The organism is Rhizobium sp. BK060 (assembly GCF_014193145.1).
Classification (GTDB): Bacteria; Pseudomonadota; Alphaproteobacteria; order Rhizobiales; family Rhizobiaceae; genus Rhizobium.
Genome location: NZ_JACHYW010000006.1, coordinates 112,233 through 168,279, shown reverse-complemented (window position 1 = coordinate 168,279; position 56,047 = coordinate 112,233). Strand labels below are relative to the sequence as shown.

Below are 56,047 nucleotides of genomic sequence, written 5' to 3'. Positions count from 1 at the left end.
GCCGGCATCGATCGATGCGCGCAGTCCGCCGCCGTTCTGGATGGCGATGGTCATGCCCTGGCTCTTGCCGCGGTCGAGCATGGCGTCGGCAACGAGGTTGCCCATTGAGCATTCCTCGACGCGGCAGACAGTGCGGTCACCTTGGATCGGAGCTTCGCTGGAGCCGATGACCTTCTTGCGCAGTTCCTCGATCGGCTTGGCGAGCTCGGCGATCCGGGCGGTGAGTGTCGGATCGGGGGTGAAGGAAGAATCGATCAGGATCGGGTCGCCCTTGGCTTCCTTGACAACGCCATTGTCATCGAAGGTGACGACGAGGTCGCCGAGATACTTGCTGTAGGACGCGGCCTGGACCACCGGCACCTTGTAGCCGCCGGGATTGTCGACCATCGTCGGGTAGGGGCCTTCCGCTTTCGGGTCGGTATTCGACAGCAGGCTATGCGAATGACCGCCGACGACAACGTCGACATCGGGGATCTTGGCGATGGCCGCGAGGTCGCGCGGATAGCCGACATGGGTCAAAGCGATGATCTTGCTGATACCCTGCTTCTTCAGGTCTTCGACGGCCGCCGTGATGGTCTGCACGTCGTCGGCGATCATCACCTTCGGGCCGGGCGAGGACAGTTCTTCCGTGTCGTTGGTCACGGCGCCGACGATGCCGATCTTCTGGCCACCGACATCGAGCACCAGCGAAGGCTTGATACGGTCGCCGAGCTTGGAGCCGTCGCCGGCCAGGACGTTGGCCGAAATGACGGGAAACTTGACCTTGTCGAGGAAGGTTGCCAGGCCATCCTCGCTGTCGTCGAACTCGTGGTTGCCGACGGTCATCACGTCGAACTTCATCTCATTCAGCACTTCGGCTTCGACAGCGCCCTTGTAGGTGGTGTAGAAAAGCGAGCCTTGGAAATTGTCGCCGGCATTGAGCAGCAGCACGTTCTTGCCGTTCAGGGCATCGCGACGCTGGTCGATCGCGGTCTTCAGGCGGGCTGCACCGCCGAAGCATTCCTTCTTGCCCTCTTCCTCGGCAGAGCAGGTGGAGTCGAACTTGTTGATCGACTCGATGCGCGAATGGAAATCGTTGATGTGAAGAATATTGAGCTCGTAATCGGCAAAAGCGGCGCCGCTCGACAGCGTCAGCATCGACGCGGTCAGCAGACCGAATTGAAATGATTTCGTCATCCTGCTCTCCTGATTTCTGGGCGAAGCCTTTGACCCCTGCGCTCCGCCGTCCCTGCGTGATCGATGTTTTCACCTAGCACTAGCGGCGGCAAGAGAAAAAGCTGTGACAGCCTCGGTGCTTTCCAAGAGCAGTAAACAAAAAAGCTCCCCGAAGGGAGCTTTTGTCGTTCGGTGCTGGCGACCTTACATGCGGCGGGTCAAGGTGAATTGCGACCCGGCGTCCGAGGTGCAGTTTAGCTGGCTCTGGGTCACCAGCGCGCAGTTGACCTTGGATTGCGTCTTGCGCACCAGCGACGTCATATTGATCTCGACCAGCGACGGAGAGGTATTCACATAGGTGCCGGACGCCAGAAGCTGATTGCTGTCGGTCGTGCGGGTGGTGAATGTTCCCGCCTGGAAGGTGGAGATGATGCCGTTCGGATCCGCCCATGAGCCTTCGACGCCAGACGGAGCCGGATTTGCTGCAACCGGCACCGGGCGTGGCGACGACATTGTGCAAGCAGTCAAGGCCGCGGCGGCGCCGACAATGGCAACGAGGGTTCTGATTTTCATAGGCTTCTCCCGGAGATTCGGAGCAAAAACTATCCGTGTGGTTGCAGAAAACATGGCGCGAGCACCCAAGGAAGGCAAGGCTGCGTCGAGATGAGACGGCATTTATACAGCAGGCGTTACAAAAATGCCCGCCTTGCGGCGGGCACCTTGGAATGCGGGTCTGGCTAAGATCAGCGAACGAGGATGTTCTTGAACTGCCAGGGATCCTTGGTGTCGATCTCTTCCGGGAAGAGTCCCGGGCGACCGTCCAGCGGCGTCCAGTCGGTGTAGTGGCCTTCGACGGGTCCGAGGTATTGCGTCTGCACTTCGAGGCAGCGCTTGTAGTCGATCTCGTCGGCTTCGACGATGCCGGCGTCCGGGTTTTCGAGCGCCCAGACCATGCCGGCGAGAACAGCGGAGGTTACCTGTAGGCCGGTGGCGTTCTGATAAGGCGCGATGCGGCGGGTTTCTTCCAGCGACAGGCGCGAGCCGTACCAGTAGGCGTTCTTTTCGTGGCCGTAGAGCAGGACGCCGAGTTCGTCGATGCCGTCCTCCAGTTCGTCCTCATCGAGAACGTGGTGCACCGGCTGCGACGTGCCGCCATTGCCGAACATTTCGTGCAGCGACAGCACGGCGTCGTTGGCCGGATGGTAGGCGTAGTGGCAGGTTGGGCGGAAGGTTACTTCGCCGTCCTTGTCGCGAACCGTGAAGTAATCGGCGATCGAGATCGACTCGTTATGGGTGACGAGGAAGCCGTACTGCGGGCCGGGCGTCGGGCACCAGGTGCGGACGCGCGTGTTGGCGCCAGGCTGCTCCAGGTAGATCGCAGCCTTGCAGCCCTTCTTGTGTTTCTTGCCGTTCTTCGGCATCCAGTTTTCGTGGGTGCCCCAGCCGAGCTCGGCCGGCTGCAGGCCTTCCGAGATGAAGCCTTCGACAGACCAGGTGTTCCAGAAGACGTTGAGCGGCTTCGGATGCTTGGTGCGCTGCGTGTCACGCTCGGCGATGTGGACGCCCTTGACGCCGACCTTCTTCATCAGCTTTGCCCAGCCTTCGCGCTCATGCTGATCCGGCTCCTCGAACTTCAGACCGATATCGTTGGCAAGGTTGACGAGCGCCTTCTTAACGAACCACGAGACCATGCCCGGGTTAGCGCCGCAAGTCGAAACAGCAGTGGCACCGCCTGGGTTCTTCGCCTTTTCCTTGCGCAGGGTTTCGCGCAGCGCGTAGTTGGTGCGGTCGGCGTTCTTCATGCTCTTGTCGAAATAGAAGCCCAGCCAGGGTTCGACAACAGTGTCGATGTAGAGAGCGCCGAGCTTGCGGCAGAGCTTCATCAGGTCGACCGACCCGGTATCGACGGAAAGATTGACGCAGAAACCCTGGCCGCCGCCTTCGGTCAGAAGCGGCTTCAGTAGCTCCTTGTAATTTTCTTTGGTGACATGCGACTTGATGTGCCTCACGCCGTGCTTTGCCATGATTTCGGTGTGATCTGCGTCGTCGCGCGGGTCGATGACTACCATCCGGCTCTTGTCGAACTTGAAGTGGCGCTCGATCAGCGGCAGCGTGCCGCGGCCGATGGAGCCAAAGCCGATCATGACGATCGGGCCGGTAATTTCGGCATATACCGGGTGGGTCTGTTCCGTCATTCTTTTCTCCTGTGGAAGGCGACGAAGGCGATGAGCCTTAAGAATTAGAATTCATCTGAAATGGCGCAGATAATGCGAAGTGACCGGCTCTAACCATAAAACAACGTCACAATAAAGAGCGTTCGGGCCGGGAACACAAATATCAGGCGGGAAAGAGGGCGACTGCGAGTGCCCGAAGCTTGGCGGCGAGCTCCGCCTTCTGCAATGTCAGACCTTTATAGGCCGCCTGATGATCATCGAGACTGTCCAGTTGCACGGCGAAGCTTTCGGCGAGTTTGCCGGCGTTCGGATGATGGGCGATCGCCGCAATTGGATCGACGTGGACGCGGATCGTGAAAAGGATATCGCCCGACCTGGGCAGTCTGCGCAGTGTCTGCCGCTCGACCCGCGCAAAGCGCTCGGCGAGCGTAAACGGTTCGGCAGACGGCGGGCGGCGGTGTTTGGAGACCGGGAGGAAGAGATCGTCCGTGACGTTCACGGACCAATTCAGTCGTTCTACTGGCTGCGAGACCTGCAGGTTATCAAAGATGCGGGTGATGAGCGCCGCGTTGCGCGTCCCTTCGCCGAAACCGGGCACGTCGGCGTGGATCGCCTGCATCGGACGACCGAACTTTTCTTGCAGCGACCATGAGGAAGGGAAGGCGACGAAGCCGGCGACGAGATGCCAGCCGTCCTGCTTACGCCGCATGATGACAAGATCGTCCTGCACCAGCAGGCCGGCGCGCAGCAGGGGTGGCGCCTCCCGGTTGACGCCATCGGTAACGCTGTGGGCGAACTCCGGATGGCATTCTGCAAGGTGAGCCTGCAGAAGATCGAAGACCTCCTGTTGCGCCTCCGCGGTCTCCTCCTCGGCAACGAAAATCTCGTCGCGATGGCTCTCGATCAGTCGTTTCTTCTCGCCGATATAGCGTGCCCAATCGCTATCCGGTTCGATCCAGCGGGCAAGATCGAGCGGCATCAAGCCGATCGTGAACGGGCGAGTGGAGCCGTCATAGGGCGTGTGGGTCGGAAGCGTCATGACAGCACTCTATGCCGTCAACGTCCCCTGATGGAAGACCATCCGCCACTGACCGTCGGCATCATACCGCCAGACGGAACTGCGCAGCGATCTGACGGGCAGGCTGGCGGGAACGGTCCGCATCGCCCTGTAGGTGACGAGCGCCAGGTCGGGAGAGAGCAAGTGCATCTCGAAATCGGTCAAAGTGCGCGCTGTACCGTCCGGTGGCTCAGCGAGTAGGGCAGAGATGCCGTCCTCATAGAGATACAGGCCACCGGAAGCGCCGATTTCCCGGAATTCGGGGGCAAGAAGGGATTCGAGCGCGGAACGCGAGCTGCGGACTTCCGACTCGAACAACAGCTGTTCCAAAGATTGAAGATGTTCACTGAGGTCGTTCATACCGCTGCCACGTTGGTCTGGCGTTTAGTTTTTCAGGGTATCCAATCCCGCCGCCGTCGTGGTGATGGCGACCTCGGTGATCTCGTATTCGGCGATGCCATTCACCGTGAACGGGTCTTGTGCGACATAGGCATCGATTTCGGCGCGCTGTCCGATCGCAAGGACCACGCCTCCGGTGCGCGGCACTTTGCGTCCGGAGGCGAGGAACCAACCTTTTGCATAGCCTTCCCTGACCCAGGCCATATGCGACTCCATGTGCTTGTCGGCTTCCTCGTTCGGCTTCACATAGGTTAGGGCGAGGATGAACATCGCAGAATTTCCTTTCAGGGTGTTGCGTTCCGACGCATGTGAATATTCAATTGGCGCGGAGCCATCCATACTCTTTTCAGAATTCTGCTCCAAAGTGCGAACCGTTAATGTCAGCACGCCCGGAACATTCGGATGAACCAGATATCTGAGCGGCTTGCCGAATTGCAGGAAGACAGTGCCGTCCTGATTGCCCTTTACGATCAGGAAGACCGACTGCGCTATGCAAATCCGGCTTTTCGTTCGACCTACGCCATCGAACCCGATGAAACGCCTTTGTGGTCGGAACTGATGCGGCGCAATACGCGCGCCGGTAAGGGGACGATCATTCGCACTGCCGATTTCGAGGTGTGGCTCGTTTCCGCGCAGTCGCGCCGCGGCAAGCTGCCATTTCGCGCTTTCGAGACGGACGTCGTCGACGGGCGCTGGTTCTGGATGACCGAGACAGTGCAGAAAGACGGTTGGATGCTCTGCATTGCCAGCGACATCACGCATCTGAAGCAGAGCGAACGCGATGTCAGGCAGGATCGCGATTTTGCGCTGCGGGCCTCGCAGACGGATGAGTTGACGAGTATTTCCAACCGTCGTTTCATGATGGCGGCGCTGGAAAGCCTGATTGCACGTCAGGGGTCCGCCAATGCAGGCGTCGTCGGCTGCATCTGCATCATGGACCTCGACTTCTTCAAGCGCATCAATGACATTTATGGCCACCAGTTCGGCGACGACGTACTGATCGATTTCTCGCGCCGCGTGCAGCCGGTCATCCGGCGACGCGACAGCTTCGGGCGGATCGGCGGCGAGGAATTCATGCTGATCCTACCGGATACGACGCTGGCGCAGGCGGAACTGATTGTCGACCGTATCATCAGAATGGTGCGCGGCGCCCGCCCCATACCCACGGTGCCTTCGTTCTCTTACACATGCTCGGCGGGACTGGCCGAGTTGCGGCCGGGCGAGACGGCGCGCGAGGTTTATGCCCGGGCCGACGAGGCGTTGTACCACGCCAAACAGAGCGGCCGCGACCGGCTAAAGATCGTCGCCTAGTCGACGAGGCGGGCGTGGATCAGCCCCCGCAACGAATTGCCGACATAGAGTTTGCCTGCTGTGAGATCCTGTCGGGTAATGCGTCCGACGCGTGCCCTGCGCTGGCAGATCAGTTCGGTGCGCAGCACTCCGGCCAGCAGGCCGCAGGAAATCGGCGGCGTTCGCAGCATTCCCGACCCGTCGTCGAGGAAAATGGAGGTGATCGTGCCTTCGCAGACGTCGTCTCGCTCGTTCAGGAGCAACACTTCGTCGGCTTCCGACGCGGGATATTCGGCACGAGCCGCCTCATAGACGCCACGGCGCGTCGTCTTCAGTCGCAGCAATTTGTCAGTGGAATCAAGGCGTGCCTTTGCGAGCCGGACCTTCCATTCGGTGCCGGTGGGCGTGGGGACAAACGGTGTCGACATCACTTCGATATGCCCGTGCCGATCGAGTGTCAGCCGTATGCGCAGGGGCATATCAGCGCTCGCAACGGCCGCCTCGAGTTTGGCGGTGGTAGCCGCGGGACTGGGAAAGCCGATACGGCGGGCGGAGCGGGAGAGGCGTGCCAGATGCAGGCGTAGTCGGACGAAGCCAGTGTCCGGTTCCCAGCGCAGGGTTTCGATCAGCGAGAAGTCGTTCATCGCGCGATCTCCTGATCGCCGATCGCAAACCGCGCCTTCAGGAGGCACTCTTCGTATTCGGCCTCGGCGGTGGAATCGAAGACGATGCCGCCGCCGACGTTGAAGACCGCCTTGCCACCGGCAAACAGGCTGATGGTGCGGATCGCCACCGAAAAGCGCATGGCGCCGCCGGGCGCAATCATGCCGATCGCGCCGCAATAGGCGTCGCGTGGCGCGTCCTCCAGCGTGTGCAGGATCTGCATGGCGCTAAGCTTTGGCGCGCCGGTGATCGATCCGCAGGGAAAAAGTGCGGCGAAGATATCGCGGATCGTTAGATCGGGGAGGAGTTTCGCCTGCACATGGCTGACCATCTGGTGCACGGTGGGATAGGTCTCGATGTCGAAGAGCTTGGGAACGTCGAGCGTTCCGACCTCCGTGATGCGCGAGATATCGTTGCGCAGCAGGTCGACGATCATGCGGTTTTCGGCCTGGGTTTTTATGTCCTCACGCATCGCGGCAATGATCGCTGCATCTTCGGCTTCGCTCGCCCCGCGTTTTGCCGTGCCCTTCATCGGATGCGTTTCGATCCAGCCTTCCTCGTCCGTGCGGAAGAAGAGTTCGGGAGAGCGGGAAAGGAGGATCGGGCCGCCAAGATCGACAAGCGCGCCGTATTTGACCGGCTGCCGTTCGATCAGCGACCAGAAGGCGGCGCGCGGATCGCCGCGGCAGAGGGCGGTGATCGGCATGGTGAGGTTCGCTTGGTAGCAATCTCCCTGGCGTAGATGCCAATGCAGGCGCTCGAAGCGCTCCTTATAGGTAGAAAAATCCCAGCCGGCTCTGGGTTCGCTCAGGAATTCGTCGTTCTCGCTGCGGTGCTTGGGCTGGGCGAGGGGATGGGTCTCAGGCAGCGGGCCATCGAAGACGCCAAAGGCGAGCAGCGGCGTTTCGCGACCTTCCTGCAGGAAGGTCGCCAGCTTTTTCTCGAAGAGGTAGCCGGCTTCATAGGCCATGTAGCCCGCCAGCCATTTGCCGGCAGCCTTTGCCTCTTCCATGCGGGCAAGTCCAGCAAAGAACTCACCACCCGTGCGGGCAACGATGATCTCCGACGGGTCGGAAAAGAGCATCACTTGCCCGGTCGTGTCATCCCGGAACAGAACGTGGCGTTCAGCGTTGGTCATGCCTGCCTTTGGATCGAGAGCCTATGCGCTCTTAATCAAGCGCTTCCAATTCGTCGATCAGCCCTTCGATCATCGACAGCCCCTTGCTCCAGAACGACGGATCGGTGGCATCCAGGCCGAACGGTTTCAGGAGCTCCGAATGATGCTTGGTCCCGCCGGCCTTCAGAAGCTCGAAATACTTCTCCTGGAAGCCCTTGTCGGCCTTCTGGTAGACGGCATAGAGCGAGTTCACCAGGCAGTCGCCGAATGCGTAGGCGTAGACATAGAAGGGCGAATGGATGAAGTGCGGGATGTAGGCCCAATAGGTCTCATAGCCCTCTGAAATCTTGATCGCCGGCCCGAGGCTCTCCGACTGCACGGAAAGCCAGAGTTCGCCGATGTCCTCCGACGTCAGTTCACCGGCCTTGCGGGCGGTGTGAATCTTGCGTTCGAATTCGTAGAAGGCGATCTGGCGCACGACTGTATTGATCATGTCCTCGACCTTCTGGGCGAGCATGGCCTTGCGCTCACGCTTGTCCTTCGTCGTGTCGAGGAGGGCGCGGAAAGTCAGCATTTCACCGAAGACGGAGGCGGTTTCCGCCAGAGTGAGGGGCGTCTGGCACATCAGGGCGCCCTGGGCACCAGCCAGAACCTGGTGGACGCCGTGACCGAGCTCATGAGCGAGTGTCATCACGTCGCGCGGCTTGCCGAGATAGTTGACGAGCACGTAGGGATGCGCCGACGGGACCGTCGGATGTGCAAAGGCGCCCGGCGCCTTGCCGGGGCGAACCGGCGCGTCGATCCACTGTTCGTCGAAGAAGCGCTTGGCGATCGCAGCCATCTCAGGCGCGAAGTTGCCGTAGGCGGAAAGGACGGTGTCCTTCGCCTCATTCCAGGAGATGATGGCGTTGGAGGTTTCCGGCAGTGGCGCGTTGCGGTCCCAGAAGTTCATCTGGTCCATGCCGAGCCACTTTGCCTTCATCTTGTAGTAGCGGTGCGAGAGGCGCGGATAGGCTTCCTTGACGGCGGCGGCCAACGCATCGACCACTTCGCGCTCGACGCGGTTCGCAAGATGCCTGCTATCGGCGATGTCATCGAAGCCGCGCCAGCGGTCGGAGATGTCCTTGTCCTTGGCGAGCGTGTTGGTGATGAGGGTAAAGGTACGCAGGTTCTCCTTGAACGTCTGCGCGAGCGCCATCGCGCCCTTGCGACGGACTTCGGGGTCCTTTTCCTGCAGCATGTTCAGGGTGACTTCCAGCGGCAGCTTTTCGCCATCGACGTCGAAGCGCAGTTCCGTCATCGTCTCGTCGAACAGGCGATTGAAGGCCGCGGCCGAGGTCATCGACTTTTCCAGGAAGAGCTGCTCCAGCTTGTCCTCGAGCTGATATGGCTTGTCCTTGCGCAGATCGACGAGCCACGGGCGATAGTGGCCGGCATCCGGGTCATCAACCATGCAGGCATCGATGACGGCGTCGTCGATGCGATTGAGTTCGAGCGAAAAAAACAAGAGATGGCTGGAGAATTCGGTGATCTTCGCCTGGGCGTCGCCATAGAGCTTGCCGTTTACCGGGTTTGATGTGTCGGAGAAATAGGTGAGGCCGGTAAAGGAGCCGAGGCGGCCGATGATGTCATCCAGCGCCTCGTACTCCTTCAGCGCCTGGCCGATGCCCTCGGTGCCCGTCTTGGTCGCGGCGTCGGCAAGCTTGCCCTTCCACTTCTCTTCGAAGGCGATCGCCTGCTTGCCGGCCTTCTCCATGTCGCCGGTGAAGGCCGTGGACGTCGCGGAAGGGTAGAGGTCCTGCAATTTCCAGGTCGGCAGGTCGCCGAGGGCGGCATCCGTCGCGGAGGCAGCAGAACTTGCCGAAAAATTAATGGCCGTGCCGGAGAGCGTGTTTTTCATCATCGGGGTCCTGTTCCTCTTTTGCGACAGGCTTGACTGTCTAGGCGCCTAAAGGCTTGGCATCAAGGGGCTTTCGGCTGCCCATAAGCTCCGTTTCGGGTCGGACTTGGCCCCACCGCAAACGTTAAAATGCAATTGTTTCTCAAAACTGGATGTTCAAGCCTTTCTGCCACAGTGCTTCTCAGGTTTCGCATGAAGTGAGGCAGCAATGACCGGTTACAATGAGCTCAAGGGTGCAGCGCAGATTCTTGTCGTCGAGGACGACCCGATCCAGCGTCGGCTGCTCAAGAACGCGATCGAGCGTCACGGCCACGTCGTCCATCAGGCGGAAAACGGCCGGATCGGACTAGAGATGGTCAAGCGAGGCAGTGGCCTCTTCAACATTATCGTTCTCGACCTGATGATGCCCGAGATGACGGGCCTCGAATTCCTCGAGGCACTGCACGAATTCGGCACTCATGTTCCGGTGATTGTCCAGACGGGGCAAGGCGGCATCGAGACTGTGGTGCAGGCGATGCGTGCCGGCGCTTTTGATTTCGTCGTCAAGCCGGTTTCTCCCGAGCGGATCGCCAACTCGATCTCGAATGCCCTGAAGCTCGACCAGCGCGAGGTCAAGGCGCGCGCCGGTCGCCGGTCGCGTTCCGGCTCTGTCGGCTTTGACGACATCGTCTCGGCAAGCCCGGCGATGATCCGCGTCATCGATCTGGCACAACGCGCCGCGCAGTCGAATATTCCCGTCGTGCTCGAAGGCGAGTCCGGCGTCGGCAAGGAATTGGTGGCCCGCGCCATCCAGTCCGGCAGCGACCGGTCCGGCAAGCCATTTGTCACGGTCAATTGCGGCGCCATTCCGCATAATCTGGTCGAAAGCATCCTCTTCGGTCACGAGAAGGGCGCGTTCACGGGGGCAACCGAGCGCCACATCGGCAAGTTCATGGAAGCCGATGGCGGTACCATCTTCCTCGACGAAATCGGCGATCTGCCACTCGAGGTCCAGGTCAAGCTGCTGCGCGCGGTGCAACAGGGTGAAATCGAAACCGTTGGCGCGCGCACGGCCCACAAGGTCAATGTCCGCCTGATTTCGGCGACCAACAAGGACCTGATCGAAGAGGTCAAGAACGGCCACTTCCGCGAGGACCTCTACTATCGCCTGAACGTCTTTCCGATCACCATCCCGGCGCTGCGCAAGCGCAAGGAGGATATTCCGCACCTGGTGCGGGTCTTCGCCGATCGCTTCTCCAGCGAGCAGAAGGGCGGCCAACGAATGTCGGTGAGCTCCGGCGCGCTGGCCCTGCTTACCGCCTACGACTGGCCGGGCAACATCCGCCAGCTCGAGAACGCGATCTTCCGCGCGGTAGTGCTGGCCGAGGGGGGCGAACTGACCGAAGCAGACTTTCCGCAGATCGCGGCCCAGCTGCCAGAATACGAGGTCGTCGATCACCTGGCGCTGGTCGCCGACAACACGCGTCTCGACCGACAAAACAACCTCTCAACCGCCGATTACCCGGCTCACCAGGCCAGCGTCGAAGAGGCGGTCGCACGAATCACGGAGGCGCCTGATAACGCGATTGCGAGCACAAACCCTGCCGGAGACGTACGAAAGCTTGCGGATGTGGAGGAGGAACTGATCCGATTCGCCCTTAAATTCTATCGGGGGCAGATGAGTCAAGTGGCCCGAAAACTGGGCATCGGACGATCCACATTGTACCGGAAACTCAAGGATTATGGCATAGATCCGGACAATCCGCAGAAAGACGCCGCATAAATCGCCTAAATTAACGCTCCGGCAATCATCTTTTGTTACCAATCATAAACCACTTGTTAGTGGCCTGTTCATTATGTAAGGAAAAGGTTGATCACGTGTGGCATTTTTGCCATCGTGTGACCGCATTTAACAGCCAACGGTGTCAAAGAGGGACCATCGGCTGTCTGACGGGGATTGAGTTTGCCGGATCTGAATGGGAATACGAGGCCTTCGCGCTTGAACGGGCGCACTAGGTACACGGACCTTTGCGGAAAGGTGTTTAGGACGGCTATGGCCGCCCTTCTCGCACTCGTTGTTTCCTCGCCGGTCCTGGTCAGCTCGCCTTCCGAGGCGGCCGGCGAAACACGCAGTCTCAAGCTCTATTTCATTCACACCGGCGAAAAGGCCGTTATCACCTACAAGCGCAACGGCCGGTACGATCCGAAGGGTCTCCAGCAGCTGAACCGATTCCTTCGCGACTGGCGCAAGAACCAGCCGACGAGAATGGACCCCCGCCTTTTCGACCTTATCTGGGAGGTCTACCGCCAGAGCGGCTCGCGCGACTACATCAACGTTGTCTGCGGCTTCCGTTCGCCGGCCACCAACGCCATGCTGAAGGGCCGCTCACGCAATTCCGGCGTTGCCGAAAAGAGCCAGCATATGCTCGGCAAGGCGATGGATTTCTTCATTCCTGACGTCAAACTCGCCACTTTGCGCGGCATTGGGATGAAAATGCAGGTCGGCGGCGTTGGATTCTATCCGAAATCCGGCTCTCCCTTCGTTCACATGGATGTCGGCGGTGTTCGCGCCTGGCCGCGCATGAGCCGCGAAGAACTGGTCCGGCTTTTCCCGAACGGCAACACGATGCACATCCCCTCGGATGGTCGTCCGCTGCCGGGTTACGAGCAGGCCGTGGCCGATTACAAGCGCCGCGTGAGCTCGTCGCAGGTACAGATGGCAAGCTCCGGCGCTTATACGGGCTCGTCATCGAGTGGCCAGCCCAAGCACAAGACGCTGTTTGCAGCCCTGTTTGGGGGCGGCGCCGACGAGGCCGAAGACAGCTCCGATGATGATAGCAGCGCAGCAGTGGCGGTCGCCAAGGCGTCGCCGCCGAAGGTTGACATGCCAAACGCCGCCGATCCCGGCGAGCAAGCGCCCGCGCAGGCTACTGAAGTCGCAAGTGTAAGCGCGCCGGTTCCGCAGGTGCGTCCGGCGTTCGCCAATCAGCCAGGCGGTAGCGAGATGGCCAGCGCCCTCGTCGCTCCGCAATCCGCAAACGCAGCGCAACAAGCCCTTTCTACAGTGACCGAGCAAGGTCAGCAGCAGTTTGCGGATCTCAGCGCCTACAGCGTACCGGTTCCTTCTCTGCTCGGACCGCGCCGCGCTCCGGGCGACGCGGAAGTCGCTTCGGCCGATCCGTCTGCGATGACGGGGAATCTCGCAGCGGTTCCGACGCCGGCTGAACGACCGGCGCTTGCCGAAAAGCTTCTGGCAGCGGCGAATGCCGATGCTGAAGCAGAGGACGACGTAGCAGACCAGGAGGATACGCTTTCTCCGGCCGTTGCCGATGCCCTTGACCAGCAGAATGGTGATGGCGACCGTCAGGTCGCGTCCAACCAGCCGCCGGTCACGAGCATCGAGCAGGCTATCAACGCGGCAACGCCGCAAAAGGTTCCAAGCGAGAAGCCGCCGTTGCAGCTTGCCGCTCTTGCTCCCACCACGAAGTCCGCAAGCTTCGGCGATGGCTTCGATGCACCGAATGCGACCGACGCGAATGGGCTGTCGCAGGGCCTGCCCACCAAGGGCGCACGCCCGACGAAGCATGAGGCCGCAGAAGCCGACGCCAGCCGCGCGACGATTCGCACCGAGCCGAAGCTGACGCAGAAGATCATCTCGCAGTGGGCGCTTACCAACTCCCGCATGGAAATGGTCACCAAGCCGGTCAAGGCGCCGCGCTTCGTCAGTCAGACGCTTCGTGCCCAGCCGACTTCGGTCTATGCCGAAGGCTTCACCAAAACGGCCTCCATCGATCCGGGCCGCTTCAGCGGCAGCGCAGTCAACTTCATGGAAGTGCGGAAGTTCGACTCGAACTGAGGCGGACAAGGAAGAGTTTGAAAGAGCCGCCGGAGCGATCCGGCGGCTCTTTTGCTTTGCGGACTGTGGCGGAAAGTCGCGCGGTGAGGTGCGGTTTCGGGACAGGCGTGGGGTTGATTTTCATTTCCATATCGAGAATATGGCGCCTCCTGTATTCTCTGTAAGTGAAGATATGGATCTGTCGTCAATCGAAATTTTTAAGGCAGTCGCATCGCATTGCAGCGTCACGAAGGCTGCGGCGGCGCTAGGCCGTGTGCCGTCGAATGTCACGACGCGCATCCAGCAGCTCGAAGAGGATCTCGGAGTGGCGCTGTTTTGTCGCGACGGCAAGAAGATGTCGCTGACGCGCGAAGGCTCGATCTTCCTGTCCTATGCAACGCGTCTTGCTGACCTGGCAGAGGAAGCAAAGCAGGCTGTGCGGCCGCTGGCGGCATCGGGAATGCTGCGTGTCGGAACGATGGAAAGCACCGCCGCAAGTCGGCTTCCTGACGTCATCAGGCGGTTCGGATCGCTGTGGCCTGACGTCTCCTTGCAATTGACGATGGGTGCGACACGGGAGCTCATGCTGGGCGTGCTGGCCGAAGAGCTGGACTGCGCATTGGTCGCCCGGCCGCCGCAGGCGTCGCTCGACGAGACGCGCTATGCCGATCTCGACCTCGGCAGCTTCGATGCACGGCGCATCTATGTCGAGGACCTCATTCTCGTCCTTCCTCCGAAACACCCCGACGTCAAAGCCGCGGCCGACCTGCGTGTTGGGACACTTGCCGTGATGGAGCCAGGGTGCACCTATCGCCGCATGGCCGAGGAGTGGGCACAGGACGCCGCCTCACTGCGCACGCTGGAGCTCGGTTCTTATCATGCGATCCTCGCGAGCATTGTCGCCGGCAATGCCTTTGGTGTCATGCCGCGCTCGGTGTTCGATCTGCTGCGCTGGCCCGTCGATATCGTCACCGGCGAGATCGGCGCGGTGGAAACATTTCTCGTGCGTCGAAAGGGCGACCGATCGGATTCGTTCGAGGCCTTTCACGATGTCCTTATTGCCTCGCGGGGCAGGGACGGCCTCCCACTTCCAAGCGGCTAACCTTGCATCCTCCTCTCAATCAAGACGCTTCGTTTCACAAACTGCCGGTTCGTCATGTCAAATTCCAGCAATCCCAACACCGATCCTGGAAGGCGCCTCCGTCTCCGCCTGTTTTCGCCGATCCTCGCCGGCGCCACGCTGCGCGAGCGCATGCTTGCGTGCCTTGGTGCGCTGATCGCGATCGCGCTGACTGGCATGGTCTGCGGTTACTTCGTCGGGCAGGGCTCGCACCTGCCGCTAATCGTTGCGCCGATGGGCGCTTCGGCCGTGCTGCTTTTCGCCGTGCCGGCTAGTCCGCTTGCGCAGCCGTGGTCGATCATTGGTGGCAACACGATCTCCGCCATGATGGGCATCAGCGCCGCACACTTCATCCATGAGCCGATCATCGCGATCGGCGTCGGCGTCTCGCTGGCGATCGGCGCTATGTCGTTCACCCGCTGCCTGCATCCGCCCGGCGGCGCTGCGGCGCTGACCGCTGTGCTGGGTGGTCCGGCTGTTGCAAGCTGGGGCCTGCTCTTCCCCTTCGTGCCGGTAGCCCTGAATTCCTGCATCCTGGTGGCGCTCGGCATTCTCTTTCACAAGCTCGGGCGGCGAAACTATCCGCATGTCGCCGCGCCGGCGCCGGTCAATACGCATCAGACGATCGATCCGCCGTCCGCTGTGCGGATTGGTTTGCGTGAAGAAGATGTCGATGCGGCGCTGGCGAAGTTCGAGGAAACCTTCGATATCGATCGCGGCGACCTGAGCCGCTTGCTGAGGCAGGTCGAGGTTGAGGCTGCCGTTCGTTCGCACGGCACCGTCAGGTGCGCCGACATCATGTCGCGCGACGTGATCGCGGTGGGCGAGAACGCCACGGCGGAAGAGGCGCGCGCGCTGCTGCTGAAACACAATGTCCGTACGTTGCCCGTAAAGGATAGCAGCGGGCGATTGGTCGGCACGGTGGGGCTGCGGGAATTGATGCAGGCCGAGCGGCTTGCCGATCACATTGCGACGGCCGCGACCACTTCCCCGGATGCGCCCGCCATTAGCCTGTTGCCTGACCTGACCGACGGGCGCACGCACGCAGTCGTCATTGTCGATGACGGCGACCACGTGCTCGGGCTCATCTCGCAGACGGATCTGCTGAACGCCATGGCTCACCTGCTGCCGGAACAGACGACGCGAAGCGCCGCGTGAAATGCCAGCTTAGCTAGAAGATAGTGGCCAAGCCGAACTGCAGGTAGGCGGCCAGGCTGAGCGTGGACAGCGACACGGCGAGCGGCGGCGCTGGCGTCCGCACCGTCCAACCGAGAAGCGGGCCAAGCGCCGCGATCAGCATGCCGAGCCATGGCCCGTTGCCGGCGAAGGCCAATCCGAGGGCGGAGAGACTGACCGCGCTGGCGATCATGGTGAGCGGGGCGGTTGCCACGGTAGCATCCGTTCTGGGGCTGAAGATGCTGATGAAGCGCGGCCAGCTGAGGGCGATGGTGAGAACCAGGAAGACGGGAGCGATCGTCTGGAGTTGCATCAGCGCGCTCCGACGGCCAAGCGGAAATAGCCATCGAGATGGCCGGCCTCGCCGGTGCCGCTCTGGCGTGCCGCAAGGGCGCTGCCGACAGCGATCAGGACAGGATTGTCATAGCCGATTTCCGCGATCCCACAGGCGACGGTTGAGAGTGTGCCGCGCCAATCGCGTTGTGTCGACCGGCTGACGTCGCTGATGATGATGGCCGGCGTTTCAGGCGACAGGCCTTCTTCGATCAACCGATCGGCGATAAGCGGCGCCGTCCTGCCGCCCATGTAAAAGACGGTCGTCGCATGCGGATCGGCGACGGTGGCCCAATCGACATTGGCCGGCAGCCCGCCATGCCGAGAATGGCCGGTGATGAAGCGGACGGATTGCGCGTGGTCGCGGTGCGTCAGCGAGATCCCGAGGCGGGAGGCCATGGCGCTTGCGGCGGTGATGCCGGGGATGACATCGACCGGAATGTTCTCGCGATCAAGATGGGCAATTTCCTCGCCGGCGCGGCCGAAGATCATCGGATCGCCGGACTTCAGCCGCACGACACGCTTGCCTGCCTTGGCGAGCTTCACCATCATGTCGTTGATGTCTTCCTGGCGGCAGCTCGTGCGGCCGCCGCGCTTTCCCACCAGCATGCGCTTTGCCTCGCGCCGGGCAAGCTCCAACACCTCCGATGAAACCAGATCATCGAAGAGGATCACGTCGGCTCCCTGCAGGGCGCGAACGGCCTTCAACGTCAGAAGCTCCGCATCGCCGGGGCCGGCGCCGACCAGCGTCACACGACCCTTGGAGTGGGCGGGCGCTTCCCGAAGCCTTTCGGCTTCTTTGAGAAGCTGCCCGCCGACGCCCTCCTCCGGCGTGTCCGAACTTGAAAAGGCGCGCTCAACGAATCTCTCCCAAAAAGCGCGGCGCAAGGGGCCGGGCGCCAGCCGCTCGTTGATCCGGTCTCGTAGCGAGTGTGCCAATTCCGCCCAGCCTTTCAACGCCCGCGGCAGTAACGTCTCGATCCGCCGGCGGATTGCCTGGGCAAGGATCGGGGCGGCACCATCCGTTGAGATGGACACGACGACAGGCGAGCGGTTGACGATCGAACCGAACTGGAACTGGCAGAAGGCGGGCTTGTCTATGACATTGACCGGCACCCCGGCCATACGGGCGGCGGCGAAGAAGGCTTCCGCCTCGTCATTCCCCTCGCAGTCGGCGATGGCGATGGCAGCGCCGGTGAAGATCGTTTCATTCCATGCTTCGGCGTGATGGATGAAACTGCCCTGAGGGTGTTCGGCGCCTCGCAGGATCAGTTTCTCGAAGGTGTCGGAAAGCTCGTGCGCATAGATATGGACTTCCGCGCCGCATGCGGCGAGAAGCTCGGCCTTCCAGGCGGCGGCATCGGATCCGCCGGCGATGATCACGCGCTTGCCTTCGAGCGCCCAGAACACCGGCAGCTTGGCAAGCGGCTCCATGCGGGCGGGTGTTTCACTCCGCCGCGGCTGCAAGACATCCATCGATGATCCCCCTGATCTCGGCGCGGCAGGAGCCGCAGTTGGTTCCGGCGTTGAGTTCCTTGCCGACGGCTTCGACGCTGTGGCAGCCGCCACGAACGGCTGCGACGATCTGGTTGACGCCGACGCCAAAGCAGGAGCAGACGGTAGCGCCCGGATCAGGCTTGTCGGCACCCGGGCGACCGGCGACGAGAGCGAAGCGCTTGCGCAGATTGGTGTGCTCGGCGGTGAGCTGGGAGATCGCCCAGTTGCGGGCGACGGCCACCGGTTCGCGCGCCAGGAACAGGGCCGCAAGCAGTCGCTTGCCGTCGAAGAAGGCGAGCCTCAGATCGCCGGATTGCTGGTCGGCGTAGCCGAGTGGCTCGACATCGTCAGGGATAGCGAAAGTGGTGCGGCACCAGGCGCACCAGTCCTCGACCGGCCGGTCGAAGGCGAGCTCCACCCGCCACCCGCCTTCGGCCTTTGCCAACGCCCAATACGCGGCATCGAGATTGTCCGGCTTGACTTGGGAGACCGCAAAGCCGTAGCGCGCCGCTTTGAAGCGTTGGGCAGCGACTGCGACATTTTTCGAGGCGGGTTGGCCCGAGAGCGCATCGGTCAAAGGCGCGACGACGGCGTCGATGCGCGCCTTGGCGGCAAACTGATCGTTCCAGTGCATCGGCACGAAAATGCTGCCGCGGGCCTGCCGCTCCGTGATCAGGGCGCGAACCACGGCCGTGCCGTGTGGGCTTTCGATCTCGACAAGACCGGCATTGCCGACGCCGATCTCGATCGCGTCACGTGGATGAAGCTCGGCGAAGGGCTCGGCGATGTGGGATGAAAGCCGCGCACTTTTACCAGTGCGCGTCATCGTATGCCACTGGTCGCGGATACGGCCGGTGTTCAACGTGAAGGGATAGTCGGCGTTGGTGCGATCCGAGGCGACCGGTTTGACGGCGATGAAGCGTGCCTTGCCGTCGGCGTGGTAGAAGCCGCCATTGGCGAAGAAGCGGGTCTCACCATTCTCTTGACCCGCCGGCTGTGGCCACTGGAAGGGAGGCAGTTCGTCATAGGCCTGTAGATCCATGCCGACATATGCGCCGATGTCGAAGTCGCGATTGCCGTTGTTCTCGAAGGCGGAGAGGGTGGCGTGTTCGTCGAAGATCTCTGCGTTGGAGGCGAAGTCGAAGGCCTGGGAAAAGCCCATCCGTTTGGCCACCTCGGCAAGCTGCCACCAGTCGGCCCGGGCTTCTCCGGGCGCATCGAGGAAGGAGCGCTGGCGGGAGATGCGACGCTCGGAATTGGTCACCGTACCGCTCTTTTCGCCCCAGCCGAGCGAGGGCAGAAGGACGTGCGCGTGACGCGCGGTATCGGTGTCCTTCAGGACGTCGGAGACGACGACGAAGGGACAGGCCTTGATGGCGGCCTCGACGGCGTCGGCATCCGGCATGGAAACGACCGGGTTGGTCGCCATGATCCAGAGCGCCTTGATCCGTCCGTCTGCAACGGCCCTGAACATATCGACCGCCTTCAGGCCCGGCTTTTCGGCAATCGTCGGCCCACCCCAGAAGCGCTGGACGCGGTCGCGATCCTCGGCGCTTTCGATTGCCATGTGGGCGGCCAGCATGTTGGCAAGCCCGCCGACCTCGCGCCCGCCCATGGCGTTCGGCTGGCCGGTGAGCGAGAAGGGTCCCATGCCGGGCCGGCCGATCCGGCCGGTGGCGAGATGACAGTTGAGGATGGCGTTGACCTTGTCGGTGCCCGACGAGGACTGGTTGACGCCCTGGCTGTAGCAGGTGACGGCCTTCTCAGTCGTGGCAAAGAGGCGGTAGAATTCGCGAAGCTGCATGGCTGGCAGGCCGGTCAGTTCCAGCACCTCGTTGAAGGAGATCCCGGAGGCAGCCGTAAAGGCCTCGGCAAAGCCGTTGGTATGTTCGGCAACGTAGTTCTGGTCGATGGCGTTGCTTGCGATCAGATGCTCGAAAAGGCCGACAAAAAGAGCGACGTCGCTGTCCGGGCGGATGGCAAGGTGCAGATCGGCGATATCGGCGGTCATCGTGCGCCGTGGATCGATGACGACGACTTTCATGCCGGGGCGTGCTGCTTTGGCGGCGGCCAGTCGCTGATAGATGACCGGGTGGCACCAGGCGAGGTTCGAGCCGGTGAGGATCACCAGATCGGCGAGCTCCAGGTCCTCATAGGTTCCCGGCACGGTATCCGAGCCGAAGGCGCGGCGGTGGCCGGCGACGGAGGATGACATGCAGAGCCGCGAATTGGTGTCGATGTTGGCCGAGCCGATGAAGCCTTTCATCAGCTTGTTGGCAACATAGTAGTCCTCGGTCAGCAGCTGGCCGGAGACGTAGAAGGCAACGGAATCGGGACCGTGCTTCGCGATGGCATCCGAAAATCGTTGCGCGAGGAGGTCAAGCGCCTGTCCCCATTCCGCCCGCTCCCCCGAAACCTCCGGGTGGAAGATGCGCCCGTCGAGATCGACGGTTTCGCCAAGCGCCGAGCCCTTCGAGCACAGCCGCCCGAAATTGGAGGGGTGGTCTGGGTCGCCCTTGACGGAAACCTTGCCGTCGTCTGCGACCTTGGCGATGACGCCGCAGCCGACACCGCAATAGGGACAGGTTGTCTTGACCTCTGTTTCCATCATTCGGCCGCCATCATCAGGCTTTCGAGCGCGATGAAGAGGGCGCCGTTTTCGTTGCGCACCGGGATGGTCCGCACTTCGCCCTCATCGGCGCCCAGCGCCTTGCCGGTTTCGAGCGAGATCACCCAGTTATGCAGCGGGCAGGTGACGGCCTTGGCATGGACGATGCCTTGGGAGAGCGGCCCGCCCTTATGCGGGCAGTGGTCCTCGATGGCGAAGATCTCGTTTTCGGCCGTGCGGAAGACGGCGATCTTGCCCTGGGGTGTCTTCACGCAGCGGGCCCCCCGCAGCGGAATTTCGGAGATGTCGCCGATTGCAATCCAATTCATGTCCATCTCCTTACTCAGCGGCCTGCGGGTAGCCGATCGTCGCCATCGGCTTGAACTCATGCTTGTCCTTGCCGGAGACGCGCTCCGACCAGGGGTCGACCTGGGCGAATTTTTGCGAGAAGACGAAGCGGTCGTAATAGGCTTGGCGCTTTTCGGCATCGCCCATGATCTGGCGGCGGATTTCGTCCAGGCCGACACGCTTCGCCCATTTGTAGATGCGCTCGAGATAGCGGGCCTGCTCGCGGTACATCTGCGTCAGCGCCACGATATGCTCCAGCGCTTCGTCCTCGGTCTTCAGGAGGCCGAGAACCTCGGTGCCCTTGATGTCGAGGCCCGCAGCACCGGCGAAATGGATCTCGAAACCGCTGTCGACGCAGATCACGCCGATGTCCTTGCAGGTCGCTTCGGCGCAATTGCGCGGGCAGCCCGAGACCGCCATCTTCAGCTTGGCCGGCGTCCAAGACCCCCACATGAACTTCTCGATGCGGATGCCGAGGCCGGTGGAATCCTGCGTGCCGAAGCGGCACCAGTCGGAACCGACGCAGGTCTTCACCGTGCGCAACCCCTTGGCGTAAGCCTGTCCGGAAACGAAGCCGGCCTTGCCGAGATCGGCCCACACCGCCGGCAGGTCTTCCTTCTCGATGCCCAGCAGGTCGATGCGCTGGCCGCCCGTCACCTTCACCATCGGGATTTCGAACTTGTCGACGACATCGGCGATGGCGCGCAGTTCGTTGGAGTTCGTCACGCCGCCCCACATGCGTGGAACGACGGAATAGGTACCGTCCTTCTGGATATTGGCGTGGACACGCTCGTTGATGAAGCGCGACTGGTAGTCGTCGGCATACTCATCCGGCCAGTCGCAGACGAGGTAGTAGTTGAGAGCCGGACGACACTTGGCGCAGCCGCACGAGGTCTTCCATTCGAGTTCCTGCATGACGGCAGGGATGCTCTTGAGGCCCTTGGCCTTGATCAGGCGGCGCACGTCGTCGTGGCCGAGTTCGGTGCAGGTGCACATGGGCTGGACGGCGGCCGGGTTGTAGCTGTCGCCGAGGGTCAGCGTCATCAGCTTTTCTACGAGGCCGGTGCAGGAGCCGCAGGACGCGGAAGCCTTTGTGTGGGCACGCACGTCGTCGAGCGACGTCAGGCCCCTAGCTGTGATCGTCGAGGTGATCTTGCCCTTGCAGACGCCGTTGCAGCCACAGATTTCCGCGTCATCCGGCAAGGCTGCAACGGCCGCCATAGGGTCCAGCGGCGACCCTCCCTGATAGGCTTGACCGAAGATCAGCGTTTCGCGCATCTCCTTGATATCGGTCTGTTTCTTTTTCAAATCGTTGAACCAGGCGCCGTCGGCGGTTTCGCCGTAAAGGACGGTGCCGATGATCTTGTTGTCCTTCAGCACGAGGCGTTTGTAGACGCCGGCCGAGGCATCCCGCAGCACGATTTCCTCACGGTCGTCGCCATCGGCAAAGTCGCCGAGCGAGAACAGTTCGATGCCGGTGACCTTGAGCTTGGTCGGGGTGTCGGAATGCACGAAGGCGGCAGAGCGGTCGCCCGACAGATGCGAGGCGGCGACGCGGGCCATCTCGTAGAGCGGTGCGACAAGGCCGTAGACCATGCCGCCAACTTCCGCGCACTCGCCAAGCGCCATGATGCTGCCGTCCGAGGTCTGCATGCCATCATCGACGACGATGCCGCGGTTGACGGCAATGCCGGCATCCTTTGCGAGCCCGACGCTCGGGCGGATACCGACCGCCATGACGACCAGGGTTGCCGGAATGATGCGGCCGTCGTCGAGCTCGATGCCCTCGACTTTGCCGTTGCCGACGATCGCCTTGGTATTGGCCTTGGTGATGACCTTGATGCCGCGTTCTTCAACGGCCTTCTGCAGGAGATAACCGGCCGCCGGATCGAGCTGGCGCTCCATCAGTGTCGGCATGACGTGCAGGACGGTGACGTCCATGCCGCGCGACGCAAGGCCGGCCGCCGCTTCGAGGCCGAGCAGGCCGCCGCCGATGACGATCGCTTTCTCGCGCGACTGGGCGGCAAGCAGCATCGCCTGCACGTCGTCGAGGTCGCGGTAGGTAATGACGCCGGGCAGATCCTTGCCGGGCACAGGGATGATGAAGGGCACCGAGCCGGTGGCAATCACCAGCTTGTCGTAGCTTTCAACGACGCCGTGATCGGAGGTGACCGTCTTGGCGGCACGGTCGATCGCAACGATCTTGTGGCCCTTGTAGAGCGTAATGCCGTGCTTGATGTACCATCCATCGCCGTGGATGATGATCTCTTCATACTCCTTCTCGCCGGACAGAACCGGCGAAAGCATGATGCGGTCGTAGTTGACGCGCGGCTCGGCGTTGAAGATCGTGACCTGATATTGGCCCGGTGCCTTTTCGAAGAGGTGCTCGAGCATGCGCCCGGGCGCCATGCCGTTGCCGATGATGACAAGCTTCTTGGTCATAGTTTTCAGGTCCTCAAAATCAGGTGGCAGCGACGGCTTGTGCGGAGAGGCCCCGGCGGTCGAGCTGCCTGACCGACAGGTGCATCCAGACCAGCGAGATGACGACGATCGCGAAGAGCAGCATGAAACAGCTCGACCACAGGCCGGTCATGTCCTTCAGGAGGCCAAAGGCGATCGGCAGGATGAAGCCGCCAAGGCCGCCCATCATGCCGACGATGCCGCCGACCGCGCCGACGCTTTCGGGGTAGTAGGCGGGGATGTGCTTGTAGACGGCAGCCTTGCCAAGGCTCATGACGAAGCCGAGGGCAAAGATGACGACGATGAAGACGACAGGCGTGATCCCGAGTGCGGAGCCGGTGCCGGCGGCCGGGAGCGAAAGGATCAGGGTTGCCACAGCCGACACGGCAAACATGACGTACATGACGCTGCGAGCGCCCTTCTTGTCGGAGAGAACGCCGCCGAAGGCGCGGAAAATGCTGCCCGGAATGGAATAGGCGGCGGCGACCATGCCGGCGACGCCCAGATTGAAGCCGTAGACACCAACCAGATAGCGGGGCAGCCACAGCGACAGGGCAACGAAGCCGCCGAAGGCGAAGAAGTAATAAAGCGAGAAGCGCCAGACCTGGGCGTTCTTCAGCGGTGCGAACTCCTGCAGGAGGCTCTTGGAGGCGACGCCGCGCTCGCGGCGGAGGCGGAAGGCCGGATCATCCGTCGTGGTGAACCAGAAGACGATCGCCATCAGCCCCAGGCCGATGGCCCAGATCTGCGCAACAGCCTGCCAACCCCATGCAATCAGGATGAACGGGGCGGCGAACTTGGTCACAGCAGCGCCGACATTGCCGGCGCCGAAGATGCCAAGTGCTGTTCCCTGCTTTGCCGCCGGAAAGAATGGCGAAACGTAGGCGACGCCGACCGCGAAGGAACCGCCGGCAAGCCCGACGCCGAGGCCGGCAATCAGCATCTGCGTATAGGTGTGGGCATAGGAGAGGAGGAAGGTCGCCACGGCGGCGGCCAGCATGGTGAGCGTGTAGACGAGGCGGCCACCGTAACGGCCGGTCCAGATGCCAAGCACGATGCGAACCAGCGAACCGGTCAGGACTGGCGTGCCGACCAGCAATCCGAACTCGGCCTCATTCAGGCCAAGCTCCTGTTTGATGCGGATGCCAATGATCGCGAAGATCGTCCACACGGCAAAACAGAGGGTGAAGGCAATCGTGGACATCCACAATGCTTTGGCTGGTTCGCCGGCGGACATCGACTGCGTACTCTTGATAACAGACATGGCTTCTCCGGGGCCCGACAAGGTCGTGCCGATCCATCGCTAGGGGTTAAAAACAAAAAGCCGCTGGTCAGGGCGCATGCACCTGAGGTGCGCGAAATATCCTGATCAGCGGCTTTGCTGTGAGCGCCCGTCGTTGGACGCCGAATTCGTGGCCTCGTGGCCTGCCCATAGCGACGCAAGAGCCGTGCCAGTTTATTCAAGTGTTTGTTTTTTAAAGATTAAGATCGATACCGCAAATCGGGACGGCATCTCGGCATCAGCGCATATGCAGCAGCGGATCTAAAAATTGTGCAATGCGCATAAAATAAGCGCGCGGTTAGGATCGGCTCTGAGCCGCAATGTAGCCATCCACGTCATCGGGATCGAACAGGTTACCGTCGAAGAAGCCATCCGGCCCGAGCGTCAGCGCGCCGCTGGATCCGACGGGCGTTTCGGTGCGAAGCGCGCCTTCCACCTTGGAGCTTGCGGCCGGCATGGCGACGTTCAACGTCCGCAGCGCGTTTCGGTAGATATCCGGCCTGTAGGTGTCATTGGCGATCTGCTGATGCTGCGCCGTATGTTCGATGTGCCCCCAGCGAACCATCTGCGTGTAAAACCACAGGGCGTGGCTTTTCCATGGGAATGTCGCGGCCTTGGCATTGGGGACGAAGAAGTCCTTTACGTTCCGGATCTCGCCCCCGCCGGTATGCAGAAGGCCGGTCAATGCGGGCAGCAGGTCTTCAGCAGGCCGGTTCACATAGGCGGGCCTCGCCAGCAGATCGGCAAGCTCCAGGTGGTTGGCGGCGTCCGCGCACCAGAGGGAGGCCTTGTAGAGCGCTTGCAGAAGGGCAGCCAAGGCCTTGGGATGGCCATCGGCCCAACGGCTGTTGACGCCGAGCACCTTTTCCGGGCTCGATTTCCAGATGGCCGCCTTGGCCGTCGCCAGATGCGCGCCATTGTTGAGCACGCCAAGTGTATTCCAAGGTTCGCCTGCGCAATAGCCGTCGATGAGGCCGGCCGTCAGGGCATCCGCCATGTCAGGGGGAGGCAAGATGCCGATCTCCACTTGCCGATCGGGATCGATGCCGCTCGCAGACAGCCAGTAGCGCAGTTCGTAGTTATGGCCCGAGTAGGGGTGGACGACGCCGAAGCGGAGCCGGTCTCCTTTGCGGCGATCGATGACCTGCTTCAAGGCAAGGCCGCTGGAGCGCGCATCGAGATCGGGCGAGGCGCCGCATTCGGCCATCTCGCTCCATAGACCGGCAGAGACAGTCACGGCATTGCCGCCAAGTCCAAGGGCCATCGGTACGATCATGCGCGGGGCCGGTGCGGTCAGTCCCAGATTGCAGGCGATCGGCATGGGGGCGAGAATATGCGCCACGTCGAAATGGCTGACCGCAAGTCGGTCGCGAATCGTCGCCCAAGAGCGTTCACGCACGAGCGCCAGCTCGATTTCCTGTGCCTGTGCAAAGCCCTTTTCCTTGGCCGCGACCAGTATGGCGCTGTCGAGAAGCGGCAGAAAGCCGGCGGTAATCTGATGTGTGCTCGTCATGCGTCGGTTCCCGGATCCAGAAGGCTTGCAGCGGTAATCAGGCTTTGGGCGATCTCGACGATCTTCCTGTTCTGGTTCATGGCCGTTCGCCGCATGAGCGCATAAGCTTCGTCCTCCGTCAGGCCGCGGGATCGCATCAGCAATCCCTTCGCCCGGTCGATAAGCTTGCGGTTTTCCAGTTCGCCGCGCGTCTCCTCCAGCTCGCGGTTCAGGCGCGAGAAGGCATTGAAGCGGCTGATCGCCATCTTCAGGATCGGGCGCACCCGTTCCTGCTTGAGGCCATCGACGATATAGGCGGAAACACCAGCCTCGACCGCCGCCTCGATGGAGGCTTCGTCCGACTTGTCGACGAACATCGCAATGGGGCGTTTTACCGCGCGCGAAATCTGGAAGATGCTTTCCAGCATGTCGCGGTTCGGGTTCTCGATGTCGATGACGATGACATCGGGGTTGATCTCCATGATGCGCCTCGCAAGGCCATTCATGTCGTCGATGATGGTGACATTGTCATAGCCCGCTTCGCGCAGGCCGACCTCGATGATCGACGCGCGGATGCTGTTCTCGTCGATGACGAGGACGTTGAGGTCGCTGGGCTTGGAAGAACGGTTGGCCACAGGTCTACCGCCGTTCACTGAGATCCGGGACGCGCGTTAGTTCAGATAGCGCCGGTGTCGGTATCGGGGAAGGTGCCATGCTGTCGTTGCGCTGCCCTGTGGCTCTGAGGCTTCTGGTGTGCCCGTCGTGCGGCCATTGAATGCGCGAATGGCGCCTCAAAATCAAGCAGTTTTTAGTATGCCTATTTAATGGGCTTCGTTCTGGCGTCGCCGAATTGCCTTCGGCGCCCAAAACAAGAAAGCCGCCGATGGATCGGCGGCTTTTGAGAAAGTGCGCAGAAATCAGCCTTCCGGCGGCGCCTCGATCATGCCGAGCGCGTGCAGATAAGTGTCGAGGATTGCGTCCTCTTCCATGCGTTCCTGCTCGTCCTTCTTGCGGAGCGCAACGACCTTCTTGAGGATCTTGGTATCGAAGCCCATACCTTTTGCTTCGCCGTAGACGTCCTTGATGTCGTCGGCGATGGTCTTCTTTTCTTCTTCCAAGCGTTCAATGCGCTCCACAAAAGCGCGGAGCTGGTCGCGGGCGACGCCATGAGCATCAGACATCGTGTTCTCCTGATAGAGGGTGGGAAATTCGGATGGCGTTGACTGCCGCGAAGCGTGTCCGGGGTCAAGCCGATTCAGCCGCCAGAGATTTATTTGTGCGGCTTGTTCAGTTCAAAAGCGGCTTTTTGCTCCGCCGAGGCGTCGTTCTGGTGAAGGTTCTTCCAATCTTCATATGGCATGCCATAGACGATTTCGCGCGATTCGTCCTTTGACAGCGGAACCCCTTCGGCCTCGGCCGCCTCGCGGTACCAGTTGGACAGGCAGTTGCGGCAGAAGCCGGCCAGATTCATCAGATCGATGTTCTGCACATCGCCTCGTTCGCGCAGATGCGCCACGAGGCGGCGAAAGGCTGCAGCCTCGAATTCGGTCTGTTGTTGCTTGGTCAGGGCGGCCATTTTGGTCTCCTTCATTCGTACGGACCGGTGCGCGACATGTGGACATTATACTCGTGCAGTGCCGGATTGGCGTTCATTGTCTCGAAAATCGGCGCGAGACGCTTTGCCCATGCGGCAATGCCGGGCTCGTCGCCGATCAGATCCTGGCGCACCTCGAGCAGCGCGTGCGGGATGCCGGTCAGCATGCAATGCCGATACATCGTGTCACCCTTCAGTGCGCCATCGTAAGGTTCGTTGTCACCCACCACGAGATCGGGATCGCTGCGCAGCATATCAAGCAGGGGAGCGACTGCGCGATGATCGGTATCCCACAGAACCGCTGCGTGCCAGGGGCGGGGAAAGATTTTCCAGACCGGCGTATAGGAGTGAAGAGACAGAACGAGCGGGGCCTTGCCTGTCTTGTTCGCTACCCTGTCGATCGTTTCGCTGACGGCTTTGTGATAAGGCCGGTGGAACGTTTCGACCCGGTAATTCCACTCCTCAGCGGTGATCGGATGATTGCCCGGAACGATCGCGCCGTCTGATATCTTCATGATCAGTGTCGGGTCGTCCTCGCCACGATTGGGATCAATCAGCAACCGTGAAAAGCCGCCCAGCACGGCCGGCACGCCGAGCTTCGCCGACAAGTTCCTTACGAGTCCTTCAATGCCGATGTCATAGGCAATATGGCGCTCGAATGCGCTGTCCGGCAAGCCAAGCCTGCCATAGCGCTCGGGCAATCGGTTCCTCGCGTGATCGCCGAGCAGCACCATGCCCTTGTCATGATCGCCGGCTAATAGTTCGAATGCTTTGAAAGTGCTCATGAAGGAAATGGCCGATCGCAGATTGTGGGGCTGCCTCTGATCGCACGGGCCATGGGCTGGTTCAAGCGCGCTCGACAAGCAAAGGCTGCAGCCCGGTCCAAGTACGGTTGAAGATCCGGAATATAATCGATTAGCATTGCGTTGACATTCGCCGGGAGGCAGCGCAAGAAGGCACACCTAAAGAAATAACCGGGAGCCCATTGGAAGTCGTGTTGATTCAGACCGCGCCAAGTTTCCTTACGCGTTCCGGGCCGCTTGCCCGTTTTGCATTGTTTGTTCTCGCGGCTTTCTCGCCGTTTTTTATTGCTGATGTAGCCCGCGCCGATTTCCGCGTGTGCAACGGAACGCAGAATCTGGTGGGCGTGGCGATCGGGTATCGAGCCAAGGATGGCTGGATGACGGAAGGCTGGTGGCAGGTGCCGGCGACGACTTGCGCGACGCTGATCGAAGGCGAGTTGCAGTCGCGATATTACTATCTCTACGCCGAAGACGCCGCTCGGGGAGGCCGATGGACGGGTGACGTGCAGATGTGCGTGGCGGAAAACGAGTTCAAGATCACGGGTGTCAATGATTGTTATGCCCGTGGCTATCAGAAGATGGGGTTCAAGGAATATGACACGGGCCGCCAGGGCAGCTGGATGGTTCAACTTTCCGATACCCCCGGCACGCAAGAAAGCCCGAATTGATGAAGCGTAACCGCAAAATTAAAATCCTCGCCACGCTCGGACCCGCCTCGTCCGAGGAATCGATGATCGAGAAGCTGCACCAGGCCGGTGCGGATGTCTTCCGCATCAACATGAGCCACGCCAGCCATGACGTTATGCGCACACTGATCAAGCGCATCCGCGCCGTCGAGGCGCGTTCGGGCCGGCCGATCGGCATTCTCGCCGATCTGCAGGGTCCGAAGCTGCGCGTCGGCAAGTTTGCCGAAGGCAAGGTCGATTTGAAGCCGGGCGACACGTTTACGCTCGACAACAAGGATGTTCCCGGCGACGCCAGCCGTGTATTCCTGCCGCACCCGGAAATCCTGGAATCGGTGCAGCCCGGCCACCGGCTGCTGATCGATGACGGCAAGCTCGCACTGCGCGCTGAAAAGTGCGACGGCAAGAGCATCGTCACGACGGTTATTTCAGGCATGAAGATCTCCGACCGAAAGGGCGTCAGCCTTCCCGACACGCTGCTCACCGTCGGCGTTCTGACGGACAAGGATCGTACTGACCTCGCAGCCGTTCTCGAAACCGACGACGTCGACTGGGTCGCGCTTTCCTTCGTGCAGCGCCCGGAAGATCTGGCCGAAGTGCGCAAGATTGCACGCGGCCGCGTCGGCATCATGTCGAAGATCGAAAAGCCGCAGGCGATCGAGCGCATCGAGGAAATCATCGAGCTTTCCGACGCGCTGATGGTTGCTCGTGGCGATCTTGGCGTCGAAATGCCGCTCGAATCCGTGCCGGGCATCCAGAAGCAGCTGATCCGCGCCTGCCGTCGCTCCGGTAAGCCGGTTGTCGTCGCGACGCAGATGCTGGAATCGATGATCTCCGCGCCGGTTCCGACGCGCGCCGAAGTGTCCGACGTTGCGACCGCCGTCTTCGAAGGCGCCGATGCGGTCATGCTGTCGGCCGAATCCGCGTCCGGTGACTATCCTGTCGAAGCGGTCGCGACGATGGCGTCGATCGCCAGCGCCATCGAGCGCGAGCCGCACTATCCGGGCATCATCTATGCGCAGCGCGCCCAGCCCGAGGCAACCGGCGCCGACGCGATTTCGCTCGCCGCCCGCCAGATCGCCGAGACGCTGCGTCTGTCGGCCATCGTCTGTTACACCTCATCAGGCACAACGGGTCTGCGCGCCTCCCGCGAGCGCCCGCAGGTGCCGATCCTGGCGCTGTCGCCCGTTATCCAGACCGCACGCCGGCTGGCCATCGTCTGGGGCCTGCACTGCGTTGTCACGCATGACGCAACCGACCTCGACGACATGGTCAACCGCGCCTGCCGTATCGTCGCCGATGAAGGCTTCGGCAAGCCGGGCGACCGGATCATCATCTCGGCCGGCGTGCCGCTCGGAACGCCTGGCGCGACCAACATGCTGCGTATCGCCTATATCGGCTCCGACGGCCAGAGCGGCGTCTGAGACTTTCCCTAGGGATTGAACGAAAGCCCGTCGCCGGACACAAGCGGCGGGCTTTCTGTTTTTGGTCCACGCGATGCTCCCTTGCGTGTGGCGCATGCGCATGCAAGTCTCCCGTGCCGAGATTGGGAGGGCATCATGCAGACAGTCACGCTTCTTGCGTTCGCAGCCGTTTCCTTCGTTGGCATCGCCACGCCGGGACCAACGGTGCTTCTGGCGATGACCAATGGTTCGCGTTACGGCGTCAGGCGTGCCGCCGCCGGCATGGTTGGAGCGGTGCTCTCGGATTTTGTACTGATCGGGGCCGTTGCGATCGGTCTCGGCGCGCTGTTGGCGGCGTCGGAATTCTGGTTCTCAGCGCTCAAATATGTCGGCGCCGCCTATCTGGCTTTTCTCGGCATCATGATGCTGCGGTCGAAAGGTACGATCGATGCCGCCTCGAAGCAGGGGGCGGTGGCGGCGGGCGGAACGCCGGCTTCGATCGCCCTGAAGAGCTTCATGGTCGCGGTCACCAATCCGAAGGGCTACCTCTTCTTTTCGGCCTTCCTGCCACAGTTCATCGATCCGACCAGCCCGCAGGCGGCGCAATATGCCGTGCTCGCACTGGTGTTCGCCTCCCTCGATTTCATCATCATGCTTGCCTATGCCGTGTTCGGCGCGCAGGCCGTCCGCTTCCTCAAGACGAAGGCAGCGCTTTGGCTTGAACGTGCCTGTGGCGGCGCGCTGCTTGCGCTGGCTGGTTCGCTCGCGCTCTATCGTCGGGCGACGGTGTGACTTAGGGCAGGGAAACGTGCCCGACCCGATAGATCTGGCTTGAGCCTGCAATGAGCGGAGCCGATCGCTGCAGGCTGAAGCGCACCAGCGTCCACCTGGTCGGCTCGAAGGCTGAAACCGAGGCGAGGACGTCAGCCTGTCGTGCTTGGCGTTGCGCCCGTCTGGCTTCCTCGTCTCTGATGTCGGCGAGCGCGGAATAGGGCTCGATGGCGATCACCTCCTCGGCAGCGAATTTAGCATCTGCCAACGCGGGTGCGGTTTCGGCGTGCCATATGATCCAAGTCTTCACGCGGGGCCAGCCGAAGGACTGTGTCAGTCCTTCGAAGCCGGGTCCGGTGAGAAAGTCGCTAGCACCATACGGCTGCTGCCAGAGATAGAAGGGTGCATAGAGGTTTTCGCGGGATCCGAACTCGCCCTTGCGAGCGCTGAGATAGGCCTTGAAACCGAGGCCGGGAAATCCGTCCAGCATCGGCCCCTTGTCGCGGATGCGCCGGTCGATGATCGACATGTCATAATCGGCCGGCAGGGTGAACCTGTATTGCATCGCCATCATGGGAGAACCTACACCGGCTCAAGCCAGTCGACGAAGCGGCCGGCTTCGGCGGCCTGGATGCTGAGATAGCTGAACGGGCTGTCGGGTCCGGCACCGTGCCGGTGCTTCTCGCCGGCGGCGAACCAGACGGCGTCTGCGGTCCGCAACTCCTCGATCGCGCCGCCATCGCGCTGTGCCAGGCCCTTGCCGGATAGAATATAGAGCAGCTGCCCGCGCGGATGCGCGTGCCAGCGGGTGATCGTACCGGTATCGAGGCTCGCCCGCATCGCCGTGTTCTCGCCATCGGCTGCTCCCTCCAGCAGCATCTCCACCCAGAACGGCGCAGTGGCGCTGCCGACAGGCGAGCGAACGGCATTCCCTGGCCGGCGGATCGTCATGCGTTCGGGATTGCCCGTCATGCTGCACTCCCGAATGCGCTGGCTTCCCGGCCCGGTTCGCTCATCTGCGCCTTTCCATCGCCGAACGACCACTCATCCGGCGATGTGGTGGTGACGACGATCATGACGTCTTCCGGCCGGATGCCGGGCGACTGTCCGAGAAGCTCGGCGGCGCGCTTGAAGAACGTCTGGCGGGCCTCCGTCGAGCGAGGCTTCCCCGCGGTGATTGCGAAAAGCACGAAGTCGTCGGAGCGAGGCCCGGCGAGATAGTTGCGATCGAAGATCAGTTCGCCCTCTTCATGCTGATGAATAGCCTGGAAGCGGTCGGTCGCCGGCACGTTGAACGTCTCGACCATGGCGCGATGTATGCTGTCCGAAACGGCGCGAAGGTACTCCGGCGACTTGCCACGCAGGAGAGAGATACGAACGAAAGGCATGACAGCCTCCTCTCAGTGAGTTCTTGACAGGAGGAGCATCGCACGTCACGATAATGCATAAAATCGGAATTTTATGGATCAATTATCCACAAATACGGGACTGTTTAGTTGCGACGGACGATCTTCGATCTCGATGTGCTGAGGACCTTTGCGACCGGAATGGAGCTTGGCAACTTCGCGAGAGCGGCCGACCGGCTCGGCCGCTCGACCTCGGCCGTCAGCGCCCAGTTGAAGAAGCTGGAGGAACAGGCAGGAACGCCGATCTTCCGCAAGGCCGGGCGCGGCCTTGCGCTCACAGATGCCGGCGAGACGATGCTGGCCTATGCGCGTCGGCTGCTCGAGCTCAATGACGAGGCGGCTGCCGCCGTACAGAGCATAGAGCTCGAGGGCTGGGTGCGGCTCGGATTGCAGGAGGATTTTGGCGAGACCCTGCTGCCCGATGTACTCGGCCGTTTCGCACGTGCGCATCCGAAGGTCCGCATCGAGGCACGGGTTGTGCGCAATGTCGAACTGATCGAGCGCGTCACCTCGGGAAAGCTCGATCTGGCGCTGGCATGGAGCGATGGCACGCTGACGCCACATTGCGACAAGATCGCCGACGTCCCGATGCGTTGGATCGGACCGGCGGAAGGGACGATCGACTGGAGCCTCGGCAGCGGCGAGCCGCTGCCGCTTGCCTCGCTGGAGGCCCCGTGCCTGTTGCGCACCGCGGCAACGAAGGCGCTCGATGAAGCTGGCATTTCCTGGCGCCTTTCCTTCGTCAGCCCGAGCCTTGGTGGATTGTGGGCGGCGACGGCCGCAGGCCTCGGCATTACCATCCGGACGCCGATCGGACTGCCCCGGAAGGTCAGGCCACTTGTTGCGAAGGAGGCCAGCTTGCCGGAGCTCCCGTCGCTCGGTCTTGTCCTGCATCGTGCCGAGGCGGAGCCCGGGCCAGCGGCGGCCCGGCTTGCGTCAATCATGCTTCAATCAGTCGGCGAGGCCGTCGCCGATGTCGTGCCGCAGGCCGTCCGCCCGGCCGCGCGAGCCTACGCCTGATATTCGCGCCGCGCGTTGCGGCGGATCGCCTGCGGCGGCTGACCGAAGGCGCGCAGGAAGGCGCGGCGCATCCTCTCGCGGTCGGCAAAGCCCGTTTCGGCGGCAACGACATCGATCGGATGCCGGCCCTGTTCCATCATCAGCCGCGCGGCCTCGAGGCGCAGGTTCTCCACCGCCTTTGCCGGCGATTGCCCGGTCTCGGCCCGGAACGTTCGGCTGAACTGGCGGGGGCTGAGGTGCGCCGCTTCCGCCAGCTCCTCGACGGAGAGCGCGTTCTTCAGGTTGCTGCGCGCGTGGACAAGCGCCTTCTGAATCCGGTCCGATTTCGGTTCCAGTTCCAACAACGCAGAGAATTGCGACTGGCCGCCGGCGCGGCGGTGGTAGACGACGAGCTTGCGGGCAACAGCGCGGGCAACCTCGGCGCCATGATCCTTCTCGACCATGGCAAGCGCCAGATCCACTCCGGCCGTCATGCCGGCCGAACTCCAGACGGAGCCGTCGATGATGAAGATGCGGTCTTCCTCGATCTTGATCCTGGGATAGCGCGATTGCAACTCGCGGGCGAGAAGCCAATGCGTCGTGGCGCGGCGACCGTCCAGAACACCCGCCTCGGCCAGCAGGAAGGCGCCGGTGCAGATCGATGCCACGCGGCGGGAGGCGGCAAGCGCGCTGCGGATGAAGTCGCTTTCGCCGGGGGTCGGCAGTTTGATGCCGACGGCACCTGACACCAGCAGCGTATCGAAGGCAGGATCGTCGAAGCGCGTCGTCTCGACAGTCACCCCGAAGGAGCCCGGCACCGGTCCTCCTGTCTGCGAGAGGTAGGAGATGTCGTAGACCTGTTCGTCGAGTTCGAGGTTGGTGAACTCGAAAGCCGAGATCGCCGCAAGGCTCATCATCTGGAAGCCGGGGAAGAGAAGGACCGCGATGCGCTGCATGCTCAAAACTCCGTTTGTCCTAAAAGGAGGTCTATATGACATTCAAGACATTGGCAATCGGGCGTATGACTCCTTGCAAGCAGACAGCAGGTGCTGTTGCTCGACATGGAGAACGACTATGACCGATCATCACAAGGGCACGGCTCTCGTTACAGGCGCATCGTCAGGAATCGGCGCCATCTATGCCCATCGACTTGCGACGCGTGGTTATGACCTCATTCTTGTTGCCCGCAACGCCGAACGCCTGTCCGACCTTGCAACGAAATTGACCAATGAAACGGGTAGGACGGTCGAGACGCTCCCCGCCGATCTCGGCAACCAAGCCGATCTGGCGCGTGTCGAGGGCGTGCTGAAGACGGACCGCAGCATCACGCTTCTCATCAACAATGCCGGTTTCGGCGGCACCGCGCCGCTGCTGGCCTCCGATGTCGACAAGATGCAGGCGATGGTCGATCTCAACGTCACAGCGTTGATGCGGCTGACCTATGCAGCCGTGCCTGGTTTTGTGGCGCGTGGCGGCGGTGCGATCATCAACGTCGCCTCGATCGTCGCGATCGCGCCCGAAATCCTGAACGGCGTCTATGGGGCCAGCAAGGCCTTCGTTCTTACCTTCAGCCAGTCGCTGAAGCATGAGTTGGCGGACAAGAACATCCGCATCCAGGCCGTGCTGCCGGGAGCAACGGCGACCGAATTCTGGGGCATCGCCGGCACGCCGGTCGAGCACCTGCCGACCGAGATCGTCATGCAGGCGGAAGACATGGTGGATGCGGCTCTTATCGGCTTCGACCAAGGCGAATTCGCGACCATCCCAGCCCTCGAAGATGCCGGACTGCTGAAGGCCTACGAGGATGCACGCCGGGCGCTGATGCCGAACCTGTCACGGTCGGCACCGGCTACGCGCTACAAGGCTGCGTGAGGAAAGTGGTGAGGCAGGCTTGTCCTGCCTCTATCCATGCCGCGCCAGCGCGTCCGCGAATATCTCGGCATCGACGTTGCCGCCCGAGGTAACCACGATCACGTTGTCTTCTTCCAGCTGATCGCCATGGAACAGGGCTGCGGCAAGCGCCACCGCGCCGCCCGGTTCAACGACGATCTTCAGTCGTGCAAAGGCGAGCGCCATGGCACGGAGCGCCTCCTCGTCAGTGACGACGACGCCGGCGCCCGCGAGGCGCTGCAGGATCGGGAAGGTGATGTTGCCGGGCTGCGGGGTGATGATCGCATCGCAGATGGAGCCGGTCATCGCTGCGTTGCGCTCGATCTTGCCCGAGGCAAGCGACCGCGTGAAATCGTCGAAGCCATCTGGCTCGCAGGGGCGCACGCGAAACGCAGGCGCGCTTGCCTCGAGCGCGAGCGCGATCCCCGATGACAGGCCACCGCCGCCGCAGGGGATCAACACCTCGGCCGACTTGATGCCTTCCTCTTCCGCCTGTTCTGCAATCTCGAGACCCGCCGTGCCTTGGCCGGCGATCACCTGGGGCTCGTCGAAGGGCTTGATCAGAGTCAGTCCACGTGCGGCCGAAAGCTCTGCGCCAATCGCGTCGCGGTCCTGTGTGGCGCGATCGTAGAGCACGACTTCGGCACCGAGCGCACGGGTGTTGGCGATCTTCAGTTTCGGCGCATCGGAGGGCATGACGATCACTGAAGGGATGCCATGCAGCTTCGCGGCGAGCGCAACACCCTGCGCGTGATTTCCTGACGAAAAAGCGATGACGCCGCGTGCGCGCACGGCAGGATCGAGCGCGGAAACGGCCGACCAGCCGCCGCGGAATTTGAAGGAGCCGGTATGCTGCAGGCACTCGGCCTTCACGAACACTCGCCGTCCGGCAAGCTCGTCGATGAAGGGAGAGGAGAGTAGCGGCGTGCGGCGCGCATGTCCGCGCAGGCGGGCGCGGGCGGCAACGATCATTTCAATGCTGGTCATGGAGACTCTTTCGAATGATGGTACGCCCATGCATAGGACCACACGCGACGCTTGTGAACGGTGACTTTGTCACCGTGACACGAAAAGTGTAGGCCGTGTATCGCGCTACGACACGATCCGGCAGGACGAGACGATCAGCATCAATGCTCAGTCGTTGCAGGCGGAGCTGGATTTCGGAGGTGGCGTCCATGCGCGTATCCGGTGATCAGTAGCCGCTGGCGGAACCCTCGGTGGCGCGGCTGTCCATCGCGCCATAATAGCGCGCGCCGCCGCCTTTCTCGATATCGGCGAGGCTTTTGCCCCCGACAAGGATACCGGCGGCCTGTCCCCATTGCGGCGGGCCGCTGCCGTCATCCAGCGTATGGCCCATCGCGATCAATGCCCGGATCGTATCGGGCGAGAGCGTGTAGGGCTCGAGATAGATCTTGTCCGGCTGCCACTGGTGATGGATGCGCGGAGCGTTGACCGCCTGGCTGATGTCCATGCCGAAATCGATGACGTTCAAAATCGCCTCGAGGGTGATGGTGATGATGCGTGAGCCGCCGGGGCTGCCGATCACCATGAAGGGCTTGCCGTTCTTGGTGACGATCGTCGGGCTCATGGAGGAGAGCGGCGTCTTCTTCGGTGCGATCGCGTTGGCTTCGCCCTGCACGAGCCCATAGAGGTTCGGAACGCCGGGCTTTGAGGTGAAGTCGTCCATCTCGTTGTTGAGAAGGATGCCGGTGCCGGGGGCCACAACGCCGGCGCCGAAGGATCCGTTCAGCGTGTAGGTGACGGCGACGGCGTTTCCTTCATCGTCTATGATCGAATAATGCGTGGTCTCGACGCTTTCCTTGGCGCCCAGCGGCCTCAAGTTGGCTGAAGCGCCTGATTTGTAGGGATCGATCTTGGCACGGATCGCCTTGGCGTAGCTCTTGTCGAGCAATGCCGACACCGGGTTCTCGACGAAATCGGGATCACCAAGCGCGGCGTTGCGGTCGACATAGGCATAGCGCATGGCCTCGACCATCAGGTGAACTGTCTCTGCCGAGCCGTAACCCAGGAAGGACAGCGGGTAGTCTTCCAGCACATTGAGGATTTCGCAGATAATGACGCCGCCCGACGAGGGGGGAGGCGAGGAGATGATGTCGTAGCCGCGGTAGCTGCATTCGACCGGTTTCAATTCACGCACCGCGTACTGCTCGAAATCCTCCTTTGCGAGAATGCCGCCTTTCGCCTGGCTCGCCTTGACGATCGCGTCGGCCGGCATGCCCTTGTAGAAGGCGTCAGGTCCTTTGTCGGCGATGTTGGAAAGAACGGCGGCAAGGTCGGGTTGCGCGAGCTTTTCGCCGATGGCATAGGGCTTTCCCTCCGCCTTCAGGAAGACTTTTGCTGCCGCCTCGTCCTTACCGAGCCGCTTGGCGCTGCCGGCGATGCTGGCCACGTCGCCCTGTTCCAGCGTGAAGCCTTCCTTGGCGTAGCGAATCGCCGGCGCCAAGAGATCCTGCCGCGACTTCGTGCCGTATTTCTCGCGCGCCATTTCGAAGCCCATCACGGAGCCGGGTACGCCGACGGCGAGATAGCCGTCGAGGCTGGCACGAGGGACGATATCGCCCTTGGCATCGAGATACATCGTCTTGGTGGCTGCCAGCGGCGCGCGCTCGCGGAAATCAAGAAATGTCGTCTTGCCGTCTTTCAGGCGGATTGTCATGAAGCCACCGCCGCCGATATTGCCGGCCGTCGGATAAACGACGGCGAGCGCGTAGCCGACGGCGACTGCGGCATCGACAGCATTGCCGCCGCTCTTCAGCACATCGACGCCGACATCGGTTGCCAGGTGCTGGGCGGTTACAACCATGCCGTGCTCGGCCTCAACGGGCGTGGGCGAGGCAGCGAGCGTCGGCGGTGCGAGAGCGAGTGACAGCGCGGCGACGACGGCAAATAGTCTGATGTGGGGGTGATCCATGGCTTCCCTCAAAGCATGACGGTGCGATGGATATGGGACGCGGCGAGCGCTAGGCAATGCACGGCCGTCTGCTAAAGTGTGTTCGGTCCGGGTTTCGCGGAAACGTCAGTTTCCCGTTGCCATGGGTGGCGTCAGTCCGCCGAAGGGTGCGGCAAGGTCTGTCGGCAATGCGGGCCCTTCATGCGCCAGGCGACGTTCGGCCTGGCGTGCGGCAGCTTGGAGATCGCAAACCGCCCCGCCGATCTTCTCCATCGCGGCAATGGCGACATCGGTGACGACATAGTCCGGCTTGTGGCCGAGGCCACGGATCCTCACCAACTCGGAGCCGGCGATGTCACGGGCCAGTCCTTGCGAATGAAGGTGCTCCCAAACGATGGCATCGCTGTCGCCGGTGATGATGACGGTCGGGGCGGTGATCTTAGAATATTGCGGGGAATGTGCCTTGAGATAGTCGAGCAGGCGTATGCAATCGATGGCGTTATTGTAAAAAGCTTGCGGGCGCAGCACGAGCGTGGGGCCTGTTCTGGCTATATAGTCTTCAGGGCGCGGATTAGGACGGAAGACATTCATCGTCGCCTGCTCCAACCGTCGCAAGCCGAGCGGCACGACAACGGCGTGATTGAAGAGCCAACCGAGGATGGGCATCACCGCGAGATGATAGTACCAGTCGATGCCGCCAGGCCAAGGATGCGTCGCCGGGGCGAGAAAGAGCAGCCCCTCGGTCATATCTGGATGCCGGACTCCGAAGGCGGCCGCAATGGCGCCGCCGAAGGAATGGCCGACGACAATCGCCCGCTTGATCCCGCGCTGTTCCATGAGTTTTGCGATCGCATCCGCCTGCCCGGAGGGCAGGGCATTCTCCGGGCCGCCGCGCTCCGAGTAGCCGTGCCCCGGCCGGTCGACGAACAGCATTTCCGCACGGCCTTCCAGGGGCTGCAGGAAGGCGCCGACCTGATCAAGCAGATTGCCGGCCGCGCCATGGATGAACACGAGCGGGGGCAGATCGGCGGTCTTGGGGCGAGGGACGTGAACGGCGTTCAGCCGGTAGCCGCCGATATCCGTGAGTTGGCCGATGTTCGGGTAGCTGGCCTCAAATTGCCGCCTCTTATAGGAGGAGTAGCCGATGGCGGCGACGACAGGGGCAAGAAAAGCGGAAGCTTCGGCAAGCATGGCAATATCTGCTGAAATCACGTAACCGATACGTAAGATTGGGCCGCGTGGTTCACCGTCAAGATCAGGTGCGGCTGCCGGCCAGCTTTTCGGAGAGTGTGTTCATCTGTTCCTGGGCGCTTCGATTGGCCGGATAGATCTCCAGGAAACGCTCCCAGGCCTTTAGGGCCAACTGGTCATTTCCCGTTTCGGTTAGAATGGCCGCCATGCCGGAGAGTGCGCCGAAGTGCCGTGGCTCGAGGTCGAGCACATGCTCGATGTCGGACATCGACTTGCGATAGCTGTCATTGGCGTAGTTGAGCGTGGCCCGGCGATTCCAGCTTTCGGCGTAGTCCGGCTTGAGGGCGATAGCCTGATCGAGAAAGTCGAGGGCGGCAGCGGTGCGCTTCTCCTGGATCGCTTTGTCGGCCCATTGCATCAGGAGGTTGACGGTAGCACTCCCCGAGTCGTTCCAGACGGTGCGGATTTCGTCGGCGATACTGCTTGCCTTGTCCGGATCGCGTTCGCGCTTCAGCTGCGCATGGAGCTGATCCAGATGCTGCTTGGGTGTAAGGTTTGCGTCCGGCTGCTCGACGATGACTTCCTTTTCCGCGGCGGCGGCGGGAAAAACGGTAGCGAGCAGGGCAAGGGACAGCGGCAGCGCCGCGCAAGTCATAGCAAAAAAGCGCATGGCGGGCATACTAGCCCGCCATCGCCGAAGATCAAAGCAATTTGATTTGATTGCCGCGGCAATCCCTGGGCAGTCATGGGCAAATGCCACGAAGCCGTCCAGGCGCGCTATATCAGCCCTGGCGAGCCTTGAAGCGCGGGTTCAGCTTGTTGATGATGTAGATGCGGCCCTTGCGGCGAACCAGGCGGTTGTCACGATGACGAGCCTTGAGCGACTTGAGCGAATTCTTGATCTTCATTGTTTTGATCCGCGATGTTTGAGGGGGAATTCACATTCGCCCGTATCTATTACATTCAAAAGCGCGCTCGGGGCGCGCTCTTCAGGTTGGGCGTGCAGATAACCCGGCGACTTGCCTGTGTCAACCACATGACGGTGTTTTTCCCATGGCCGAAGCGGCTTTTGTCAGGGAAAAGCCGGCAATTTTGCGGTCAATGTGGTGACGTGCCCCATCTTGCGGCCGGGACGCGATTCCGTCTTGCCGTAGAGGTGAACCAGCGTGTCCGTCCGCCGCAGCCAGTCCGGGAGCGCCAGAATATCGTCGCCGATCAGGTTCTGCATCACGCAGTCCGAGTGGCGGTCGGTATTGCCGAGGGGCAGGCCTGCAACCGCGCGGATATGCTGCTCGAATTGCGAGATGACGCAGGCGGCTTCCGTCCAGTGACCGGAGTTGTGGACACGGGGCGCCATTTCATTGGCGATCGGGCTGCCGTCGGCGAGTACGAAGAATTCGATGCCGATGACACCGACATAGCCGAGCGCCGCCAGAATCTTCTCAGCGGCTTCGCGAGCGGAAGCTGCAGTTTCCGCCGAGATGGACGCGGGCACCGTCGAGGAATGCAGGATGCCATCGCGGTGAACATTTTCGGCAGGGTCGTAGCAGACAACGGTGCCGTCGGTTGCGCGCGCCGCGATGATCGAGATCTCGCGTTCGAAGTGGACGAAGCTCTCGAGAATGAGCGGTACGCCGCCGAGCGCTGCAAAGGCGCCGTCCGGCGTATCGGCTGCGGAGCGAAACACTTTCTGTCCCTTGCCGTCATAGCCAAGGCGGCGGGTCTTGAGGACGCCCTGGCCGCCGAAGTCCGCCAGAGCAGCCTCGAGATTGGCCTGACTGTCGACGGCGTGAAATCTTGCGGTGAGGATGCCGCAATCATTGATGAAGCGCTTCTCGACGAGTCGGTCCTGCGCGGCTTCCAATGCTTTCGGGGGCGGGTAGACTGGGACATTGTTCGCCAGCGTCTCGGCAGCCGAAACGGGGACGTTCTCGAACTCGTATGTGACGACGTCGCAAGCCTTTGCCAGTTCTGCGAGCGCTGCAGCGTCGTCATAGGCCGCTGTGATCTGTTCGTTGGCAACCTGTGCGGCCGGACAGCCGGCCTGCGGTTCCAGGACGACGGTGCGGAAGTTCAGTCGTGCTGCGGCCATGGCAAGCATGCGACCGAGCTGACCGCCGCCGATGATGCCAATCGTTCTTACGGTCATAGGTCGTCCATCGGATATTCGGCAACGGCCGCGCTCTGGCGCTCGCGCCAGTCGTCGAGCCGCTCGGCAATGTCCTCGTCCGACAATGCCAGAACTGCAGCGGCCAGAAGGGCGGCGTTGATTGCGCCGGCCTTGCCGATGGCAAGTGTCCCGACCGGGATGCCGCCCGGCATCTGAACGATGGAAAGAAGACTGTCCTGACCGGACAGCGCCTTGGATTGAACCGGGACGCCGAAAACGGGAAGCGGTGTCATGGCCGCGGCCATGCCGGGCAGGTGGGCCGCGCCGCCGGCGCCTGCAATGATCACCTTGAAACCTTCGTCGCGGGCGGTCTTGGCGAAGTTCACCAGGCGATCCGGCGTGCGATGGGCTGATATGATGCGCGCGTCATAGGGAATTTCGAGCGCCTCCAGCGTATCGGCGGCGTTTTTCATGGTCTCCCAATCGGACTGGCTTCCCATGATGATGGCAACGGGTGGTCTGTCTGTCATCGTCACGGCATTCCCTTCAGGCGATGATGTCAGGGATGATCTGGTCCTCAAGCTTCGTCAGCTTGTCCTTGATGACCAGTTTCTTCTTCTTCATGCGCTGGATGCGCAATGCGTCGCATCCGGTGGCAATCATGGCGTTGATGGCCGCATCGTAGTCCTCGTGCTCCTGGCGCAGTCTTGCGACCATGAGCCTGATTTCCGCCTGTTCCTGATCGGCCATATGCATTCCCCATAACCGTCTTCGGACATCGTCCGTTCTGCCGATGATTTCCGCAAGCTCCTATCACCAAATCGAGGTAACGGCTAGCGGCTGTTCGTCATGATTTTGCCACGTGTTCTCCTTGTTTTCACCTTCGACAAGGCTTCAAAAATATGTCACAGTCGAAAGGTTGACGCCTTGGATCTCCGGCGGTGTTGGCCGGGGAGAGGTAAGAGGAAGGAAGGGTCAAATGACTGTTCAAGCTCATCTTGAGTCACTCCAGAAAAAGCATGTTGCTCTCGAGGAGGAGTTGCATTCGCTTATGATATCCCCCTCCCGAAACGATAATGAAGTAGCTGAGTGCAAACGCAGAAAATTGCGGATCAAGGACGAGATTGAGCGCCTTAAATCATCCTTCCATTGAGTAGGATGCAATAAATCATCGAGCGCGGCCCTAGGCGAGGAGGGCGAAACTCCAATTTCATCAAAAGCTTAGAGTAGTTCGTGTTCGACAGGCGATTATGACGCCGGTTCCGACGGAAAGTCGCGAGCCGGCGTCTTTCATTTGAGCGGTCGGGCTAAGCCCAGAACTGGTCGAGCCAGAGATTGAGCCTGTCGAAGCCGCGATTGTTGACCGCGTAGATGCGTCGCGTGCCCTCTGCGGTGACCGAAACCAGATTGCAATCCAGCAGCGCCTTGAGGTGCTGGGAGACGGCTGGGCGGCTGATGGGGAGCCCTTCGGCCAGCTCGTTCACGGTCTTTGGCGCACGTCGAAGTTCTTCCAGCAGGAAGCGCCGGTGGGGATCGGCTATCGCAGTGAAGGGATCCGTGTTCGACATGGCGAAAAGCTACGTCAATCGGCGCAATCGGGCAAGGAAATTGTGCGGCGCAACGAAACCCAAAATTGTCAGAATCCCAAGCCTTCCTTGGCTATCAGCACGGCGGCAATCAGGGCCATGGCATACATGAAAGGATAGAAGATGGCGGGCCTCATGCGACGTACGCACCAGGCACCGGCGATCGTCGCAAGCGGTGCAAACGGCAGAAGCGTGGCCGAGGTGGCAAGGTTCTGTGTGTCGAGCTGGCCGAGCGCGAAGTAGGGGACGAGCTTGACGGCGTTGAGGATTGCGAAGAAGCGGACGCTGGTGCCGGTATATTCGCGCGGTTGCATCTGCAGCGGCAGGGCGTAGATTTGGAAGGGTGCCCCGCCTGCGTGCGCGACGAAACTGCCATAGCCGGACAGGCTTCCCCAGATTGTCGCAAGCAGCGGCCGTTGCTCGTGGGGCGGCGTGTGCTTTCCGGCACCGGGGCCGTAGTTGTTCCAGAAATAGCGAAGGCAAAAGAGGACGGTGACGACGCCGATGACGACGCGAAGCACGTTGCCGGGAACGAGCGCCGACGTCGCCCAGCCGAGCGCGATGCCGAACAATGCTCCCGGCAGCATTATCTTCAGGGTTGTCCAGTCGCCGTGCTTGCGCCAGATCACCAGCGAGATCATGTCCATGAAGATGAGGATCGGCAGCAGGATCGCTGCCGCCTGGACGGGCGAGACGACGAGAGCGAGAAAGGGCAGCCCGATCAGCGACAGTGCGTCGCCCATTCCGCCTTTCGCAAGTCCGACCAAGATGACAGCGGGAACGGCGGCGTAGTAAAATGACAGTTCCATCGGCATGCTTTTGAAAATCCTCCCCTTGCCAGCCCCGTCTAACGGAACTACTCACACAAGACGAGTGCAAAAGGGCCGCGAAACGGCCTGTTCCGCTGTAAATGGAAAGAGTTGATGACCGAACCGGAAAACCGCTGCCGCCTAGTTCTGATCGTCCCCGATATCGCTGATGCCGATGAGCAGGCAAAGATTGTCGGGGATGCGTTAAAGGGCGGTGACGTCGCCTCGGTGATTGTGCCGCAATACGGTCTCAACGATGGCGAATTCCAAAAGCACGCCGAGAAGCTGGTTCCAATTATTCAGGATGCGGGCGCAGCCGCCCTGCTTGCAGGCGACAGCCGCGTCGTCGGGCGGACCAAAGCGGATGGCCTGCATCTGACCGGACCGGCCAGCGAAATCTCCGAGGCGATCGACAAGTATGCCGACAAGCTGATCGTCGGCGGCGGCAATGCCGCCGACCGGCACCATGCGCTGGAGATCGGCGAGGAGCGGCCGGACTATATCTTCTTCGGCAAGCTCGACGGCGACATCAAGCCGGAAGCGCACCCCAAGAACCTGGCACTCGGTGAGTGGTGGGCCTCGATGATTGAGATTCCCTGCATTGTGATGGGCGGCACGGATCCGGCTTCCGCATTGGCGGTGGCAGAGACCGGTGCGGAGTTCGTGGCGCTGCGGCTTGCGGTTTTCGAGGACGCTGGCCGTGCGCCCTCCGTCGTCGCCGAGGTCAATGCGCTCTTGGACGAAAAAGCGCCACGGTTTGAGGATTGATATCGCGCTCATGCCGATCCTGTCCCGCTATTTGCGCCTTTCCGCTGCCTTGGCCGCCGTCATTCTGGCGGGGCTGACGCATGGCGTTTCGGCCCAGACGGTTGACAACATCGTGACCCGGCCGCTCGCGACCGCTCCCGAGTCGCTGAAAACTGGGCGGCCGCAGACAGACGGCACCGGACCGTCGACGGGCGTCGGGGTTTTCGACCGCATGGGTGCGAAGCTGCCCGACCTACCCCCGGAAAAAGACTACAAGGGGCCGGTCGACGACGCCTACGGCGCCTATCAGCGTGGCTACTATCTGACCGCGATGGAAAGGGCTCTGCCGCGGGCGCAGCTCGGTGATCCGGCCGCTCAGACGCTTATGGGTGAACTTCTGGCGGATGGGCTGGGCGTCAAGCGCGACATGAAGAACGCGGCCTTCTGGTACAGCAAGGGCGCGGAGGGCGGCGACGCCGCTGCGATGTTCAAATATTCGCTGATGCTGATCGAGGGCCGGTTCGTCAAGCGCGACAAGGCTAAGGCCGACGAATATATGCACAAGGCGGCTGACGCCGGAAATGCCTCGGCGCAGTTCAATTGGGGCCAGATCCTGACAGCTGACAATCCGGGCGACAAGGGATTGAAGCTCGCCTTGCCTTACTATGAGAAGGCTGCCGAACAGGGCATCGCGGACGCGCAATATGCAGTGGCGGAGATTTACTCCTCGCTGCCTGATCTGCCGGAGGAAAAGAAGCAGCTGGCGCGCGAATGGATGGCGCGCGCAGCGCATGCCGGCTACGACACGGCCCAGGTCGATCTTGGTACGTGGTTGATCAACGGTCAGAATGGACCGCGCGATTTCGTCAAGGGTTTCCAGTGGTTGCGGCTTGCCGCCAATCGCGGAAACGTGGTTGCGCAAAACAAGCTGGCGCATCTCTACATCAATGCACTTGGAACCAAGCCAGATCCTGTCGAAGCCGCAAAATGGTATGTCCTGTCGCGTCGGGCCGGCCTGCCTGACCCGGCCCTCGAAGACTTCTACCTCGGCATCGAGGAAGATCAGCAGAAGGCGGCGATCGAGGCCGCCAACAAGTTCCGCCGGATCCAGTGATTTAAAAGAGCGCGTCGGCGAAGCGGTCTTCGTCGTCCTCGACTTTCGTCTCGACAACCGTCGCAGCCGTTTCTTCCATGGCGGGAATGATGTCGCGGTGGACGTTGCGCTCCTGCACCATCGTATAGAGCTTGAAGATCTTCCGATCGAGCGGTGCCACCACGTCGGCAATGTCCGAAATGTCAGCGATTTCGGCGCCGGCGGCATCCTCAAGCACCTCGGCGCAGCGCGCCAGCACATCGCCGAGATCACGCTCGAAATCCAGCTTGCCGATCAACAAGCTGATCTTGTTCGCCACTTCGCGGCCGTGCTCGGAGAGAACCTTGAGCTCGTCTTCCATCGTGTCGGCGGCAGCACGGATGTTGCCAACGGCTGATGTCAGGTTGTCGCCGAGACCGACGGCGTTGTCTGTACCGGCGGGCGCAATCCGGCCGGCTGCCGCTTCCAGTGTCGGCAGTCCGTTGACGATCCCATCGGCGGATTCGTCGAGTTTGGCCGCAAAGATGCGCAGCTCCGCCGTGACAACGTTGATTGATTTTCCTTCTTCGCCCAAACGGCTGCAGCGCAGGTTTGTATTCAACGCCATGTAGTGGATGTCGGTCTTGACCACACGGATGTTGCCGATGGATTCCAGGAGTTTGGCGGCGGTGCCGAGCGTCGATTGGCTTACCTGATCGGCCTGCTGGGCCGCTTGGTCCACCTGCTTGACGATCTCGTGCGCGGCGCAGACGCTCGACTCTAGCGCGCGCATGAAATTCCCGTGACCGCCGCCGCTCATCTGATCGCGCAGGCGCAGGATCTCCTGAGTATCCTGACCAAAGCTCGCGATCGTCTTGACGACATTCTGTGAGTCGCGATGAAAATCCTTGCACATATCGTTCATCTGCGCGGCCGTCAGATGATGAACGACATTCTCCAGGCGCCGGCGTGCATCCGCACCAAGCTTGCGTCCGTCTTCTCCATCGAGGAACTCGTCGAGGAGTGCAAAAGTGCCCTGGACATGCTCGATCCGTTGGCGGGTGATGTCTCCAACCTGCAGCGCAGACAGCGTGGAGGCCACCTTGCTCTGAATACCACGGGCAATTGCCGAGACATCGTGGGCGATAGCCGCGAGGTTTTTTCGGTGTTCGGCAATCTTCCGGGCGTCGTCCTGCAACGCTCGCGCAACGTCGGGCACTGTCTCGGAATAGCTGCGCGCGGTCGCTGCGCCAAAGCTCAGCGCGACTTTGACTTCCTTCTCGAGCCTGTCGAGATGGGCGGCAAAACCGTTGACTTCAGCCGTTCCGGAGTAGATGCGCTCGAGGATTTCCTGTGCGAAGCCGGCGAATTCGGGAAGACCGGCGCCGGTGATCTTGGCAGTCACTGCAAAGGTGCGCAGATAGCGCATCGTCTCCTGCATATCAGCGACATGTTTGCGCAACGAATTGCCCGTGTCGGCAAGCGAGGAGAGGGCATTCTGGCGCGCCTTTTCGGCGATCTGCAGACCGGTCAGGCTCTTGACCGTCGAGCGCAGATCCGCACCCGTATCGCTCGACTCGTTGGCGTCCAGCGCCTTTGTGACATTGTCGAGTGAGCTCAACAAACGGTTGAGACCATCCATGACCGAAAGCAACGCCGTGCCGCCTTCGAGGAAACGTTCCTCGACCTGGCTGCGGGCCGCTTCGAGCGTCTCGCTGATGCCCGATCCTGAAGCCTGAAATGCCAGAAGTGCCGATGTCGCCCCGTTCGTCACGTTATTTCCTTTACTTATAACACTGGCAAATTTTGACTCCATTTTTAGGGGCCGGAGGGAAACAGCGGGTAAACGTCCCGGACTCGTCAATGTTGTGCTTAACAGCGTGTAAAAAATATGACGCCACGACCGAAGCGATAATAAAGACTTTCATATTTTTTATGTAAAACAGATAGTTACACAAAACGAGTGAGCCTCATTATAATTTATACCAGGTAATAATTCAGGGAGTCTGGACACGCCTTAATTGCATGTTCCGACAACCAAACTTTACCCGCTGTTAAGCCTGCCATGAGAGTCCTTTTGGGGCTTGGAAGTATTTCTCCATCCCAGGAGGCTGAGTTGAGTACATTTAGCCAATATAACGAGACAGTATCATTTAATGATGCTTTGCTTGTTAGGAATATATCTGAGATATTCTCAAAAATTACTACAAGTATCGATAGTAATAATTCACTTGTCATCGACATTTCCGAACATGCCGAAGCGGATCTGAGTTTCATCCAGCTCATCGAGTCCGCTCGTCGGCAGGCAAAGGCGCAGAACAAGTCGATCACACTTTCCTCGCCCGCCAAGGGGCACGTTCTGAAGGTGCTTGAGCGCGCAGGGTTCCTCGACGCTTTCAACCCTGACGACGCTAAATTCTGGTTGCATAAAGAGGTGACGCCATGAGCGCAAACATTCTGACTGTAGACGATTCCGCAAGCATCCGCCTCACCACGAAGGTCACGCTGACCAACGCCGGCTACTCGGTGACCGAGGCCGTCAATGGAGCCGAAGGGCTGGCGACCGCGAAGTCGACGCATTTCGATCTGATCGTCACGGACCTGAATATGCCCGTCATGGACGGCCTGACCATGATCGAGGAGCTTCGCAAGCTTCCGACCCATACGGGCGTGCCGATCATCTTCCTCACGACAGAGTCCGATACTGATCTGAAGGCACGTGCCAAGGCGGCCGGCGCGACGGGCTGGCTGACCAAGCCCTTCGATCCGGAGAACCTGGTGAAGATCATCAGAAAGGTGCTCGGCAAATGAGTACGCTCGACCCAGTCGCGGTCTTTCGGACGGAGGCGGCCGAATGCCTTGAGACGATCGAGGCCGGTCTCCTGGACCTGACGCATCAGCTTGACGACAAGGATCTGGTGGACGCGGTCTTCCGCGGCCTGCACACCCTCAAGGGCTCAGGCGCGATGTTCGGCTTCGAGGCGCTGGCTGCCTTTACCCACCATTGCGAAACGGCCTTCGATAGGGTTCGAAAAGGCGAAGTGCCGGCGACGGCCGAACTGGTCGCGGCGGTTTTGGCCGCACAAGATCACATGCGAGCGCTCGTCGATCAGCCCGATGCTGATCACGGCGATACGGGCCAGAAGCTGCTTGCCCAGCTGCACACAGCGGTCGGCGGCCAAGGCAGTGCGACGACGAGCGCAACGGCTGCAGCCATCGCCCTTGCATCGGCGCCAGCGAGCCCGGCAAAGAAGACGACCACATGGCGCATCCGCTTCAGCCTTCCATCGAATGCGATGGCAAACGGCACCAACCCTCTTGGCCTTCTCGATGAGCTGCGCGATCTCGGTGAGTGCACGATACGCGCCAACATTGCTGCCATTCCGCCGCTCGGCGAGTTGGTGCCAACCGAGCTTTACGTCTCCTGGGACGTGGTGCTGACGAGCAAGCAGGATCGCTCTGCCATCGACGACGTGTTCATCTTCGTGATGGACGACATGGAACTGGACGTTGAGGAAATCGACGGTCCCGTTGAAGCCCAGATTGCCAGCGAGCCGCCCGCCGTCTCTGTCGTTGCCTTGCCGGTCGAGCCAGTTGCGGTTCCGCCCATGGTCACGCCGGACTTCAAGCCCGTCGAAGCCGTTCCCGCGAAGCGAGATGCGGGAACGGCTTCCGATCATCGCCAGGCGAAGGCTGCGGAAAACGTTCGCGTTCCGGCCGAACGTCTCGACGAACTGATGGACCGTGTCGGCGAGCTTGTCATTGCGCAGTCGCGCCTCAGTCAGCTTGCCAGTGCCAGCGCGGATATTGAGCTGCGCTCCGTTTCCGAAGAGATCGAGCGCCTCTCCGGCGAGCTGCGTGACACAATGATGGTGCTGCGCATGGTGCCGGTCGCCACTCTGTTTTCGCGCTTTCGTCGCCTCGTTCACGATCTGGCGCGGGAGACCGGTAAGGTCATCGAACTGGTGACGGAAGGCGAAAGCACGGAGGTCGACAAGACAGTCATTGAACGGTTGGCCGATCCGCTGGTGCATCTGGTGCGCAACTCTATCGATCACGGGCTGGAAACGCCGCAGGACCGTCTCGCCGCCGGCAAGGCCGAAGCCGGAACCGTCACCTTGTCAGCCCGCCAGGCGGGCGGCGAGGTGATCATCTCAATCAAGGACGATGGCCGTGGTATCAATCGCGAGCGCGTCCGCGCCAGAGCGGAGGCCTCCGGTCTGATCGCGCCCGGCCAGCCGCTTTCGGACTCCGAGCTGCTGCAGCTGATCTTCGCACCCGGCTTCTCTACCGCCGCGCAGATCACCAATCTTTCAGGCCGCGGGGTCGGCATGGATGTGGTGAAGAAAACCGTTGAAGCGCTTCGCGGCGCGATCGATGTCGAAAGTATGCCGGGGCAGGGATCCGAGGTTTCGCTTCGTATTCCGCTGACGCTCGCCATCATCGATGGCTTGCTCGTGCGCGTCGGCTCGGGCCGCTACGTGATCCCGCTCTCGGCGGTCGAGGAATGCCTCGAACTCTCGCTCGAAGACGACCTGCGTTCGCGCGGACGCAGCTTTATCTCGCTGCGCGATAGCCTGGTTCCATTCCTCCGGCTGCGCGATCTCTTCCGCACCGGTACCAAGCCGGATGTGCATCAGAAGGTCGTTGTGATCTCGACCGGCACGGAGCGCGTCGGCCTCGTCGTTGATCAGATCATCGGCGACCACCAGACGGTGATCAAGTCGATGTCCAAGCTCCACAACGACGTGCAGACCTTCTCGGGGGCGACGATCCTCGGTGACGGCAGCGTCGCTCTAATTCTCGACGTCGGCCATCTCGTGGCCGCCGGTCAGCAGCAGGAAGCGCAAAAGAGGGCGGCGGGATGAACGCGGCAGCAGAAAAGTTCGATAGCCATTGGGACTATGCCGACGAAGTCGAGGTTCTCACCTTTGACATGAATGGCGAGACATTCGCGCTGGAGGCGGTGATCGTGCAGGAGATTCTTGATCTCCTGCCCGAAACCGGGGTGCCAGGCGCTCAGCCCTTCGTTGCCAGCGTCATCAACTTCCGCGGCAAGGTCATTCCGCTTGCCGACCTGCGCCTTGCCTTCGGTATGGAGGCGACGGAAGCGACGATCGACAGCCGGATCATCGTGATTGAAATCGACCTGCAGGGAGAGGCGACGCTCGTCGGCCTGCGAACCGACAAGGTCAACGAGGTCACGACGCTGAACAAGGCGGCCAGCGAGCCGCCGCCAAGCGTCGGTATGCGCTGGCGCGCCGACTACATCAACTGCCTCGTCAAGCGTGGGGGCGAGTTCATCATCCTCCCCAATCTGCGGGCGATCTTCTCATCGCGACACGACACATCAGGAGCGGCCAACTAGGCACGGTCATCTAAGGGGTTAAAAGATGCGACTGACGATCAAGACAAAGCTGGTGACAGCGTTCACCTTCATTATCCTTATGTTATTGGGCACATCAGCCTACTCCATCATGAGCCTGAGCGGGCTGAACGACTCGATTGGCGCCGTGTTGAACGGCCCTGCGGCGCGCCTTGAGCTGGCGCAGGAAATCAATATCGGCCAATTGCAGGCGATCCGGCAGCAGAAGAACCTGCTGATGGCCAAGGACGCTGACGAAATCGAGGGCGCGATTGCGAAGGGTGATGCAGGGCGCAAGGAATTCGCGGACTCGCTCGCTGCCGTTTTGAAGATTGCAACGGAACAGGGCAGGCCGCGCTGGGAGCACATCTCTGCGCTCTCCAAAAAGTTCTTCGAGGCTGACGATCAGATCCGCGGCTATATGAAGGCAGGCAATATCGACGCGGCGACCAATATTTCCGTGACCACCGCACGCAGCTCGGCAAACGAGATCGACGCCGTTCTGGCGGAGATCCTCTCCCTCGAAAAGCAACGGATGGAAACGGCCGACGACGATGCCGAGGCGAAGTATCAGGAAACGCTCCTGACGATGATCATCTCGGTGGTCGTCGCCTTGCTGGTTGGGGCGGCGACGGCGTTCTGGATTGCCAGCAGCATCGCCAAGGGGCTCGCCCGTGCGAACACGATCGTCCGCGAGGTTTCCGAAGGCGATCTAACGAAGACCGCAGAAGTCACCAATCGCGACGAAATCGGCGAACTGCTTGGCAACGTCAATGTCATGATAGAGCGCCTTCGCGGCGTGGTTGCCGATGCGCTTTCGGCATCGGAGAACGTCTCGGCCGGCAGCCAGGAGCTGTCTGCGAGCTCAGAACAGGTCTCCCAGGGTGCCACCGAACAGGCTGCTTCCGCTGAAGAAGCCTCGGCCTCGATGGAGGAGATGGCGGCCAACATCAAGCAGAATGCCGACAATGCCGCCCAGACGGAGAAGATCGCTCGCCAGTCCGCCAAAGACGCGGAAGAGAGCGGTGCAGCTGTCACCCGCGCCGTCGATGCCATGCGGACGATTGCCGAGAAAATCGGCATCGTCCAGGAAATCGCCCGGCAGACGGACCTCCTTGCCCTCAACGCGGCTGTCGAGGCAGCGCGTGCCGGCGAGCATGGCAAGGGCTTTGCGGTCGTTGCTTCTGAGGTGCGCAAGCTTGCAGAGCGCAGCCAGTCGGCCGCCGCCGAGATCAGCGCCATGTCGAGCGACACCGTCAAGGCAGCGAGCAATGCCGGCGATATGCTGAGCCGCCTGGTGCCTGATATCAGGAAGACCGCTGAACTCGTCTCCGAAATCAGCGCGGCATGCCGCGAACAGGATATCGGCGCTTCGCAGATCAACGAAGCGATCCAGCAGCTCGACAAGGTGACGCAGCAGAATGCCGGCGCATCCGAAGAGATGTCGGCAACCTCCGAAGAACTGGCGGCACAGGCCGAAGAGCTGCAGGCTTCGATCGCCTTCTTCAAGGTTGACACGGCAGGCGCGAGGCTCAGCGCCAAGAATCCACGGCCCAAGGCATCTGCCAAGCCCGCCCCGGTCGCAACGGCGCGTAACGCGTCCGTGGCCCCCGCCGCCAACCGAACCGTTGCCGCCCAGCAGGCGCGGGTGAAGGGCTTTGCACTCGACATGTCGATGGGCGGTCCTGACGCCGGCGACGACGATTTTCGCCAAAGCGCATGATCCCGTGAACGTTGCGGCCGGGCGACTGGCCTCAACACCGCCGATGCACAACGGATGCCATCGTTGGAAGCGTGGTTGGCTCCGTCACCCATTCACGCAAGAGTAGAGGCAAGACTCTTCATTGCATCGCAATAGCCGCACGCGTCATCAGGATACCGGTCGAGGTGACAGTGGAATTTTCCTCAAAATATCAAGTCTCTGGAGTCTATCCATGCGTCTGACGATAAAGCTCAAGCTGGCTTTAGTCTTCGCCGCTGTCATTCTGCTCAGCGGAGCGATGGCCGGCCTCGCCATCTTCAATCTCTCCTCATTGAATTCGGCAATCACACAGATGGTCGCTGAACCGATCAATGACCTGCAAAACGTGTCGGTCCTCAGCGACACGGTCAACGGCGCAGTTCGCGCCGAAAAGAATGCGATCATGAATACCAATCCAGCCGAGATCGCCGATTTCGTGAAATTGATGCTCGACCGACAGAGCACGATCAGGGAACTGTCGGCAAAACTCGAAGTCTCTGCCGATCCCGACGTGCGTGCGCAGGCTGCCCAGTTCGCGGCGATCTACGACCAATACATGCCTATACAAAAGCGAATTGCCGATCTGGCAACGCAAAATACGACAGAATCGAATACCGAGGCCGCCGGTCTGACGATGAAGGAAGGCCGCGAGCTGATGAATAAGGCGCTCAAGGTCATGCAAGACATGCGGGATACCATCGCCGGCAATGTCAATGAAACGGATCAGGAAACCAACGTCCAATATACGAATTCGCGGCGACTTCTTGTCTCGATGACAGTCGCGTTGATTCTCTTCTCGCTGGGCTGCGCCACCTGGATCTCGCTCAACATCTCTCGTGGCCTGAAGCGTGCAGTCGATCTCGTCGATGCCGTAAGCATCGGGGACCTGGACCAGAGTATCGAGCACAAGAGCAATGACGAAATCCGCGATCTCGTTACCTCGATGACGAAAATGACCGACAACCTTCGCGTCACTGCAGGCATCGCCAATCAGATCGCCAATGGCGACCTGACAGTGTCGCCGAAGCCGCTCTCCGACAAGGACACCCTCGGTATCGCACTCGAGCAGATGGTCGAGCGCCTGCGTGGCGTTGTCGCCGACGCAATCTCCGCAGCAGAGAATGTTTCGGCCGGCAGCCAGGAACTGTCCGCGAGTTCGGAGCAGGTCTCCCAGGGCGCGACGGAGCAGGCGGCCTCGGCCGAGGAAGCCTCCGCCGCGATGGAAGAGATGGCCGCAAACATCAAGCAGAATGCCGACAACGCCGCCCAGACCGAGAAGATCGCGCGCCAGTCTGCCAAGGACGCCGAGGCCAGCGGCGATGCTGTTTCCCGCGCCGTCAATGCGATGCGCACGATTGCTGAGAAGATCGGCATCGTTCAGGAAATCGCGCGGCAAACCGATCTGCTCGCCCTTAACGCGGCTGTCGAGGCGGCGCGTGCTGGTGAACATGGCAAAGGCTTTGCGGTCGTTGCTTCCGAGGTGCGCAAGCTTGCCGAGCGCAGCCAGTCCGCTGCCGCCGAGATCAGCGCCATGTCGAGTGACACGGTAAAGGCGGCGAGCGACGCCGGTGACATGCTGGGTAGTCTTGTTCCCGATATCCGCAAGACGGCGGAACTTGTCTCGGAGATCAGCGCCGCGTGCCGCGAGCAGGATGTCGGCGCCTCGCAGATCAATGAGGCGATCCAGCAGCTCGACAAGGTGACACAGCAGAATGCCGGTGCCTCCGAACAGATGTCGGCGACCTCGGAGGAGCTTGCAAGCCAGGCTGAAGAGCTGCAGACCTCGATCGCCTTCTTCAAGGTCGATATGGCCGGCAGCCGTCAGAGCCGCACTCCGTCCGCTCGCATCAGCCTTCGCAGCCCGGTTGCCGCCGCACCGCGCAAGCCGGCCGCAAAGGCAGCATCGCCGGCAAATTCCGTCGCAGCCCAGCAGGCCCGCGCGAAGGGTTTCGCACTCGACATGTCCATGGGCGGGCCGGATGACGGCGACGCCGAGTTCAAGGAAAGCGCATAATATGGCAACGGCATCCCTGGAAGCGCAGTTTGTAACCTTCAGCCTTGGCGAGGAAACCTTCGCCGTGCCGGTGGAGGTGGTGCGGGAAATCCTCGACTATGCGGAAGCCTTCAAGATTCCGAACGGTCCAGATTATCTCCTTGGCCTTCGCGAAGTGCGTGGCCAGGGAGTGCCGACCATCGACCTCCGGCTGAAGCTCGGCATGTCGAAGACGATCCCGACGCCGCACACGCGCGTTCTGGTCCTCGACATTGCGATGGAGAACAGGACGCTGACCCTCGGCCTCGTTGCCGACCGCGTCTTCGAAGTCACACCATTCCGGCGTGACCAGATCGAAGCGGCGCCTGACATCGGCGTGCGCTGGCGCTCCGACTACATCGCCGGCGTGGTGCGCCGGGAAGGCGGCTTTGTCGTCATCGTCGATCTCGGGCGGCTTTTGTCGCGCGAAGACGCCTCTGTCTTGCAATCGGCCGCCTGAGAGGCGGCCCAGCCGGAGTTTTGCGCATCATGGGTATGGCCGTTGCAGAGGCCCAGTTTGCGGGCGACAGGATCAGCAAGCGTAATTTCGATAAGCTTGCCCGGTTCATTTACGATTACAGCGGCATCAAGATGCCGCCGACGAAGGTCACGATGCTGGAGGGCCGGCTTCGTCGCCGGTTGCGGGCGACAAATCATGTGACCTTCGATGACTACTGTGACTTCCTGTTTCACGAAGGCGGTCTGGAGCAGGAGTCGGTCTATCTGATCGATGCCGTGACCACGAACAAAACGGACTTCTTCCGCGAGGCGCGGCACTTCGACTACATGCAGCAGGTCGCTCTGCCGGCTCTTGCCGCAAGCGGCGTTCGCACGATCCGCACCTGGAGCTCGGCCTGCTCCACAGGTGCGGAGCCTTATACGATGGCGATGGTGCTCGAGGAGTTCACAGAAGCCCGCGGCGACGGAAACTACAGCATACTCGCCACCGATCTCAGCACCGAAGTGCTGCAAACGGCACAGCGCGGCATTTATGCCGAGGATCTCATCCAGCCTGTGCCACGCGACCTGCAGCGAAAGTACATCATGGT

At 61.5% G+C, this 56,047-nt stretch carries 56 protein-coding genes (2 of these 56 only partly in view); 21 read left to right on the top strand and 35 right to left on the bottom strand.

What is annotated here, in order from left to right; all coding sequences use genetic code 11:
* The 6 genes from FHT71_RS09005 to FHT71_RS08980 all read right to left on the bottom strand — a co-directional run.
* Positions 1-1,176, bottom strand: partial view of a 5'-nucleotidase C-terminal domain-containing protein gene (locus tag FHT71_RS09005; RefSeq protein ID WP_132589167.1) — the 5' portion only. Its footprint begins 720 nt before the window's first position; only the first 1,176 of its 1,896 coding nucleotides appear in the window; its start codon is at positions 1,174-1,176; its stop codon lies beyond the left edge, outside the window.
* A 183-nt stretch (positions 1,177-1,359) separates the two neighbouring features.
* Positions 1,360-1,728 carry an outer membrane lipoprotein Omp10 gene (gene omp10, locus FHT71_RS09000; RefSeq protein ID WP_007797867.1) on the bottom strand — a complete coding sequence of 123 codons (369 nt, stop codon included), beginning with the start codon at positions 1,726-1,728 and terminating at the stop codon, positions 1,360-1,362.
* Positions 1,729-1,898: 170 nt separating this feature from the next.
* Positions 1,899-3,350, bottom strand: a complete 1,452-nt coding sequence (locus tag FHT71_RS08995; protein ID WP_132589168.1) for a homospermidine synthase — start codon at positions 3,348-3,350, stop codon at positions 1,899-1,901.
* A 142-nt stretch (positions 3,351-3,492) separates the two neighbouring features.
* Positions 3,493-4,368 (bottom strand): DUF3445 domain-containing protein, encoded by an 876-nt coding sequence (locus tag FHT71_RS08990; protein ID WP_183719505.1) that lies wholly within the window; start codon positions 4,366-4,368, stop codon positions 3,493-3,495.
* Positions 4,369-4,377: 9 nt separating this feature from the next.
* On the bottom strand, positions 4,378-4,746 hold the full coding sequence (locus FHT71_RS08985) for a DUF4440 domain-containing protein (RefSeq protein WP_183719503.1): 369 nt from the start codon (positions 4,744-4,746) through the stop codon (positions 4,378-4,380).
* Between the two features lie 24 nt (positions 4,747-4,770).
* Complete coding sequence (locus FHT71_RS08980) at positions 4,771-5,055, bottom strand: YciI family protein (RefSeq protein WP_132589171.1); 285 nt, start codon at positions 5,053-5,055, stop codon at positions 4,771-4,773.
* A gap of 132 nt (positions 5,056-5,187) precedes the next feature.
* Here FHT71_RS08980 and FHT71_RS08975 point away from each other — a divergent pair, with 132 nt between their 5' ends.
* Entirely contained in the window at positions 5,188-6,096 is a 909-nt protein-coding gene (locus FHT71_RS08975) for a sensor domain-containing diguanylate cyclase (RefSeq protein ID WP_183719501.1), read from the top strand.
* Here the strand turns inward: FHT71_RS08975 and FHT71_RS08970 are convergent.
* Genes FHT71_RS08970 through FHT71_RS08960 form a run of 3 tightly spaced genes read right to left on the bottom strand, consistent with a single transcriptional unit; the run spans position 6,093 to position 9,758 of the window.
* Complete coding sequence (locus FHT71_RS08970; protein WP_132589173.1) at positions 6,093-6,719, bottom strand: aminotransferase class IV family protein; 627 nt, start codon at positions 6,717-6,719, stop codon at positions 6,093-6,095. The two genes, FHT71_RS08975 and FHT71_RS08970, sit on opposite strands and share 4 nt — an antisense overlap.
* Positions 6,716-7,876, bottom strand: coding sequence for an aminodeoxychorismate synthase component I (locus FHT71_RS08965; RefSeq protein WP_183719499.1), 1,161 nt, complete (start codon positions 7,874-7,876; stop codon positions 6,716-6,718). Before FHT71_RS08965 ends, FHT71_RS08970 begins: the two co-directional genes overlap by 4 nt.
* 31 nt (positions 7,877-7,907) lie before the next feature.
* Positions 7,908-9,758, bottom strand: coding sequence for a M3 family oligoendopeptidase (locus FHT71_RS08960; RefSeq protein WP_183719497.1), 1,851 nt, complete (start codon positions 9,756-9,758; stop codon positions 7,908-7,910).
* A 205-nt stretch (positions 9,759-9,963) separates the two neighbouring features.
* On the opposite strand from FHT71_RS08960, the gene FHT71_RS08955 reads away from it, so the two are divergent.
* From FHT71_RS08955 to FHT71_RS08940, 4 genes are all read left to right on the top strand, one after another.
* A complete protein-coding gene (locus FHT71_RS08955; protein WP_132589176.1) occupies positions 9,964-11,517 on the top strand; it encodes a sigma-54 dependent transcriptional regulator in 1,554 nt (517 codons plus the stop codon).
* Positions 11,518-11,697: 180 nt separating this feature from the next.
* On the top strand, positions 11,698-13,590 hold the full coding sequence (locus FHT71_RS08950) for a DUF882 domain-containing protein (RefSeq protein ID WP_183719496.1): 1,893 nt from the start codon (positions 11,698-11,700) through the stop codon (positions 13,588-13,590).
* Positions 13,591-13,762: 172 nt separating this feature from the next.
* On the top strand, positions 13,763-14,671 hold the full coding sequence (locus FHT71_RS08945; RefSeq protein WP_183719494.1) for a LysR family transcriptional regulator: 909 nt from the start codon (positions 13,763-13,765) through the stop codon (positions 14,669-14,671).
* A gap of 54 nt (positions 14,672-14,725) precedes the next feature.
* On the top strand, positions 14,726-15,847 hold the full coding sequence (locus FHT71_RS08940) for an HPP family protein (protein ID WP_183719492.1): 1,122 nt from the start codon (positions 14,726-14,728) through the stop codon (positions 15,845-15,847).
* Positions 15,848-15,860: 13 nt separating this feature from the next.
* Here FHT71_RS08940 and FHT71_RS08935 read toward each other — a convergent pair whose 3' ends face one another.
* The 11 genes from FHT71_RS08935 to FHT71_RS08885 all read right to left on the bottom strand — a co-directional run bounded on the left by FHT71_RS08935 (position 15,861) and on the right by FHT71_RS08885 (position 28,264).
* A complete protein-coding gene (locus FHT71_RS08935) occupies positions 15,861-16,178 on the bottom strand; it encodes a hypothetical protein (RefSeq protein WP_183719490.1) in 318 nt (105 codons plus the stop codon).
* Positions 16,178-17,674, bottom strand: coding sequence for a siroheme synthase CysG (gene cysG / locus FHT71_RS08930; RefSeq protein ID WP_183719488.1), 1,497 nt, complete (start codon positions 17,672-17,674; stop codon positions 16,178-16,180). The genes FHT71_RS08935 and cysG overlap by 1 nt, the downstream gene beginning before the upstream one ends.
* Positions 17,646-20,303, bottom strand: a complete 2,658-nt coding sequence (locus FHT71_RS08925; protein ID WP_183719525.1) for a nitrate reductase — start codon at positions 20,301-20,303, stop codon at positions 17,646-17,648. Before FHT71_RS08925 ends, cysG begins: the two co-directional genes overlap by 29 nt.
* Positions 20,303-20,638, bottom strand: coding sequence for a nitrite reductase small subunit NirD (nirD, locus tag FHT71_RS08920; protein ID WP_085990691.1), 336 nt, complete (start codon positions 20,636-20,638; stop codon positions 20,303-20,305). The genes FHT71_RS08925 and nirD overlap by 1 nt, the downstream gene beginning before the upstream one ends.
* A 4-nt stretch (positions 20,639-20,642) precedes the next feature.
* On the bottom strand, positions 20,643-23,093 hold the full coding sequence (nirB, locus tag FHT71_RS08915; RefSeq protein WP_183719486.1) for a nitrite reductase large subunit NirB: 2,451 nt from the start codon (positions 23,091-23,093) through the stop codon (positions 20,643-20,645).
* Between the two features lie 19 nt (positions 23,094-23,112).
* A complete protein-coding gene (locus tag FHT71_RS08910) occupies positions 23,113-24,375 on the bottom strand; it encodes a nitrate/nitrite transporter (RefSeq protein ID WP_183719484.1) in 1,263 nt (420 codons plus the stop codon).
* A gap of 316 nt (positions 24,376-24,691) precedes the next feature.
* Positions 24,692-25,906, bottom strand: a complete 1,215-nt coding sequence (locus FHT71_RS08905; RefSeq protein ID WP_132589184.1) for a CmpA/NrtA family ABC transporter substrate-binding protein — start codon at positions 25,904-25,906, stop codon at positions 24,692-24,694.
* Positions 25,903-26,520, bottom strand: coding sequence for an ANTAR domain-containing response regulator (locus tag FHT71_RS08900; protein WP_037084447.1), 618 nt, complete (start codon positions 26,518-26,520; stop codon positions 25,903-25,905). The genes FHT71_RS08905 and FHT71_RS08900 overlap by 4 nt, the downstream gene beginning before the upstream one ends.
* Before the next feature lie 282 nt (positions 26,521-26,802).
* Positions 26,803-27,066 (bottom strand): DUF2312 domain-containing protein, encoded by a 264-nt coding sequence (locus FHT71_RS08895; protein ID WP_007527482.1) that lies wholly within the window; start codon positions 27,064-27,066, stop codon positions 26,803-26,805.
* An 89-nt stretch (positions 27,067-27,155) separates the two neighbouring features.
* Positions 27,156-27,461 carry a DUF1244 domain-containing protein gene (locus tag FHT71_RS08890; protein ID WP_132589185.1) on the bottom strand — a complete coding sequence of 102 codons (306 nt, stop codon included), beginning with the start codon at positions 27,459-27,461 and terminating at the stop codon, positions 27,156-27,158.
* 11 nt (positions 27,462-27,472) lie between these two features.
* Complete coding sequence (locus FHT71_RS08885) at positions 27,473-28,264, bottom strand: N-formylglutamate amidohydrolase (protein ID WP_132589186.1); 792 nt, start codon at positions 28,262-28,264, stop codon at positions 27,473-27,475.
* Between the two features lie 200 nt (positions 28,265-28,464).
* Here FHT71_RS08885 and FHT71_RS08880 point away from each other — a divergent pair, with 200 nt between their 5' ends.
* From FHT71_RS08880 to FHT71_RS08870, 3 genes are all read left to right on the top strand, one after another.
* Complete coding sequence (locus FHT71_RS08880) at positions 28,465-28,950, top strand: DUF1036 domain-containing protein (RefSeq protein ID WP_007802470.1); 486 nt, start codon at positions 28,465-28,467, stop codon at positions 28,948-28,950.
* Positions 28,950-30,389: a pyruvate kinase gene (gene pyk / locus FHT71_RS08875; protein WP_183719482.1), complete on the top strand. Its 1,440-nt coding sequence runs from the start codon at positions 28,950-28,952 to the stop codon at positions 30,387-30,389. Before FHT71_RS08880 ends, pyk begins: the two co-directional genes overlap by 1 nt.
* Positions 30,390-30,524: 135 nt before the next feature.
* Positions 30,525-31,160, top strand: a complete 636-nt coding sequence (locus tag FHT71_RS08870; protein ID WP_132589188.1) for a LysE family translocator — start codon at positions 30,525-30,527, stop codon at positions 31,158-31,160.
* A 1-nt stretch (position 31,161) separates the two neighbouring features.
* On the opposite strand, the gene FHT71_RS08865 is transcribed toward FHT71_RS08870, so the two are convergent.
* Genes FHT71_RS08865 through FHT71_RS08855 form a run of 3 tightly spaced genes read right to left on the bottom strand, consistent with a single transcriptional unit; the run spans position 31,162 to position 32,527 of the window.
* Positions 31,162-31,713, bottom strand: a complete 552-nt coding sequence (locus FHT71_RS08865) for a DUF4865 family protein (RefSeq protein WP_132589189.1) — start codon at positions 31,711-31,713, stop codon at positions 31,162-31,164.
* Between the two features lie 8 nt (positions 31,714-31,721).
* Positions 31,722-32,111, bottom strand: a complete 390-nt coding sequence (locus tag FHT71_RS08860; RefSeq protein ID WP_132589190.1) for a cupin domain-containing protein — start codon at positions 32,109-32,111, stop codon at positions 31,722-31,724.
* Positions 32,108-32,527, bottom strand: a complete 420-nt coding sequence (locus FHT71_RS08855) for a tautomerase family protein (RefSeq protein ID WP_132589191.1) — start codon at positions 32,525-32,527, stop codon at positions 32,108-32,110. Before FHT71_RS08855 ends, FHT71_RS08860 begins: the two co-directional genes overlap by 4 nt.
* Positions 32,528-32,635: 108 nt before the next feature.
* On the opposite strand from FHT71_RS08855, the gene FHT71_RS08850 reads away from it, so the two are divergent.
* The gene (locus tag FHT71_RS08850) at positions 32,636-33,565 is read left to right on the top strand and encodes a LysR substrate-binding domain-containing protein (protein WP_132589192.1); all 930 of its coding nucleotides are present in this window, start codon (positions 32,636-32,638) and stop codon (positions 33,563-33,565) included.
* Here the strand turns inward: FHT71_RS08850 and FHT71_RS08845 are convergent.
* A complete protein-coding gene (locus FHT71_RS08845; protein ID WP_183719480.1) occupies positions 33,556-34,500 on the bottom strand; it encodes a GlxA family transcriptional regulator in 945 nt (314 codons plus the stop codon). The two genes, FHT71_RS08850 and FHT71_RS08845, sit on opposite strands and share 10 nt — an antisense overlap.
* A 118-nt stretch (positions 34,501-34,618) precedes the next feature.
* Between FHT71_RS08845 and FHT71_RS08840 the strand changes: the two genes are divergently transcribed.
* Complete coding sequence (locus FHT71_RS08840; RefSeq protein ID WP_183719478.1) at positions 34,619-35,416, top strand: SDR family oxidoreductase; 798 nt, start codon at positions 34,619-34,621, stop codon at positions 35,414-35,416.
* A 30-nt stretch (positions 35,417-35,446) separates the two neighbouring features.
* Here FHT71_RS08840 and FHT71_RS08835 read toward each other — a convergent pair whose 3' ends face one another.
* The 8 genes from FHT71_RS08835 to FHT71_RS08800 all read right to left on the bottom strand — a co-directional run bounded on the left by FHT71_RS08835 (position 35,447) and on the right by FHT71_RS08800 (position 42,396).
* Positions 35,447-36,421, bottom strand: coding sequence for a threonine/serine dehydratase (locus FHT71_RS08835; RefSeq protein WP_183719476.1), 975 nt, complete (start codon positions 36,419-36,421; stop codon positions 35,447-35,449).
* Positions 36,422-36,626: 205 nt separating this feature from the next.
* Complete coding sequence (gene ggt / locus FHT71_RS08830; RefSeq protein ID WP_183719474.1) at positions 36,627-38,366, bottom strand: gamma-glutamyltransferase; 1,740 nt, start codon at positions 38,364-38,366, stop codon at positions 36,627-36,629.
* 105 nt (positions 38,367-38,471) lie between these two features.
* Positions 38,472-39,536, bottom strand: a complete 1,065-nt coding sequence (locus FHT71_RS08825) for an alpha/beta hydrolase (protein ID WP_132589197.1) — start codon at positions 39,534-39,536, stop codon at positions 38,472-38,474.
* Positions 39,537-39,600: 64 nt separating this feature from the next.
* The gene (locus tag FHT71_RS08820) at positions 39,601-40,215 is read right to left on the bottom strand and encodes a hypothetical protein (RefSeq protein WP_007802498.1); all 615 of its coding nucleotides are present in this window, start codon (positions 40,213-40,215) and stop codon (positions 39,601-39,603) included.
* A gap of 103 nt (positions 40,216-40,318) precedes the next feature.
* Positions 40,319-40,444 carry a type B 50S ribosomal protein L36 gene (ykgO, locus tag FHT71_RS08815; RefSeq protein ID WP_003566454.1) on the bottom strand — a complete coding sequence of 42 codons (126 nt, stop codon included), beginning with the start codon at positions 40,442-40,444 and terminating at the stop codon, positions 40,319-40,321.
* 164 nt (positions 40,445-40,608) lie between these two features.
* Complete coding sequence (locus FHT71_RS08810; protein ID WP_132589198.1) at positions 40,609-41,685, bottom strand: 5-(carboxyamino)imidazole ribonucleotide synthase; 1,077 nt, start codon at positions 41,683-41,685, stop codon at positions 40,609-40,611.
* Positions 41,682-42,176: a 5-(carboxyamino)imidazole ribonucleotide mutase gene (gene purE, locus FHT71_RS08805; protein WP_007802503.1), complete on the bottom strand. Its 495-nt coding sequence runs from the start codon at positions 42,174-42,176 to the stop codon at positions 41,682-41,684. The genes FHT71_RS08810 and purE overlap by 4 nt, the downstream gene beginning before the upstream one ends.
* 16 nt (positions 42,177-42,192) lie before the next feature.
* A complete protein-coding gene (locus FHT71_RS08800) occupies positions 42,193-42,396 on the bottom strand; it encodes a DUF465 domain-containing protein (RefSeq protein WP_007527435.1) in 204 nt (67 codons plus the stop codon).
* A gap of 229 nt (positions 42,397-42,625) precedes the next feature.
* Here FHT71_RS08800 and FHT71_RS08795 point away from each other — a divergent pair, with 229 nt between their 5' ends.
* Positions 42,626-42,799 carry a DUF465 domain-containing protein gene (locus FHT71_RS08795; protein WP_007802505.1) on the top strand — a complete coding sequence of 58 codons (174 nt, stop codon included), beginning with the start codon at positions 42,626-42,628 and terminating at the stop codon, positions 42,797-42,799.
* Positions 42,800-42,953: 154 nt separating this feature from the next.
* On the opposite strand, the gene FHT71_RS08790 is transcribed toward FHT71_RS08795, so the two are convergent.
* Positions 42,954-43,214: a metalloregulator ArsR/SmtB family transcription factor gene (locus tag FHT71_RS08790; protein WP_007802507.1), complete on the bottom strand. Its 261-nt coding sequence runs from the start codon at positions 43,212-43,214 to the stop codon at positions 42,954-42,956.
* Between the two features lie 68 nt (positions 43,215-43,282).
* Positions 43,283-44,047 (bottom strand): sulfite exporter TauE/SafE family protein, encoded by a 765-nt coding sequence (locus FHT71_RS08785; RefSeq protein WP_132589199.1) that lies wholly within the window; start codon positions 44,045-44,047, stop codon positions 43,283-43,285.
* A 108-nt stretch (positions 44,048-44,155) separates the two neighbouring features.
* Between FHT71_RS08785 and FHT71_RS08780 the strand changes: the two genes are divergently transcribed.
* The gene (locus FHT71_RS08780; protein ID WP_132589200.1) at positions 44,156-44,809 is read left to right on the top strand and encodes a thiamine phosphate synthase; all 654 of its coding nucleotides are present in this window, start codon (positions 44,156-44,158) and stop codon (positions 44,807-44,809) included.
* Between the two features lie 10 nt (positions 44,810-44,819).
* Positions 44,820-45,902, top strand: coding sequence for a tetratricopeptide repeat protein (locus tag FHT71_RS08775; protein WP_132589201.1), 1,083 nt, complete (start codon positions 44,820-44,822; stop codon positions 45,900-45,902).
* Between the two features lies 1 nt (position 45,903).
* Here the strand turns inward: FHT71_RS08775 and FHT71_RS08770 are convergent, their stop codons facing one another.
* Positions 45,904-47,634, bottom strand: coding sequence for a chemotaxis protein (locus FHT71_RS08770; protein ID WP_132589202.1), 1,731 nt, complete (start codon positions 47,632-47,634; stop codon positions 45,904-45,906).
* Positions 47,635-47,976: 342 nt separating this feature from the next.
* Here FHT71_RS08770 and FHT71_RS08765 point away from each other — a divergent pair, with 342 nt between their 5' ends.
* From FHT71_RS08765 to FHT71_RS08730, 8 genes are all read left to right on the top strand, one after another.
* Positions 47,977-48,306, top strand: coding sequence for an STAS domain-containing protein (locus tag FHT71_RS08765; protein ID WP_132589203.1), 330 nt, complete (start codon positions 47,977-47,979; stop codon positions 48,304-48,306).
* Positions 48,303-48,671, top strand: a complete 369-nt coding sequence (locus tag FHT71_RS08760; protein ID WP_132589204.1) for a response regulator — start codon at positions 48,303-48,305, stop codon at positions 48,669-48,671. The genes FHT71_RS08765 and FHT71_RS08760 overlap by 4 nt, the downstream gene beginning before the upstream one ends.
* Positions 48,668-50,728, top strand: coding sequence for a chemotaxis protein CheA (locus FHT71_RS08755; RefSeq protein ID WP_132589205.1), 2,061 nt, complete (start codon positions 48,668-48,670; stop codon positions 50,726-50,728). Before FHT71_RS08760 ends, FHT71_RS08755 begins: the two co-directional genes overlap by 4 nt.
* Entirely contained in the window at positions 50,725-51,228 is a 504-nt protein-coding gene (locus FHT71_RS08750) for a chemotaxis protein CheW (RefSeq protein WP_132589206.1), read from the top strand. Before FHT71_RS08755 ends, FHT71_RS08750 begins: the two co-directional genes overlap by 4 nt.
* A gap of 25 nt (positions 51,229-51,253) precedes the next feature.
* Entirely contained in the window at positions 51,254-52,948 is a 1,695-nt protein-coding gene (locus tag FHT71_RS08745) for a methyl-accepting chemotaxis protein (protein ID WP_132589207.1), read from the top strand.
* A gap of 211 nt (positions 52,949-53,159) precedes the next feature.
* On the top strand, positions 53,160-54,980 hold the full coding sequence (locus FHT71_RS08740) for a methyl-accepting chemotaxis protein (RefSeq protein ID WP_183719472.1): 1,821 nt from the start codon (positions 53,160-53,162) through the stop codon (positions 54,978-54,980).
* A 1-nt stretch (position 54,981) separates the two neighbouring features.
* On the top strand, positions 54,982-55,458 hold the full coding sequence (locus tag FHT71_RS08735; RefSeq protein WP_132589209.1) for a chemotaxis protein CheW: 477 nt from the start codon (positions 54,982-54,984) through the stop codon (positions 55,456-55,458).
* A 29-nt stretch (positions 55,459-55,487) separates the two neighbouring features.
* Positions 55,488-56,047, top strand: the 5' portion of a protein-coding gene (locus FHT71_RS08730) for a CheR family methyltransferase (RefSeq protein ID WP_132589210.1). 295 nt of this gene lie beyond the right edge of the window; only the first 560 of its 855 coding nucleotides appear in the window; its start codon is at positions 55,488-55,490; the stop codon falls past the right edge of the window.

Bases quoted from the DNA above. Each gene is read 5' to 3' on its own strand.
- omp10 (WP_007797867.1), bottom strand. From the start codon at position 1,728: ATGAAAATCAGAACCCTCGTTGCCATTGTCGGCGCCGCCGCGGCCTTG.
- FHT71_RS08995 (WP_132589168.1), bottom strand. From the start codon at position 3,350: ATGACGGAACAGACCCACCCGGTATATGCCGAAATTACCGGCCCGATC.
- FHT71_RS08990 (WP_183719505.1), bottom strand. From the start codon at position 4,368: ATGACGCTTCCGACCCACACGCCCTATGACGGCTCCACTCGCCCGTTC.
- FHT71_RS08985 (WP_183719503.1), bottom strand. From the start codon at position 4,746: ATGAACGACCTCAGTGAACATCTTCAATCTTTGGAACAGCTGTTGTTC.
- FHT71_RS08980 (WP_132589171.1), bottom strand. From the start codon at position 5,055: ATGTTCATCCTCGCCCTAACCTATGTGAAGCCGAACGAGGAAGCCGAC.
- FHT71_RS08975 (WP_183719501.1), top strand. From the start codon at position 5,188: ATGAACCAGATATCTGAGCGGCTTGCCGAATTGCAGGAAGACAGTGCC.
- FHT71_RS08970 (WP_132589173.1), bottom strand. From the start codon at position 6,719: ATGAACGACTTCTCGCTGATCGAAACCCTGCGCTGGGAACCGGACACT.
- FHT71_RS08965 (WP_183719499.1), bottom strand. From the start codon at position 7,876: ATGACCAACGCTGAACGCCACGTTCTGTTCCGGGATGACACGACCGGG.
- FHT71_RS08960 (WP_183719497.1), bottom strand. From the start codon at position 9,758: ATGATGAAAAACACGCTCTCCGGCACGGCCATTAATTTTTCGGCAAGT.
- FHT71_RS08955 (WP_132589176.1), top strand. From the start codon at position 9,964: ATGACCGGTTACAATGAGCTCAAGGGTGCAGCGCAGATTCTTGTCGTC.
- FHT71_RS08945 (WP_183719494.1), top strand. From the start codon at position 13,763: ATGGATCTGTCGTCAATCGAAATTTTTAAGGCAGTCGCATCGCATTGC.
- FHT71_RS08940 (WP_183719492.1), top strand. From the start codon at position 14,726: ATGTCAAATTCCAGCAATCCCAACACCGATCCTGGAAGGCGCCTCCGT.
- FHT71_RS08935 (WP_183719490.1), bottom strand. From the start codon at position 16,178: ATGCAACTCCAGACGATCGCTCCCGTCTTCCTGGTTCTCACCATCGCC.
- cysG (WP_183719488.1), bottom strand. From the start codon at position 17,674: ATGGATGTCTTGCAGCCGCGGCGGAGTGAAACACCCGCCCGCATGGAG.
- FHT71_RS08925 (WP_183719525.1), bottom strand. From the start codon at position 20,303: ATGGAAACAGAGGTCAAGACAACCTGTCCCTATTGCGGTGTCGGCTGC.
- nirD (WP_085990691.1), bottom strand. From the start codon at position 20,638: ATGGACATGAATTGGATTGCAATCGGCGACATCTCCGAAATTCCGCTG.
- nirB (WP_183719486.1), bottom strand. From the start codon at position 23,093: ATGACCAAGAAGCTTGTCATCATCGGCAACGGCATGGCGCCCGGGCGC.
- FHT71_RS08910 (WP_183719484.1), bottom strand. From the start codon at position 24,375: ATGTCTGTTATCAAGAGTACGCAGTCGATGTCCGCCGGCGAACCAGCC.
- FHT71_RS08905 (WP_132589184.1), bottom strand. From the start codon at position 25,906: ATGACGAGCACACATCAGATTACCGCCGGCTTTCTGCCGCTTCTCGAC.
- FHT71_RS08895 (WP_007527482.1), bottom strand. From the start codon at position 27,066: ATGTCTGATGCTCATGGCGTCGCCCGCGACCAGCTCCGCGCTTTTGTG.
- FHT71_RS08890 (WP_132589185.1), bottom strand. From the start codon at position 27,461: ATGGCCGCCCTGACCAAGCAACAACAGACCGAATTCGAGGCTGCAGCC.
- FHT71_RS08885 (WP_132589186.1), bottom strand. From the start codon at position 28,264: ATGAGCACTTTCAAAGCATTCGAACTATTAGCCGGCGATCATGACAAG.
- pyk (WP_183719482.1), top strand. From the start codon at position 28,950: ATGAAGCGTAACCGCAAAATTAAAATCCTCGCCACGCTCGGACCCGCC.
- FHT71_RS08870 (WP_132589188.1), top strand. From the start codon at position 30,525: ATGCAGACAGTCACGCTTCTTGCGTTCGCAGCCGTTTCCTTCGTTGGC.
- FHT71_RS08865 (WP_132589189.1), bottom strand. From the start codon at position 31,713: ATGATGGCGATGCAATACAGGTTCACCCTGCCGGCCGATTATGACATG.
- FHT71_RS08860 (WP_132589190.1), bottom strand. From the start codon at position 32,111: ATGACGGGCAATCCCGAACGCATGACGATCCGCCGGCCAGGGAATGCC.
- FHT71_RS08855 (WP_132589191.1), bottom strand. From the start codon at position 32,527: ATGCCTTTCGTTCGTATCTCTCTCCTGCGTGGCAAGTCGCCGGAGTAC.
- FHT71_RS08845 (WP_183719480.1), bottom strand. From the start codon at position 34,500: ATGCAGCGCATCGCGGTCCTTCTCTTCCCCGGCTTCCAGATGATGAGC.
- FHT71_RS08840 (WP_183719478.1), top strand. From the start codon at position 34,619: ATGACCGATCATCACAAGGGCACGGCTCTCGTTACAGGCGCATCGTCA.
- FHT71_RS08835 (WP_183719476.1), bottom strand. From the start codon at position 36,421: ATGACCAGCATTGAAATGATCGTTGCCGCCCGCGCCCGCCTGCGCGGA.
- ggt (WP_183719474.1), bottom strand. From the start codon at position 38,366: ATGGATCACCCCCACATCAGACTATTTGCCGTCGTCGCCGCGCTGTCA.
- FHT71_RS08825 (WP_132589197.1), bottom strand. From the start codon at position 39,536: ATGCTTGCCGAAGCTTCCGCTTTTCTTGCCCCTGTCGTCGCCGCCATC.
- FHT71_RS08820 (WP_007802498.1), bottom strand. From the start codon at position 40,215: ATGCCCGCCATGCGCTTTTTTGCTATGACTTGCGCGGCGCTGCCGCTG.
- ykgO (WP_003566454.1), bottom strand. From the start codon at position 40,444: ATGAAGATCAAGAATTCGCTCAAGTCGCTCAAGGCTCGTCATCGTGAC.
- FHT71_RS08810 (WP_132589198.1), bottom strand. From the start codon at position 41,685: ATGACCGTAAGAACGATTGGCATCATCGGCGGCGGTCAGCTCGGTCGC.
- purE (WP_007802503.1), bottom strand. From the start codon at position 42,176: ATGACAGACAGACCACCCGTTGCCATCATCATGGGAAGCCAGTCCGAT.
- FHT71_RS08800 (WP_007527435.1), bottom strand. From the start codon at position 42,396: ATGGCCGATCAGGAACAGGCGGAAATCAGGCTCATGGTCGCAAGACTG.
- FHT71_RS08795 (WP_007802505.1), top strand. From the start codon at position 42,626: ATGACTGTTCAAGCTCATCTTGAGTCACTCCAGAAAAAGCATGTTGCT.
- FHT71_RS08790 (WP_007802507.1), bottom strand. From the start codon at position 43,214: ATGTCGAACACGGATCCCTTCACTGCGATAGCCGATCCCCACCGGCGC.
- FHT71_RS08785 (WP_132589199.1), bottom strand. From the start codon at position 44,047: ATGCCGATGGAACTGTCATTTTACTACGCCGCCGTTCCCGCTGTCATC.
- FHT71_RS08780 (WP_132589200.1), top strand. From the start codon at position 44,156: ATGACCGAACCGGAAAACCGCTGCCGCCTAGTTCTGATCGTCCCCGAT.
- FHT71_RS08775 (WP_132589201.1), top strand. From the start codon at position 44,820: ATGCCGATCCTGTCCCGCTATTTGCGCCTTTCCGCTGCCTTGGCCGCC.
- FHT71_RS08760 (WP_132589204.1), top strand. From the start codon at position 48,303: ATGAGCGCAAACATTCTGACTGTAGACGATTCCGCAAGCATCCGCCTC.
- FHT71_RS08755 (WP_132589205.1), top strand. From the start codon at position 48,668: ATGAGTACGCTCGACCCAGTCGCGGTCTTTCGGACGGAGGCGGCCGAA.
- FHT71_RS08750 (WP_132589206.1), top strand. From the start codon at position 50,725: ATGAACGCGGCAGCAGAAAAGTTCGATAGCCATTGGGACTATGCCGAC.
- FHT71_RS08745 (WP_132589207.1), top strand. From the start codon at position 51,254: ATGCGACTGACGATCAAGACAAAGCTGGTGACAGCGTTCACCTTCATT.
- FHT71_RS08740 (WP_183719472.1), top strand. From the start codon at position 53,160: ATGCGTCTGACGATAAAGCTCAAGCTGGCTTTAGTCTTCGCCGCTGTC.
- FHT71_RS08735 (WP_132589209.1), top strand. From the start codon at position 54,982: ATGGCAACGGCATCCCTGGAAGCGCAGTTTGTAACCTTCAGCCTTGGC.